Origin of the sequence: Microcoleus pseudofavosus SVA1_A4, assembly GCF_036700565.1 — a bacterium.
Taxonomy (GTDB): Bacteria; Cyanobacteriota; Cyanobacteriia; order Cyanobacteriales; family Microcoleaceae; genus Microcoleus.
Genome location: NZ_JAUBPE010000053.1, coordinates 1 through 53,526 on the forward strand (window position 1 = coordinate 1; position 53,526 = coordinate 53,526).

Consider the following 53,526-nt stretch of genomic DNA (forward strand, 5'->3'; position numbering starts at 1 on the left):
TAAATGCCTCGCATAAAGTTGGTCAATAGCCTTCATAGCCTTGATTTCGCCTCTCGACAATTAATCCACCCTGCCTAGCCCCCCTTAAGAAGGGGGGGACAGGAAATGCTCAAAGTCCCCCTTCTTAAGGGGGATTTAGGGGGATCTAGACTCAGCTAAAAGCAAGAATTATCAAGGGTTTTAGGCGATAGTCACTAGGAACCAAAACAATTAGGTAATATATATATGCAAACTTCCGAAAAATCTCAAGTTCCCAGCGACGATTTAAGACCAGCCAAAGACAGCAATTTTTTAGCACAAAATCCTCACTTGCAAACCCTCGAAATCCCCGGTTTCGACGCTAACAATCCGCCCGATCCCAAATTAATTGATACTTGCGTGCACTGCGGCTTTTGTTTGTCAACTTGTCCGAGTTATCGGGTACTCGGCAAAGAAATGGATTCGCCCAGAGGCCGCATTTATTTAATGGATGCAATTAACGAAGGCGACGCACCTTTAAACGAAGCAACATCGCAGCATTTCGATACTTGTTTGGGCTGTTTAGCCTGCGTAACAGCTTGTCCGTCTGGAGTTCAATACGACAAATTAATTTCCGCAACTCGCCACCAAGTTGCCCGCAATCAGAAACGCACTTTTTCCGATAATGTAATTCGCACTCTGATTTTTAATCTCTTCCCTTATCCTCACAGATTGCGGCCTTTGCTTGTACCGCTGTTTATTTATCAACAATTAGGACTGCCAAAACTTGTCCGCAAAACAGGTTTGCTGAAAAAAGTATTTCCCCGCTTGGCCGCGATGGAATCAATTTTGCCGAAAGTTACTGTTGATTCTTTCCGGGATAATTTGCCAGAGGTAATTCCGGCACAAGGCGAAAAACGCTATCGAGTCGGCGTGATTTTAGGCTGCGTGCAGCGGCTGTTATTTTCGCCAGTTAATGAGGCTACGGTGCGAGTTTTGACGGCTAACGGTTGCGAGGTTGTGATTCCGAAAAGTCAGGGATGCTGTGCTGCTTTGCCGGAACACCAAGGCCAAGCGGAACAGGCGAAATCTTTGGCGCGACAAATGATTGACAGTTTTGAAAATACTGGCGTTGATTTTGTCATTATTAATGCTGCTGGCTGCGGTCACACTTTGAAAGAATACGGCCACATTTTAGCAGATGACCCGGATTATTGCGAGAAAGCTGAGAAGTTTGCTGCTAATGTTAAGGACGTGCAAGAGTTTTTGGCAAGTGCGGGTATTACGGCGAAACTCAATCCTTTGGTTGATGGAGATTTGACAATTGTTTATCAGGATGCTTGTCATTTGTTGCACGGACAAAAGATTAGTTTGCAGCCGCGTCAGTTGTTGCAACAAATTCCTGGGGTGAAGCTAAAAGAGCCTGTGGATGCGGCTTTGTGCTGCGGGAGTTCGGGGGTTTACAATATGCTTCAGCCGGAGGTTGCTGATGAATTGGGAGTGCAAAAGGTGGAGAATTTGCTGAATACTGGGGCGGAGTTGATTGCTTCTTCTAATCCGGGTTGTTCTTTGCAAATTAAGAAGCATTTGGAGTTGCAGGGAAAGGCAGTTACTTTGATGCACCCGATCGAGCTTTTGGATTATTCGATTCGCGGGGTGAAGTTGCTGAGGAAGTAGTTTTGTAGGGCGGGCGGTGTCTGCCCTATTTTCGCTGCTGAGTGAGATGTTTTTTAATGAACCGCAGAGGGCGCAGAGGAAGAGATGAGAGAGAAAGATGAATAGGTTATTGTATTGAGAAATGGATTTTGAAAAATGAAAAGAGCTATTTCTAGCTTTTTATGTCTGCTTATTTCGGGTTCAACTTTTTCGCAGCAGGAGTCAACAGCAGCTTTGCATCCCCCCCGACAGTCTGTTCAATCGTCAACTTCATCTTCATCGCCGGAAGATAAGCAAGAGTCGATCGCGCTTTTTCCGATTGTTCAAAATAAAAAATACGGCTTTATTGACTGTACAGGCAAAATCGTTATAGAACCCCAATATGATTATACTTGGCGCTTTACCGAAGGTCTGGCAGTAGTCGCAATCGATTCTAAGTGGGGTTTTATCGACAAGACAGGGAAGATTGTTATCCCCCCACAGTTTGATGAAGTTTGGGACTTTTCGGAAGGGCTGGCCAAGGTAAAGTTAATAAATGGTTCCAAATGGGGCTACATCGACAAAACAGGGAAAATATTAATAAAGCCTCAATTTGATGATGCTGAAGATTTTTCTGAAGGGCTGGCAAGGGTAAAGATTGGCTCGAAATACGGGTATATAGACAAGGTGGGGAAAATAGCGATCGCAATCGAATTGAATGATGCTTACGATTTCTCTGAAGGGCTGGCTCAAGTGCAAGTTGATGACAGAGTTGTCTTTATAGACAAGATGGGTAAAATAGTTATTTCTGAAAACTTTGATGTTGCTATGGACTTCTCTGAAGGCTTAGCCGCAGTTGAGATTGACGGCAAGGTGGGCTATATTGATAAAATAGGAAAATTTGTTATTCCTCAACAGTTTAAAGATGCTTTTAAATTTTCTGAATCGCTAGCAGCAGTTGAGATTGGTGACAAGTGGGGCTATATCGACCAAACAGGAAAGATGATAATCTCGCCACAGTTTGATGAGACTAAAAATTTCTCTGAAGGACTGGCATCGGTAAGGATTGGGAACAAGTGGGGCTATATAGACAAGACGGGAAAAATTGTAATAGAGCCACAGTTTGATGTGGGTTGGGAATTCTCAGAAGGGCTGGCGGCAGTGGAGATTGGCGATTTGCAAGGCTATATTGACAAAATTGGAAAGTTTGTTTGGAATCCGACAAAGTGAGCGATTTATTTAAAAGGGCGATCGCACTTCTCACCTTTCCCAAAAGCTCGATCGCACTTCTGACTCTTCCCACAAGCTAAAATTAAATTCAACAGTCTTTCACCCCGGACAACTGTTATGGTAACTCAAATCCCATCTCCTACTCAGCAAGAAGTTATTTACCCCGACAGCGACGGCTTACCAATGGCAAATAATACTGACCAATTTCGCTGGATTCTCGTCATCGAACAAAATTTAGAATGGATGTATGCTAATGACGAGAATGTATTCGTAGCTGGTGATTTGTTTTGGTATCCAATCGAGGGAAGATCGAATATTGTTAACGCCCCCGACGTGATGGTTGCCTTCGGCACACCGAAAGGGAGACGCGGTTCTTACCAGCAGTGGAATGAGTCAGGAATTGCACCGCAAGTTGTGTTTGAAATTCTCTCTCCTAGTAACACGCAGGATGAAATGGAGAAGAAGTTGCTATTTTACGATCGCCACGGAGTTGAAGAATATTACATTTACAATCCTAGCAATAACCAACTCAGAGGGTGGCTGCGGGCAGAAGACGGGTTAGATGCGATCGCCTTAATGGAAAATTGGACGAGTCCTCGACTGGGAATTCGCTTCGATTTATCGGGTTCTCAATTGCAAATTTATAGGCCAGATGGAACGAGGTTTTTCTCCTACGTTGAGATTTGTCAACTGTTAGAGGAAGAACGCCAGCAAACAGCACAAGAACGCCAGCGGGCAGAACTTGCAGAAACCGCTTTAGCAGAGGAACGTCAGCGGGCAGAACTTGCAGAAACCTTTTTAGAAGAGGAACGGCGCCGATCGCAGATTTTGATGGAACGGTTGCGAGAAATGGGAATTAACCCAGACGAATTAAGTTAGAAATTTGGCTGTTTTGGATTGGATCGAAAAGCTCGATCGCACTTCTGACTCTTCCCACAAGCTAAAATTAATTTAAACAGTCCTAACCCCGGACAACAGTTATGGTAACTCAACTCAAGTCTCCTCAAAAACCTGATGTAATTTACCCCGACAGCGACGGCAAACCGATGTCAGACAATACCAAACAATTTCGCTGGATACTCATCATTCAACAAAATTTAGCGTGGCTATTTGCGGACGACCCGAATGTATTTGTCGCCGGAAATTTGCTGTGGTATCCTGTTGAAGGGGATAACAAAACTTCTATCGGCCCGGATGTGATGGTAGTCTTCGGTAGACCGAAAGGAGATAGAGGTTCTTACCAGCAGTGGGAAGAAGAAAATATCGCGCCGCAAGTAGTGTTTGAAATTCTTTCTCCCGGCAACAGGCTAACAGAAATGAATAAAAAACAGGTATTTTACGATCGCCACGATGTTGAGGAATATTACCTGTACGACCCGGAACGCAACGATTTCAGCGGTTGGATGCGTTCAGAGGGGCGTTTGGACGTAATTGATGCGATCGAAAATTGGGTCAGTCCTCGACTCGGAATTCGCTTTGATTTGTCGGGTGAAGAGTTACAAATTTATCGCCCTGACGGCGAACCGTTTACAAGTTATGAGGAGGTTTCTCGCAGCTTGGAACAAGCCGAACAGCGGGCAGAACAAGAACGACTGCGGGCAGAACAAGCCGAACAGCGGGCTGTTGTCCTAGCAGAAAGACTGCGAGCGATGGGGATTGACCCGGAACAATTGTAAACTAGATTGGGGAAAAGAGCGATCGCACTTTTAAATTTTAGCAAAAGTGCGATCGGCATAATAATACCAATTCTCGCCTCCAGAAAGCAACAATCATGAGTGTGGGTTTGTTTACGCTCACCTGAGTGTAGGGTGCGTCGCTCAAAGATTGTGGATATTCTTTAAGATTTACGGGTGGCGACGCACCCGGAGGCTACTGTTGCATGAGTTTTGAGAATTAGTATGACTAATGACTAATGACTAATAACTAATAACTAATAACTCATGACTCATGACTAATGACTAATGACTAATGACTATTCCCCCTCTTCCAACCTCAAAAAATGCACCTGTCCCGAAGCTTCCGCCGCCACAATTGTTACCCCATCCGGTGCAATAGCGCAAGCTTTCAAAGCACTATCTCCCCTGAAACTAGCAACTACTTTTCGACTTAACAAATCCCAAACTTTCAGAGTATTATCATCCGAAACAGAAATCGCTTTATTTCCCACAGTCGCCACAGATGTTATCGCATCCGCATGACCTACCAAAGTAAAAATTTCTTTTCTACTTGACAAATCCCAAACTTTCAGATTGTTTTCCCGCCCGCCAGAAATCGCCCATTTGCCATCCGCCGTAACTGCCACAGCATTCACAAAACTCTCATGACCTTTGAGAGTAAAAAGTAGATTTTTGACGGCTAAATTCCAGAAATGTGCCAAAATATTCTTTTCTTTCCCCAAACTCCAAATTTTCAGAGTTTTGTCGCCGGAAGCCGAAATAATCCGCTTGCTGTCGGGAGTAGCTGTCACAGCTTTTATCCCGTCCTCATGACCTAAAAAAGTAAAAAGTTCCTCTCCTGTTTCTAAACTCCAAACTTTAATAGTTTTGTCTCCAGAACCGGAAATCGCCATCGTTCCATCTGCCGTCACTGCCACAGAATTTACCCAGTCTGTATGACCCCTGAAAGTAAAGATTTCGTGTCCGGTTTCTAGATTCCAAACTTTGACAGTTTTGTCGCCGGAACCCGAAACTACTCGCTGGCTATCCGCTGTTATCGCGATCGCTTTTACCCAATCTTTATGACCGGAAATAGTAAAAATTTCCTGTCCGTTTTCAAGATTCCAGACTTTAATGCTGTTGTCTCCAGAGCCGGAAATCGCTTTAGTACCGTCCGCCGTCACTGCTACAGCATTTACCCAGTCATTGTGACCTGCAAATGATAAATTTTCTTTTCCTATTTCTAAGTGCCAAACTTTGAGAGTTTTGTCAGAGGAACCCGAAACTATCCGCTTGCCGTCGGGGGTAACAGCCACAGCATTGACTGGGGCGATGTGATTGGTAAAAGTAAAAAGTTCTTCTTTTGTTTCCAGATTCCAAACTTTCAGCGTTTTGTCGCCGGAAGCCGAAATTACTCGTTTGCCGTCGGGACTGACTGCCACAGCTTGAACGAAACTGCCGTGTTTTCCTAAAGTGAAAAGTTGCTTTCTTTCTGACAAACTCCAGACTTGAACAGTTCCGTCGTAACTGCCGGAAATTATTTGTTCGCCGTCGGGAGTAACTGCTACTGCTTTTACCCAGTCTGCATGACCGGTGAGAGTAAAAAGTTCTTTTCCCGTTTCTAGGTTCCAGACTTTAATGCTGTTGTCTCCAGAACCAGAAATCAACCGTTTGCTATCAGGAGTTACTGTTACGGACTGCACAAAACTGCTGTGACCTTTGAGGTTTAAATCTACTGCCCCTGTTGACAAATCCCAAACTTTTATGCTGCCGTCCCAAGAACCAGAAATTATTCGCTTGCCGTCGGGTGTTACTGCTACTGCTTCTACCGCAAAAGTATCGCCTGCAAATGTCAATATTTCTGTTCCCGTTTCTAAATCCCAAATTTTAATAGTATTGTCCCAAGAACCGGAAATTACTTTGGTGCCGTCGGGCGTGACAGCTACAGCATTGACGTAGGTAAGATGACCTTTGAGGGTGGAAAGTTCTTCTCCTGTTTCTAAGTGCCAAACTTTGAGAGTGTGGTCGGAGGACGCAGAAATTGCCCGCTTGCCGTCGGGGGTGATTGCTACAGCTTGTACCCAATCTGTATGTCCGGTAAGGGTGCGTAGCAATCTCCCGCCGGGAGGAGTAAAGCTGGGGGTTAGCGGCTGCAGCCAGGGTTTTTTTTGGTGTTTTGCTTGTGCTAGCAGTTGTTGAATTTCTGGACTTTCAAAGCGCATCAAGCGGGCAATTAGTTGGGCTGCTAGTTGGGTTTGGTCTTTGGCTAGAATGTGGGCAGAAAGCCGAATTGCTTCTTGGATTAATTTTAGTTGGTCGGCTTTTTGGTCTGAGGTTATAATATCGGGACTTGTTGCTAAATCGTAATCTTCTATTAGCGCCTGCACTCCCGATGCTGACAGCTTGGCTTCAATAAAATTGTAATCTGTTAGTAGGCTGTATAATTTCTCTGAGTCTGAAGTCGCTGCTAGCTGATTTGGCAGGATTTCCAGGCAGTGCATCTGTTCGGCGGGCTGCATTTTATCCAGCCCTTCTGTAAACTCGCTCATAAATTTACGGATGTCTTTTTTAAATGTATACGATCGCTAGCTGTACCCTGCCGAAAACCCGATCGAGAATCTTTTCTCTTGATTTAGCATGACATATTTGAATGCTCTTTGCTACGGGCTGCTGCCCTCGGTTTGGTGATGGTTCGATGAATTGCTCGTTTTTTAGTCTGAGTCTGCTTTCTGAATTTTCAAGGAGTGCGATTACCGTCAACCGCAGCCAATATAATTCAACTCAACAGCGCCAAATTTACCGATCGATCTACAAAAGCTGACATATATCGTTGTCTTTCTTAACATAGCTGCTCTTTGGGCGATGATTGTCGATCGACACACTCAAGCTAAAAATTTTGATGGGCGACAATCTTAGTTTGATCTGCTAACAAGACTTTTTATAACGAAACGCGAGGCCGGCTGCTCTAATTTTTGGTCAATTGCGTCGCATCAGCGAGGCAGATGTCCCCCCGGTTGGGCTTCGTACCTCAACCGCACCTGCAATCTGCTATCATTCAAAGCTCTCGGAAAGTTTTGCAGGCGCTCCCCATTCCTTTAAAATATAGAATAGGACTTGCACTCTTAAACCGGGTTTCTAGCAAAAATCATTGGTTTGGCCGCTAGGTGTGCAGGAAGAAACCGGGTTTTTGACTCCCTAGCCCGCAAGTCGCGATCGAAAATAAAGCAGTATTTGAGTTTAGAGACAAATTTCATGGACGTTATCGAGTTTTTCGAGTTAAGTGCAGGCAAATGGTTTTCTCAGCGTACCGTACACAATCTCAATTCTGGGGAATTGCAGGCAGGTAAATCCGACCTCAAAATAGAAATGCTGACAGCTAGCGATGCAGCAGTCGTTAAACTTTGCCAACAGCACTCGATTAACCCGGCCTCAACTAAGCTAAAAGGCGTTCGGATTAGTTGGGACGGTGTTCCCGATCGCAACCAAGCTAAACAAATCGGTTCTACAATACTAGCGATCGTACCAAATCCCGACAATCCAAGCGTTGGCAAAGTGTTGCAAGACAAGGGAAACAGCCGCTACGTGATGGGCGCCGACGATGTGCTGACATTGATTACAGAATCAGACACCATCCATGCCGAAGAAAGGCTGTGGTATCTCATGCCCAACCTGCGGCTTCGGACTAGCGTTGTCAAGCAAGCTAACGGTAAGGAACAAGCATCTTTTTGTTCGGAAATTCGGATGGGAGGGAGTCCGAAAAGTTAACGGTGACAAACAACTATCTAATGCCCAAAGTTTACACCTTATTTCTGCTTTCTCCCTTCTTTCTTCGGCCTTCTCTGGCAATGGCTTTTAACTTGGTGTGAAAATCAGTGTGTTTGACAACTGGGAATGATTTTGTCACAGGTTTGTCCGCTAATAAGCGATCGGCCTCGGCTCGATCGGCTAGGGCGTTAATAGCCACATCTTCATATACGACAACTTCTGTATTTTCTTTTGTGCGATCGTCGGCTGCGGGCAATTTTTCTATTTCCTGGGCTTCTGTGTTCGGGATTTCTGCACCGGGCGCGCGATCGATCTGGGGCTCTGACGGCAGCAAATCTAACTCTGCGACACCGACTTCCGATTCCTGGTTCGAGAAAAGTATATCTTGCTGCTGGTGTTGAGCATCTCTTTCAAGGGTTAAATCTTGAGGGAAATTGTTGCATACCAAGCGTTCAAACTCGCGATTGAAATGATAGAGCGGTTGACCTATCCGATGCCACATGCTCAATAGCTGTCCGACAGAAACAGCCTTGTAGCGCCCTTGATAAAGCGCTTCAACCACTGCTAAACGCAGCCAATAGCCGGGATACTTGGTCAGCCATTCACCCGCCAATTTCTCTGCTTTTTTGCCACCTAGGTCAAAACCGTAGTGAACCAGCAGAGCCGCTGCTTGTGCAGATATTGCCGTCACTTCTGTCATTTGTTGTCTGTTGACTGTTGACTGTTGACTGTTTTCTGTTGACTGTTGACTGTTGACTGTTGACTGTTGACTGTTGACTGTTGACTGTTGACTGTTGACTGTTGACTGTTATCTGTTGACTGTTGACTGTTATCTGTTGACTGTTGTCTTTTGGTTCCACCAATTACCAATTACCCAATTACCAATTACCATTCCCTATACCCAATGACCAATTCCCTATTAGCCAATTGAATTAATCGGATAAACGCACGCCTCCTTCTACAGTTCGCGCGTCCCCAGAAAAAGGTTGGGGAGTGCCGTTCCAGTTGAAGTCGCTAATTCTAAAAGTCAGGCTGCCGACTTGACGCTCAGGATTAAAACGCAAAATAATTGCGTAACTGCGGCGGCTGTATTCTAAAGTGTAATTCGTACTGATTGTTTCCCTGCTCTCTAAATTAATAGCACTTTGAAACCCGACTCGAAACCCTCCGTAAACTTGCTGGACAAGTCCAAAAGAAAGAACTTTCAAATCTACTAAGCGATCGAACAAATAAGGCGATATGCCGTCCCGCGCTACCTGAGTATAAGTCACGTTAAATCCAGTGTAATCGAGGAAAGGGCGGGAGAAATGGCCGAACTGTCCTTGAATGCCGATGCTGCTGGCGATCGAATTTTGCCGATCGCCGCTGCTGTAAGAAGTGCCAACTCCCCGGACTCCCAAGGCCAGTTGGACGAAAGGAACCACCGGTGTCCGCGTATACCTCAAACCCTGGGTGGGAGTGCGGGGCAGCGGTTGGCCCTGCCAGAGGTTGAAGCCGCGGCTCAAGGCGACGCTGGCTTGGGCGCGGCCGAGATCGACGCGGTTGTTTTCCCGCACTGGTTCGAGCAAGTCTGCTCGATCGGTGTCAGCATTGATAAACTGATAGCCGGCTTGGTAGCTGAGATTGATGCCAGTGCCTCCGAGTTGGATGACTGGGGAAGTGAGGACTGCCCCGAGGCTGCTCTGCACGGTTTGATAGCCCAGAGAACCGTTAAACAGCCGATCGCGATAACTGTATTCTGCTGCCAGAGAGTGAGTGCCGATCGACTGCCGCAGGCGCAAATTGCCCCGAAAGCTGTCTTCCGGCAAGTTCGGGAAATTCTCAAAACTCAGAAATATTGCCGATCCGTCGAGCCTGGTGCGCGGGCCCAGACTAGCGCTCAACCTCGCTTTCAGCCCGTAGCTGTCGGGAAAAAATGGGTTGCCGCCGCGATCTGCCACGACCCGCTGCAGGTAAATTTGGGGCGTCAGGGTCAGCCGCACCGGCCCGTTTTGCAACACCTCAAAACCGCACTCGGCATACAAACCGCCTCTGTCCCCCCCGTCGTAACCAAAAGTCAAACACGGGCCGTTCTGCTGCCGGCTGTCAAACACTTGCCTGCGGGGATACACGGGTATTTTCACGCGGTTGTCGAACACCAAGCGGGGCGAATTTGTGACCAATTCCTCAGCCGTGGGCGAAATCCTTCTAATCGTCGCCCTCCGGGCCCTGTATTCAAATTCCGGCGGGGAAAACGGGTCGTTAGTAATCCGAATGTTGGTTGCTACCCTTGCGCCGTCTGGCAGCAGTTCGATGCGGTCTGCTTCAAAGCGGATGCGGTTGACGGCGCCGACCACTTGGGGGGCTGCTAGCTGTCCGCCGCCGCCGATAGTGACTGTAGCGGCGCCGGAGGATTTGACTCCGCGCAGGGGCTGCTGGCTGGTAATTCGATCGCTCAGAGGCTGTTCCAGAATCGTCCCAGCACTAATATCTGTAGGCAGTGTGGGGGTCAATTCGCTACCTGCTGCGGGCAGGAATATTTCGCCGCTGGCTTGTTCGACTGCGCCGCTGTTGAGGCCGAGATTGAACTCCATCTGCTGGCCGCGCACTACTTGTTGCCCGCGGGTATAGGCGACATTGCCGGATGCTACCACTTGGCGGGTGACTAAGTTGACGATCGCCCGATCGGCATCAATCACAGTTTGCCGGAACCGCACGACCACATTACCAACCGCCGTAACAATTTGCTGCTTGTCGTCGAATTCTTGGCTGTCAGCCTTAATTTCGATAGTATCGGCCGGACTCACCGGAAACGGAACAGTCCGCCTAGAAGGCGCGGTGCGGACTCCCGGCGGCGCTGGTTTGGGCTTCGGTTGCGGCGCTCTTGGCGTTCCGGGTGTGGGGGCGGTGCCCGGTGTTGGAATCTCGAACTGCTGCTGCTCGGTAGGAAGCGGTTCGGGCGCCGGTTCTGGAACGGTAATCTCCGCAGGTTCGGGATAGTTATCTTTTAACTGCTGACCTTTGGCCTGATACCAACTTTCCTGCTGTCCGGGAGCATTCTTGTCTTCTTTTCTCTGCGCCTCTGCGGTTCGTTGCCGATTCCGAGCGGAAACGGCATTTTCTACCGAACCCAACTGGTAAGCTGTAAACGAGGAATCTTTCGGAGTTTCCGCAGTTTTGGGTTCTCCCACAGGAGCCCGACGCTGAAATCCTACCACTGCGTCGCCGCGTTCCACTTCCGCTAGGGGGTCAGCGATTTCTGGAGGCTGGCCGGTGGTGCCGAGGAGTGCTGCTGCGGGTTCTGCTGGGGCCGGTGTGGGTTCTGGCTGAACGATATCTGGGCTTGGTTCCGGTATTTCTGCGGGGTTGCTGCGGGTGTCTCCATCGCCGGCCGCCACAGTGAGGGCGACTTTTTTTGGCTTTGCGATGTAGATGATGGCAGAGGGTTCTGGCGGCGGTACCGGATAGGGCATAGTTACAACAGGTAAGTCATCCGATTTTAGATTTTAGATTTTAGATTTTATAGGGTGCAAATTATTGAAAATTTTGCATCTAAAAGGCAACTGTTTAAACATTAATCTGACATCTAAAATTTGCAGTGGCTTTGGCGCGCCGGAAGATGGCGGCTTTCAGAAGTTGCTTTCGCCACAAGATAACCTCGCTGAGTCAGTGCGAGGTCAAGTTTTGTTCGACTAATTTTCGTGGGTTTGCGGGCTTGCTGGGGGGCTGCGGTGGCGTGCCTCCCAGCAAGCGGCCGAGATAACTTGTTTATTCCATGTCTCTGCGGTTGGGGTTCCGGGCTGGGTCATTGGACAAAAATCCAAATATGAACAGGGAAACAAAAAATAGGACAACTACATTAACTACGATTTTGAGGGTTAGCACTGTGGGAGTCTCCAAAGATGGGATAATACTGAGCTGATTTGCTGCTGTTGCCGCAACTTTTTTATCATATGCTAAAGATTAGTCAATTTTATCTTTGCTTTTGAGGATTGTTGGCAAGTTGCTTTTTGCCCAATTCCAGAGTTGCTCCGCGATGTTTTCTAGCCGCAGCATGACTAAATCGAGCCATTCGAGCACTTGTTCTAGCGGGTGCTTAATGTATCCCATCGATTCTGCTTTTGTTTCTAAGTAGTCGCCCTCGGGTTGGACGGCTGCGCTCTGATTTTTTGGCTCTGCGGGGGGGTTTGCGGGGGTGTATCTGCTGGTTTGCGGGGCGATTGCTGCTGCGGATTGGCTGTTTTGTGCGGTGTTAGGGTTTGTGTTTTTTGGCACTTGGGTTTCCGGCGCGCGCCCCGGGGCTGATTCTGCGGAGAGTGCAGAGCTATTTTTTTCAGTAACTGCTAAATCAGATGCTGTTTGGGGTTGACTTTTTGAACTTTTTGCGAGCAAGCTTTGTTTTAGCTGCCCCAGCAGGCGGTGAATTGCTTCGGGGTAAGGGGATATTGAGACTGCGGTCGATCGACCTTCTGCCAATTCTCTTAATTCTGCAATTTCCTGCTTGACTTTTGGGCCCGCTTGTGCTGTCTCTGGTTCGGAACTTCTCTCAATTAAATGCTGCGGTGCTGCTTCCCCGAATAAGTCTTGCCAATTCAACCACGGTCGATCGACCTCTGGGCTGTTTTGCGTGTTTTCTTGTTCTTTTCGCTGTTTTAAATAATACTGAATGGCAACTGCTTTCTCCGTATTGTCACTGGCTGCCGTTTCTTTGCCCACGAGGTAGTCTACTGACGACCAAATCATTTGTTCGATGTTTCGAGCGTATTTTTCCAGGATTTCGCGGGCTGACAAATCTAAATTTGTTTCCGCGCCGGATGTATCAATTTTTACCCCGGAGTGGGCTGTGGGTTCGGCGGTTGTTTTTGTCGGTGGCGGTAGGGTAAATTCTTCGAGGTTGACGGCGGCGCGATCGAGCAATGTTACAAAGGAGAGAGAATTGGCAGCTCGATCGAACTTGCTGTTAAAATTAGTTTCTAGTTTTGGGGTATTGCGGTCGAGCGAATTCGATTCAGCAATTGAGGGCGGTGCGGTTTTTGCTTCGATCTGGGCGCGGGCTTTTTGGACTAGGATGAGATTGCGGTCGATCGATTTTTTAACCGCAAAAATTGATTCTCCAAACTGATTTCTTTTCAGAGCAACCGGACTCGTCTGAAGCCAGGCCATCAATTCCCAAAAACGACGCACCGGCGGAATCTGAGATTTTTTAGCAGCAGACTCCAAACCGAGATTAAATTTTAATTCTTTTTGGGCAATTTCCCGCCGCCCTGGCCCGCCGTTTGCAATTTCCCAAGTTATGCGACCTTCGAGCAGTTCCTGCTGTTCGGGTGTCAAAATATCTAATATCCGATTTTCACCTCCGACCAATACTAAAGTGCGGGCTGGGATAAAACTGGCGATTCCCTCAACTTTCGGTTTCGGTTTTAATTGAGTTTGAACAAGCGAGTGTTCTAATAGTGAAGTTGTTTGATGCTTTGCGGTTTGTCCGCTAAAATTGATTGCCGGAGGTAAATCGCTAGCGGCTTTCCCAGTTGCAGCATTTCCCTGATTGATTAACAGCGGGAAGCTGGTCAAAGTTTTCGCGGTTTGCGACGAGTTTAGCAAATTTTCGGCGAGGTGCAAAATTTCAGCGATCGAACTTTCCTCGGAAATTTCTCCTTGATACCAATTTTGTGGCAAATCGGGATTTTCGTCGCCCCCAAATTCTTGCAGTTCCGGTAAATCTACTTTTTGGCTTGATTCCCGCAACTGTCGGCCCAGCATTCGGGAACTTTGCACCAGCAGGTAAGCTGGATAAAGCAGAATTTGGGTGGCGGTGAGAGTTGCTTCTTTAATTTGACGCCAAGTTCGATCGCAATTGTCGGCAACTTGGCGGGACTGTTTCGATATAAAATTTAATAGTCGGCTTTGGTATGGGCCGTAGTAACCGTTGGACATAAGTTTAATTATTGAATTCAGATTTTAGATTGGCGCCGGAATTGCTGAATTTGCTGTAAAATCAAAGCGAGATATTAATCGCAGTTTCAAATTCTCTGAAACCTTTATTTCTTCGCGTCACAAGCGTCTTCGCGGTTCGATATAAGATATTGCACCAATGTCAATAAGCCTTTTACGGGCGGGCAGGATGCCCACCCCACAAGAAAATTCACTCTTTGTGGAACAGGCATCTTGCCTGTTCTTGAGAATAGTGCAAGATGTGAGTTCGATCCGAATCTTTGATTAATACACAATTCCTATTTTAGCGAAATATGAGCGCTTCTGTGTCACCTGCGAGCAATAATATTTCTGAAGTTGTCGAGAAGTTGCGCCGCCTCAGCCAAGTGGAGGTTCAGTCTGGTTGGAGGTACTGCGATTCTGACTCTGCTGTCTCTTCGGTAAATATTTGTAACAGGCCTGTTGCCGAACTTAATGGCAAAGGACATATTGCTTGGCCGTCTGGGAAGCAAGTTTTGTATCTGGGCCAGCAATTTGTAATTCCTGACAATTTGCACGGCTATCCTGTGGTTGGTTTGCGGTTGCTGCTGGGCTTGACTTGGTGGGCGGAAGATGCTCAGATTTTTGTGAACGGCGAGTTAGTCGGACGGGGAGATCTATTTGATTGTGCCGATCGAGTTTTGTTGAGTTCGTCGGCAAATCCCGGAGATGAATTTTTAGTTATTTTGCGGTTGGTAAGTCCGGGTCACGATAGCGGTGCTTTAGTGCGATCGATTTGTTTGTACGAAGCTGCTGACTCTGCTTGTTTCGATCCGGGTTTTGTGGCTGCCGAATTAGAGATTTTGCAAAATTCGCTGTCCGGTAATCTGGAAAATTTAAATTTCCAATACCTCCCCACTGAAATATTAGCCGATCGCGCAATTCTTGTCAAAGGGGAAATGCTGAAATCTGAGATTGATTTGGCGCTTGGTTCGATCGATTGGTCGGCGGTGTGCGATCGCGAAAAGTTCGATCGCTCCCTGTCTGTTTTGCGGCACAATTTACTGGGATATCTGCGGGCTTTTTCTGGGGATTTAGAGGATAGAACCGCAGAGGCCGCAGAGAACACAGAGGGAGGAAGAAGGGATGAGGTTTTTGAGGTTGGAGAAAATAGCAACGCTACATCTATATATATAGGAGAAAGTGGCGATCGGACATCTTTTTCTGGGGATTTAGAGGATAGAACCGCAGAGGCCGCAGAGGGCGCAGAGGGAGGAAGAAGGGATGAGGTTTGTCAGGTTGGAGAAAATAGCAATGCTACATCTATATATATAGGAGAAAGCGGCGAGCAGACATCTATATATACAGGTAAAATTTATTTGGTCGGTCACGCTCATTTAGACTTAGCTTGGCTGTGGCCTGTCCCGGAAACTTGGGAAGCGGCCGAGCGAACTTTTGAGTCGGTATTGAAATTGCAATCGGAGTTTCCTGATTTGATTTTCTGCCATTCAACTCCGGCGCTTTATGCTTGGATGGAAGAACATCGGCCGGACTTATTTGCTGCGATTAAAAAACAGGTGGCCGTCGGACGTTGGGAAGTTATCGGCGGGATGTGGGTAGAACCGGATTTAAACTTGATTTCCGCTGAATCAATGGTGCGGCAAGTTTTTTACGGACAGCGTTATGCAAAAGAAAAATTTGGGGAATTGATGCGGGTAGCTTGGCTACCGGATACTTTCGGTTTTGGGTGGCAATTACCCCAGATTTTGCGCGACGGTGGAGTTGATTATTTTGTGACGCAAAAGTTGCGCTGGAACGATTCAACGGAATTTCCCCACGGTGTGTTTTGGTGGGAAGGGTTGGACGGTACTAAAATATTTAGCATGATGTCTCCTCCAATTGGTGAAGGCATAGAATCTGTAAAAATGGCAAGTCATGCTTTTGACTGGCAAGCTAAGACGGGTTTGCAAGATGCTCTTTGGTTGCCTGGGGTTGGCGACCACGGTGGCGGCCCGACTCGTGATATGTTGGAGGTGGCGAAACGCTGGAAAATGTCGCCTTTTTTCCCGAAGTTGGAGTTTGCGAAAGCGGTTGATTATTTGTCTTTGATTGAGAGTCAGTTTTTGCCGGAAGTTGCGGAAAGTTCGCAGGAAAGTGATGTTGCAAAACCGGATAATCAGGAGATTTTGCGGGCGCGAGAATTTTCAAACTTGTCGGCAATTTCGGGTGCAAATCCTCCCATCTCACAACTAAAAACTATTCCCCGCACTCTCCCCGTTTGGAAAGACGAACTTTATTTAGAATTCCACCGGGGTTGCTACACGACTCGCGCCGACCAAAAACGCCAAAACCGCCGCTGCGAAGAATTGCTCTACCAAGCGGAGTTGCTGTCTTCGCTGGCAACGATTTGCACCGGTGCGGTTTATCCGAAATCCGAGTTAGAATCAGCTTGGAAACAAATTTTGTTTAACCAGTTTCACGATATTTTGCCCGGTTCTGCGATCGCCCAAGTTTACGCGGATGCTAATCTAGGATGGGTCGAGGTCGATCGCGCTTGCCGCGAAATCCTGCTAAAATCTTTGGATGCAATCTCGGCTCAAATTTCTCTCCCTTCCCCTCCGCAGCCCGACGCTCAACCGATTTTAGTTTTCAATACTCTCAATTGGTCGCGCTCTGAGGTTGTCGCCGTAACCCTTCCCGATTCGGCTGATTCAGCTTGGCAAATTTACGATTTTTCCCGACGGCGATTGGCTTCGCAGATTGTCAGGGGCGATCGACTCCAATCGCAATCTACACTGTTATTCTGGGCAAATAATCTCCCCGCCGTTGGCTACCGGGTGTTTTGGCTCTGCCGTGAAGACGCTCAAACTGTGGATAATGCGTCCGCGAGTCCAGAAACCGAAAAAAAGACAGAGTTATCAAAACTTACATACGGTATAGCACAAAAAAACACAGTTAGTCAAGAAACGCCTTTTGCAGCCGCACAAATGGTTTTAGAAAATGAATTTATTCGGGCAACAGTAGACGGCAAAACTGGGGATTTATCCAGCATTTGGGATAAAGTAAATAACCGAGAAGTCCTGAATGCAGCAGGCGGCAATCAACTGCAAGCATTTCAAGACAGCGGTCAATATTGGGATGCTTGGAACATCGATCCAAATTATGAAAAACATCAATTACCCGCGCCGACACTGAAAGATATTTATTGGGTAGAGCAGGGAGAAATACGGCAGAGTTTGCGCGCAGTCCGACAAATTGGTAAATCGGAGTTTTGCCAAGATTATATAGTAGAAATAGGTTCGCCGCTGCTGAAAATCAAGACAGTGGCAGATTGGCAAGAAAAGCACGTTTTAGTAAAAGCAGCCTTTGGGTTAAATGTAGAAGCAGATTTTGCAACTTGCGAAATTCCCGGCGGTGCGATCGATCGCACAACCAAGCCGCAAACACCCGCCGAAAAAGCCAAATGGGAAGTCCCGATTTTGCGCTGGACTGATATCAGCAATGACGGTTTTGGAGTGAGTTTGCTCAACGATTGCAAATACGGTTGCGACCTTCAACCGAATCGAATTCGGCTGACTTTACTTCGGGGTTCAACTTGGCCCGATGAACAAGCAGATGTAGGAGTTTCGGAATTTACTTGTGCAGTCTATCCCCACGCTGGAAATTGGCAAGAGGCCGGCACAGTTCGGCGCGGCTGCGAGTTGAATTTGCCGCTGCTAGTAAAAGTGTTGCCGCAGTTGGGAGAAAATCGAAACAAGAATTTATCCGCAGTTGGCAAGTTCTTGGATTTGTCGGCAGACAATTTAGTTTTGATGGCGTTTAAACAGTCGGAAGATGATTCTAATGTGTGGATTTTGCGCTGTTGCGAATCCGAGGGGAAAGAGGCTGTGCTAGAATTGGATAGCGATTTGGGATTAGAGATTGTAGAGGCAGTAGATTTGCTAGAAAGACCTGCAAATTTGTCGGAAAAGTTGCCCGAAAGACGAGGTTTTAAGATAGAGCCTTGGAAAATCGCGAGTTTTACAATTGTGTCCAAAACAGACACCTAAAGACTTTATATCGAAATCTGCCCTCGGCTATAAACCTACCTCTTTCCCTCTCATTTATTCTCTTCTCATCTCCCCTCTGCGCCCTCTGCGCCCTCTGCGGTTCATGGAAAACAAATTTAGTTGGCACAGGTAAAAGCGCGAGGCTAAAATTTAATTGTACGAGCATGATAGTTCAATGATTATAGCCTTTTAGTACAGCCAAAAATACGCAATTCCCAAAGTAATGAAAGTCAGCGGCAGCCCGAACCGCAAATGTTCTTTAAAAGTCAGGCGATCGCCTGATTTTCCTGCAATTTCAGCTACAATTAAATTAGCCACAGAACCCAACAAAGTTAAATTACCCGCTAGAGTAGAACCCGCTGCTAACAACAGCCAAGCTTGTGTATCTGTTTTGACAATCACCGATTGCAGAACTAACACCGCCGGTACGTTAGAAATTAAGTTAGAAAGAATTACTGTTACTCCCAACAAACTCAGCGGCGTAGCAGTCAAATTAGTTAAATTGTCCAACAAACCGAGTTGTTGAGTTGCTTTAGTCACCACAAACAATCCCGCAAACATCACTAGCAAATTCCAATCCACGCGCTGCAAAATGCGATCGGACTTGACGCGCCTAGTAATTAACAATATACTGGCAGCTATCCAGGCAGATTCTGCTAAAGGTGCACCCGCTAAAAAAGCTACTAAAAGTCCTGCTGTCACCCACAAACTTTTTGCTAGTAAAGGTTTGAACAATCGATACCGGACTTGGGGAACCTCCGGCAAAGATTTGCAAGAACGCACTTCTGGATAAAGCAAGTATAGCCAAGCTACTTGAACCAGCAAACAAATTAAAGCTATTGGTGCGAGAGAGCGGGCAAATTCCAAATAACTAATTCCCGAAAAAGAACCGACGAGAATATTTTGCGGGTTGCCGCTCACAGTCGCTACCGAACCTAAATTAGTGCCTCCTGCTAAAGCCAAAAGATAAGGGAGAGGATTGAGAGATAAAGAGCGAGTTAGAGTGAGTGTTAAGGGGGCGAGCAAAATAGCAGTAGTGTCGTTGAGAAAAAATGCTGATAAAATACCGCTGCCAAAAGTAACAGCTACTAAAATGCCGAAAGGAGAACGAGTAAAGCGAGTTAAAAACTCTAAAGCTAGTTGAAAAAACCCCGATGCTTCTAAGGCTGAATTAACGATCGTCATTCCCAGCAAAAAAACGATCGTACCTGGGTCGATCGCCTGCCAAGCAGTTTTCAGGTCGAGTATGCCCAAAACCACCGCAAAAGCTGACCCGACAATGGCGATCGCCGCCCGGTTCATCCGCAGCCCGGGCAAATATCCCAACCCCAAACCCAAGTAAGTTAGTCCCAACACTAGATATTTGAGTGTTATCATAGATACCTAAAACCATTTATTGCCGATTTATTCCATTGTGGAGGATGCTGGAAGTACAGACTGGGTAATTGCAGCTAAACCGGATGGCGCCGCAACTAGCGGGAAATATCGCCGACCGACAGTCTACCAACTACAAACAAACACAGGGCTTACATGGGAAGGCGAAAACCAGCGCGCTGGACAAATTGTAATTTTGTTACAGTTTGTAAATTTTATCAAATAACAGGTTTAATTTAGTTTCACAAAAAAGTTAAATTCCAGAAAGTAAAATTAATAACACTCGAGTTAATTTAAAAGTGTTTGCTAAAAAAAGTCATTCAAGCAACCCAGAAACCAACAATTCTGACTTGACAGGCACGGGCGGCGAGCTCGCGGCACCAAAAATTTCGTGCAGCAAACAAGTCGAACAGGATTGGTATCGAACTCTCTACGACTATTTTCCGGGTATTTACTTCGTTCTAGACGCTTTGGGAAGGGTTTTTTCGCTCAATCAATTCGGCGAGTCTCGCCTCGCCTACAAATCGCAGGAATTAATTTGTCATTCAATTTTTAACATATTTTACTGCCAAGATCAAGGTAAAATGCAAGCAGAATTTGCCGGATTGGCACATCCGAAAAACGGTACGCCTGCTTCAAAAGTTGCCTGTTGGGAAGGCCGCTTGACTTGCAAAGACGCCAGGATTATCTGGGTAAAAGCAACCGCGCGCGCCATGACGGAGGTAGACTGGATAATAGAGGAAAATAGCGAGGGTGGCTCAATTGCCAATTTCCAGGGGCCGGCTGTACTGTTAGTTTGCGAAGAAATTAAGGCTGCTTCACTGGTAGCAGCGCCGCCGAACCTGAGAGAAAATTGGCGCAGTCCAACTTTGGCGATCGCAAAATTAGCCCAAATTCAAATTACAGAACGCAACAATATAGAACAATTCATCCGCGAAGTAACAGAAACCGCTGTCAGTATTTTCCACTGCGATCGAGCCAGCATTTGGCTGTACGGCGAAGACAAAACGCAGCTTCACTGCATCGACCTTTACGAACAGAATACGAAAGTCCATTCCGTACAAATAATCATCACAGCAGCCGACTGTCCGGCGTATTTTCAAGCCTTAAAATCCGCAAGTGCGATCGCAACCGTGTCAGCAGAAAATGACCCGAGAACGCGAGAACTTGTCGGTCTTTATTTTGCAGGTCGGGGCACGACTTCCCTGTTAAACGTACCGATTGTGCTGGCAGGTCAAAGGTTGGGAATAGTCAGCGTCGAACGCCAGGGTTCCGGCAGTGAGTGGACGGAAGAAGAACAGGAATTCACCCAAATTTTAGCAAACTTTGTATCATCAAGTTGGTCAGCTAGCGAAAAGTTTAAATTAGAATCACTGCGGCGGAAACAGCAGCAAAACTTGCTGAACAAATACTGCGAAAAACTAGAAGAAAGAGTAAAAATACGCACGACCGAACTCAAAAACGCCAACAAAAAACTGCAACAAGAAAGAATTAAAAGAAAACAAGTAGAAGCAGAAATGCGCCGGCAGCACCAAGAACAGCAAATTATTTTTGATGCCGTGCCGGCGATGATTTGGTACAAAGATACGGAAAGCCGCCTGCTGCGAATTAATCAAGCCGCCGCTGCATCGAGAGGTTTGCCCGCCGATCAATTAGAAGGAAAATCTTTTTATGAAATCTATCCAGACGAAGCAGAGCAATATTATTTAGAAGATTTGGAAGTAATCAATTCCGGCGTTCCCAAACAGGGAAAAATTGAACTGCTGCCAAGCGTCTCCGGTCAAAAATGCTGGGTGCGGAAAGATAAAATACCTTACCGCGACGAAACAGGTCAAGTCGCTGGCGTGATCGTGTTTGCAATAGATATCACCGACTTAATGCGAGTAGAAAAAAAACTTCGAGAATATCGCGATCGACTTGAAGCAAAAGTCGAAAAACGCACTGCTATGTACAGGCAAGCCATGACCGCTTTGTACTCGGCAAATACGCAATTGCAACAGCTAATTAACAACAGCTATTCCGGCGAAAATGGCAGCAGCACAGCAGCACCGAGCTTGCTCGAATCCGAAGCTTATTTTGAAGCAGTTGCCGTGGCTGACCGCGACACAATTTTGAGCGTCAGCAGCAATTTTGCCGAGCTGTTCGGTTACGAACCTGCGGAAATGGCGGGAATGAGCTTGCTGGAACTGCTGTCGCCGAAATCATACAAACAGGCGCCGCAAATGATTTCGGCTGCCAGCAATACAGTCTGCGAAACAATTTTTCTCAGGCGGGACGGAACTGCTTTTCCCGCTGATGTTCGCAGCAAATTTGCGGTTTTGGAAGGGCGTTTAGTGCAGGTAAAAGCAGTGCGAAACCTCACGGAACGCAAGTTAATAGCAGCAGAATTAGAGCGATCGCGCTCTCTGCTGCACGCTACCTTGGAAGCAACGGCAGACGGCATTCTCGCCGTTACTACCGCCGGAGAACTGATTAGTTTTAACGAAAAGTTAGTCCAAATGTGGGGGATTTATGAAGAAGTTAGAAACTCGATGGATAGAACGGTGCGGCTGACATTTCTCACCAAACAAGTTAGAGATCCAAGAGCTTTTTTGCAGAGAGTTAAAGAAATTTATAGCGATGCGGAATCCGAAGGCTGCGATATTATTGAATTTAAAGACGGCCGGACTTTTGAGCGCTACACTCAGCCGATTCGAGTCGGACAAAATATTATTGGCAGGGTGTGGCGCTTCCGCGATATTACTTCTCGCGAAAAGGTGACGGCAATGTTGGGAGATTCTCAACGGCGCTTTCGGGCAATTTTTGATTCTTCGTTCCAATTTGTGAGCTTGTTGAAACCGGACGGCACTCTGCTGGAAGCTAACCAAACTTCTCTGGATTTCGCGGGAATTAAGCTGCAGGATGTGGCAAACCGACCGTTTTGGCTCTTGCCGTGGTGGGGAGTTTCTGAGGAAGTTCGAGAACAGTTGCAAGAGGCGATTTCTCGATCGGCAAAAGGCGAATTTGTCCGCTATGAAGTGGAATTTAAAGGTGCAAACCGGACGGCAACTATTGATTTTTCTCTCAAACCGGTCGCGGATGAAACTGGCAAAATAGTATTGCTGCTGCCGGAAGGTCGGGACATTACTCAAAGCAAGCAAGCCCAAGTCGCGCTGCGGCAGCAAATAGAACGGGAACGCCTGATCGCGCAGATTCAATCGCGCATCCGTTCTTCTCTGGATCTCAAAGATATTCTCAACACTACAGTAGCGTCCGTGCGGGAGTTTTTGGCAACCGATCGAGTGATTATTTTCCGCTTCCGGCCAGATTGGAACGGAGATGTGGTGGTGGAGTCGGTTGGGGAAGAATGGATGCCGCTGATGGGTATGGCGATCGAGGATTGCTGTTTTGCTAATACTTATGTCGGACAATATTTGAAGGGCAGAATTCGATCGATTGAGGACATTCACGCTTCTAATTTTGCCGAGTGTCACGTTAATTTTTTGGCGGGGTGTCAGGTGAAAGCGAATTTGGTCGTGCCCATCGTGCAGCAGGGAATCGAACACCGCGACGGCAATCCTTCTTGTCAAGTGCCGAAGTTGTGGGGTTTGCTGATTGCCCACCACTGTTCGGCACCCCGCCAGTGGCAGCAGTTTGACATGGATTTGCTGAGTCAGTTGGGCACTCAAGTGGCGATCGCGATCGAACAATCTTTACTTTACCAGCAGCTATCTGCTGCCAACCAGCGGTTGAACGGGTTGGCAAATTTGGACAGTCTGACTCAGCTAGCTAACCGCCGCCGGTTTGACGAGGTGCTCAACCGGGAATGGGAGCAGTCGAGATCGGGGGAACCGCTATCTTTGATTATGTGCGACATTGACTGTTTTAAACTTTACAACGACAATTACGGCCACCAAGCCGGGGATGCTTGTTTGCAGCAAGTGGCGCGGGCGATCGGGGATGCTTGCACGAACGCACCCGCAGAACGCCTTTATTTGGCTGCTAGGTACGGCGGCGAGGAATTTGGGGTAATTTTGCCAAATACGGATATCGCGGCTGCACAGGCTGTTGCTGAGGGAATCCGCCAGCGCGTCAAAGCCTTAGCAATTCCCCACATCAAGTCTGTTGTCAGCGATTGTGTGACTCTCAGCTTGGGAGTTGCGGGCGTTTCCGAAAGTCAAAATTCCCCGAAAATGTTGATTGAAGCTGCTGATAAGGCGCTTTATCGGGCTAAGTCTGGCGGGCGCGATCGAGTGGCGATCGCACCATATTAGTCATCAGTCCTCTGACGAATTGCTAAAAAAACGATCGCCCTAACTGGCATAAATAAAGTTAGTGCGATCGCGGTACTATGAATCAGCTATTTATCTATCAGACTCGGCGCGGAATTTTTACGCATTTTTACGGATTTTGTTACAAAACTTTACTGTTGCGTCAAAGTATCCAGAAATCGCTTTTCTCTACCTGATATCTGTTTTTTTATTGAACCGCAGAGGGCGCAGAGGGTACAGAGGAAGAGAACAGAGAAACAAAGGAGTTTACAACTAATGAGGGATTGCAATGCCCAATGCCCAATGCCCAATGCCCAATGCCCAATGCCCAATGCCCAATGCCCAGTCTATTTAGCTAACAATTTTTGAAACACCTCATACATCTCCTCAGCCAACTTTTTAGGATTCCACAAAGGTGCGAGATGTTCTGGCTGTTTAGATTTTATCAAATGCTGTTTCACCGCATTTCTGAAACCAGCATCGCGGCCAAACTTAACTCCCCACTGCGTGTATTCTTCCCAACTCCAAGCCGCACCCACATCGAGATTTGCACTTTTGAGAAATGCGTAACCCATCCGCGAAAGATATTGGTCGCCAGATCGAGTTACCACTGGCAAATTCGCCCACAAAGCCTCTAAATTGTGAGTTCCCCCGTTGTAAGGATAGGAATCTAAAAGCACGTCGGCTACGTAATAAATAGCCCGGTGTTCTTCCTCAGTTCTCGTTTGCCCGATAAACTTAATTCGAGCAAAATCTACTCCCTGAATTTCGCATTCTTCGCGGTAAGTGCTGTGAATAATATCGGGGTCGCCTTGACCTTTGCGGATTAACAAACTATCTGGTACTTCCTTGAGTATTTTAACTTGAGCTTGCACCATTTCGGGATTTGTTTTTCGACCGGGCGCAACGCACAGATAAGTCATTTGATCCAAGCCGATACCGAGAGCATTTCTAATTGCTTCTCGATCCACAGGAATGCTTTGCAGTGCGCCAATTGCTACCGAACAAACTGGCAATCTTACTAACTGTTCTAAGTAATTTTTTTCAACACCGGGCGGGTGAGTGTGTTCGTCACACAGAAAGTAGTGATTGTCTGAAATGTAGGGCGCGTCGAATCCCAGCCAAGAAACGCAAATTCCCGCAGGATATTGGTACAGCACTTCGACATTTGTTGGCACTGTCATCGAGTCTAAGTCTATTAAAACATCCAAATTGTCTTGCACTACTTCGGCGAGGATTTCGCCGCCATCAGCAAAGCCGTTTGGATATTTTTTAGGCCAGTAAAACTTGCCCGCCATTTCTTCAAACCGCTGCGTAACTTCATCTCGGTTGAGTTTCCCGGTGACGTAAAGATGAACGTGGGGGGTGATGCGGCTTAATTCGCGAATTAAAGCTTCGCTGCACCAACCTACCGAGTGGCGGCGGAAGTGTTTGGAAAGGAAGCCAATTTTTAAAGGCTTTTGTCCCGGATAATTTGCGGATTTGATTCTGTTAACCGGGCGCTGCGGAACGGCTTTTTTGTAGTATTCTTTGGCAATCAGTCGGTAGAAACTGGCATTTTTTTCGCGGTTGTCTCGCAGGTGGGAAACTGCAAATAAGAAGATTTCGTAAAGCAGTTTTAGTTCGATTACGCTAAAGCTTTCGACTTTTTCGTAGCAAAGTTTTTCGATTTCTTCGAGTTTCTGAATTGCCTGTTGGCTGACACCTGATTGCAGGTAGGAAAAGACGTAGGCTGTAGCTGACATGACTGGGGCGACATCGCCACAGTTTTCGCAGTATTTGTCGGCTACGTTGCGGGCTCCGGCAAGGTTGGTGGAATGGCTTAGCAAGTCGCACAGTTGTTGGTGGGCTTCGCTGAATTTGGGGTTGCATTGGATCGCCTTTTCAAAATGCGCGATCGCCTCCAACGGCTTATCTTGTTTCTGAATGTGTCCCATCCGGCAGTAAACCTCTGCCCAATCCGGTTTCAATGCCAAAGCTTGCTGGTAGCTGGCTAAAGCTTCTTCCAGCCGCCCCTGCATGGAAAAACAACTGCCGAGGTTAGCGTGAACTTCCGGCCAATCTGGCTTGATTTTCAGAGTATTTTGGTAATAAGTAATTGCTTCTTCGTACTTGAATTGCTGCAAAAAAGAATTGCCTAAATTGAAGTGCAGAACTTCCAATTCCGGCTTTAAAGTTACTGCTTTCTGATAGTTAGCGATGGCGGCGTCGAGATTGCCTTGTTGCGATCGCGCGCTGCCGATGTTACCGTAAGCTTCGGCCCAATCCGGTTTAATGGCGATCGCCTTGGAGTAGCTTTCGATGGCTTCGTCGCGCTTTCCTTCGCTGAAAAGTCGATTACCTAAGTTAAAGTGGAAATCTGCACCGACTAGCTGCGGGTTGAGTTCGGATGTTCTTTTAAAACAGGCGATCGCTGCTTCGATGTTGCCGTGTTTGTGATATACTTTCCCTAAATTCCAGTGAGCGCCCGCTAAATCTGGACTCAGGGCAATGGCTTGCTGGTAATGTGCGATCGCCTCTTCTAAACGCCCCATTTTGAAATACATACTGCCGATATTGGCGCGCACTTCCGCAAAATTTGGCTGCAATTCTAGGGCTTGAGAATACGATCGAATGGCAGCTTCAATTTTGCCTTCAGCTTGCAAAGCATTCCCTAAAGTTACGTAAGCGTGGATAAAATCTGGTCGGTTTTTTATCGCGTGCTGACAAGCTGCGATCGCCTCTTTAATTTTACCTTGAATTAAAAACTCTTCCGCCAGTTTTTTGTACGGTTCTACTTCTTGATAATTAGCAACCTGTCCGCTATCTGGAACATTCAGCGAGGTAACTTGTTCGGAAACTTCGGCGGGATTTGTAAACGGAGTATTTAAATTTTCAGTAGTTGGCGCTGGCGGCAAATTGATACTCGAAGGCTGCAAGCCGTAACCTTCATCTTTGTTGACAGATACTGGTTGCTGTTCGTCTGATTCTGGTTCTAATTCGATAAAATTGCGATCGGCAGTTTCCCGCTGTTTTTCTGCGGTTAAACTCGATAGTTTCTCCGCAGTGCTGGCATCTCCCGGTTGCAGTTGCAGCACTTTTTGATAGCAAGCAATTGCTGCATCTAACTTTCCTTGCTGCTGCAAAACATCGCCAAGCATCACATTAACAGAACACAAAATCGGATTAATTTCAAGAGCTTTTTGGTAAAAATTTGCCGCCTGCGTTAATTGCCCTAACTTGTAATACATACTGCCGAGATTCGCGCTAGCTTCGGCAAATCTCGGCTGAATTTCTAAAGCTTGCAAATAAGCTTTAATTGCCATTTCCAGCTTGTCTTGAGCGTGCAGGGCATTGCCCATTGTCAAATAAGCCGGAGCAAAATTAGGTTTGAATTTAAGAGCGAGATTGCAACAGGCGATCGCGCTTTCAAATTCTCCTTGCAAAACATAAACTTCCGCTAATTTTTTGTGAGATTCGACATCTTCCCAGTTAAACTCTAAAGCTTTCTTGTAATCTGCGATCGCCTCATCAAGCCTGCCTGCATCTTTCAGCCGATTTCCCTTGACAAAATAAGCTTGAGCTGCTTCTAAATCCACCAGCGAATCCGTGATCATTTGCTCTGCCACTCTTACAGGTTGTACAGTAATACTATTCAGCCATTCTACCCACTGTCGGGATCGCACAGACCAAGTACACCCTCGATTTATATATTCTACCTGCTGTCTCAGAAGATTTTCAGCAGTTGCGCCGCCCGAAAGAGCGCCCTCTTTTAAAACTCCGACTGTCGCCTCTAAAAACCGGCTTGTATATCCCTCCCAATCCGGTTTGTCGGCACGGTTCCAATTAGTTACCGATGCCAAATTTTCCACCCCTGACATTGAAACTAGACGGGCAAATCCCGCAGTTGTTTCCGGCAAAGCTGCCAATTCACTCGTCACAATCCGGCAACCGCTTGCCATCGCCTCCATCACGGCAATAGATGACGTTTCCGAATAGGTATTCGGGTAAGCTAAAACCGCGACTGAACGCAGTTGTCGGACGAGTTCGGGTTGGGGTACGGAACCGATGTACTCGACGCCTTCTGTTTCCTCGCATTGGCTGTAAAGCTGACCGAAAAATAGCTGATTGTCATTGTCGTCTATTTGGTGTACTTTCATGCTCGAAAATACTTTTAATCTAGTTCCAGGTACAGCTTGACGGATTTTCGGAAAAACTTTTAATAAAATGTCTAGTCCCCGAAACGGAGTGCTGGTGTAAGCTATAATTGGCGGTTGATATTTCTGAGATAGGATAGAAATATCGCCGGCAAAAATGTTAGCAAAACAAGGTGCGATCGCATTTCTTAAAACACAACTGCGATGCGAGTCAATCCCAAAACAGCGCTGGAATTGCTCCCGCTGCCAGTCGCTGACAAATACAAAAGCATCGCAAGCATTGATTTCTCGCCGATCGTTAAAATCTTGGAGAAAGACAAAACCCGGTTCGTTATGAATCCACAAAATCAACTTAGTATGTTCGCCCAAAAGCGGCTTAATTTCCAGCGCTTTGCCGGCTATATTGACGATAACTAAAAAATCGAGCGATCGCAGCAATTCAAAATTAGATTTGTCCGCCACCCTGCGCCTGCAATCAACCCCGCGCGACATCCCCGACTCCGAAGTATTGTTGAACAAAAATACCTCGTTTTTCTGTGCAGCCAACGCCTCAGCTAAGTAACAAATAGCCGACTGAGTGCCGCCCAAAGGTTCGCGGTAAGGAGTTTCAATTTTGTAATCCCAAGTATAAGTATCGAGAAATCCGATTTTCATTGCAAGGAAGAAGTTATTTGTTATTTGTTATTTGTTATTTGTTACTCGCTTGGGGCTGCCAATGCCCAATGCCCAATGCCCAATGCCCAATGACTGTGATACAATCTTAAAACTATTGAGGAGTATCCAACATGACCGCAGAACAAGACCCCGTAAAATTGATGAAACAGCAAGTCGGCTTTGCTGCCGCCGATCGCGTAAAATCAGGTATGATTGTCGGACTCGGCACCGGGTCAACTACAGCTTATACTATTCAAGCGTTGGGCGATCGCATAAAATCAGGTGAACTCAAAGATATCAAGGGAGTACCGACATCTTTTCAATCAGAAGTGTTAGCCAAACAGTACGGAGTACCGCTGACAACTCTCGATGAAATTGACAGAATAGATATTGCTATTGACGGCGCTGATGAAGTCGATTCGCAGCTAAACTTAATTAAAGGTGGCGGCGCAGCCCACACCCGCGAAAAAGTTGTCGATTACCTCGCCACTCAGTTTATTGTAGTCGTTGACAGTTCCAAAATCGTAGATAAATTGGGTTCGACTTTTCGAGTACCCATCGAAGTGATACCGATGGCAATTACACCAGTTACGCGCGCCATCGAAAAATTGGGCGGCCAACCAGAACTCCGCATGGGAGTCAAAAAAGCCGGCCCGGTAATTACCGACCAAGGTAACATGGTACTCGATGTCCAATTCGACAATCTCGACAACCCTGGGGAATTAGAAAAAACTTTGAATAATATTCCCGGCGTGTTAGAAAATGGCTTGTTTGTCAACTGTACAGATTTAGTTTTAGTCGGTGAAATCAAGGACGGAAAACCCGCAGTCCGCGAGATTTCTAAATAGTCAAAACTGCCCTACTGGTGGTCAAAAACTCTTTGTGGAACAGGCATCTTGCCTGTTCAGAAGAATGCTGCAATATGGGAGTTAAGCTGTTTCGCATCTAAATTGTATTTTTAGGGCGGGCGAGACGCCCACCCCACAAGACTTTTCTTAAATTTGACTATACAATTTAAATGCACTTCAGCTTAACTTGACTTTGATTGTCAAAATTCAGGGGTTTAAACCCCTCTATGACGGAGGAATATTTTTAGGGTGGTGTATAAATCTCCATCCTAAAAACCAGGCACTTCATCTATCAACTGTCAACTGTCAACTGTCAACTGTCAACTGTCAACTGTTTATGATGCAATATCGCAGATTTGGTCGCACAGAATTATCCATGCCTCTCTTTTCCTGCGGGGGGATGCGATACCAATACAAATGGCAAGACGTGCCGGCAAATGAAATTCCACATGACAATCAGGAAAATCTAGAAGCGACGATTCGCTACTCGGTTGAATGCGGCATCAATCACATCGAAACTGCTCGCGGTTACGGGACTTCTGAGATGCAATTGGGGTTGATATTACCGAAGTTTCCCCGCGAACAGTTGATAATTCAAACTAAAATTACTCCTAAACCTAACCCCCAGGAGTTTCGCGAAGAATTTGATAAATCCTTAGCTTATTTGCAATTAGAATACGTCGATTTGCTATCAATACATGGGATTAATACGTGGGAGTTGCTAGAGGATTGTATGCGTCCGGGTGGCTGCATGGATGTGGCGAGAAAGTTGCAAGCAGAAGGCAAAGTTCGGTTTATTGGTTTTTCAACTCACGGGCCGACGGATGTGATTGTCAAAACAATTGAAACCAATCAATTTGATTATCTTAACTTGCATTGGTACTACATCAATCAAAGTAATTGGCCGGCAATAGAAGCTGCTAAACGTCACGATATGGGCGTTTTTATTATCAGTCCTTCCGACAAAGGCGGCCAACTTTACAGCCCACCGCAAAAATTGGTAGATTTGTGCTATCCGCTGAGTCCGATCGTGTTTAATGATTTGTTTTGTTTGTCGCATCCGCAAGTACACACTTTAAGTTTAGGCGCAGCCAAACCTGAAGATTTTAAGGAGCATCTCAAAGCTGTAGAATTGTTAGATAGAGTCGATGAAATTTTGCCACCGATATTAGCCAGGTTGGAAGATGCAGCAATTAATAAATTAGGAGAAGATTGGTTTAAGACTTGGCACGTCGGTTTACCAACTATAGAAAATACTCCCGGAGGTATTAATATTTATGTGATTCTGTGGCTGTGGAATTTGGCGCAGGCTTACGATACGATCGACTATTGCAAGATGCGCTACAACCTCTTAGGTAATGCGGGGCACTGGTTCCCGGGCCAAAAAGCCGATCGCCTCGATGAATTAGACTTGCGCCGCTGTCTGGCCCACAGCCCCCACGCTGCTAAAATTCCCGGTATTCTTCAAGCAGCCGATCGGCTTTTGGGAGGCGAAGCCATCCAGCGCTTGTCCCAAGAATAATCTAAAAAAAACCCGGTTTCGATAGAGAAACCGGGTTTGTTAGCCGGAGCACGCGAGATTTAGTTACGCGCACACAATTAGCCTATACTTGAGAAACTCTCACAACCATCGCCCATCCGTCTCATCCATTCGGGCGATCAAACTTTTTTTCTAAACTCGCTCCCATTTTGCTTTAATCTGAGATAAAACAGTTAATAATTCACTTAGGTATTTTTTATGACTCTCAAACGCCGAGATTTCTTGTATTTGCTGACGGCCACCGTCGGAGCTATTACCGCAGGTGCTTGCCAAGCGTCAGGAAATAATGTATCGCAAGCAAGTCCAGTTGCAGAAAGTCCAAAAATAGCCCAAACTCCCGGGCCTTTTACACTGCCGCCTCTGCCTTACGAATACAATGCTTTAGAACCGCACATCGATGCGCGGACAATGCAATTTCACCACGACAAACACCACGCTGCTTACGTTAAAAACCTCAACGATGCTGTCAGCAAATACCCGCAGCTTAAAAATATCACTGCTGAAAATATGCTGCAAGATTTGAGCAAAGTGCCGGAAGATATTCGCACAGCAGTTCGCAACAATGGCGGCGGACACCTAAATCACAGTATGTTTTGGGAAATCATGAGTCCCAAAGGCGGCGGCGAACCGACAGGGGCAATTGCAACAGCAATTAAGCAAACTTTCGGCAGTGTTGACGATTTTAAAGCAAAATTTAACGATGCCGGCACCAAGCGTTTTGGCAGCGGTTGGGTTTGGCTAGTCCGCAATAAAGCAGGCAAACTTGAGATTACCACTACTGCCAATCAAGACACTCCTTTGATAGATGGCAACTATCCAATTATGGGCAATGATGTTTGGGAACACGCTTATTATCTCAAATACCAAAACCTGCGCGCTGACTACTTAAAGGCTTGGTGGAATGTTGTTAATTGGACAGAAATTAACAAGCGCTACGAAAAGGCGATCGGTTAGTTTAACCAGATTTGTAGTGGCGCTGTCTTCGCTTCAGCGCAACTACAAACATTGTTTTATGTAGATTGAAAATATTAGGATAATCGGCGAATAGAATTCGCGACTGTACAAACAAAGTCCGCGCAACGCGAGACTCAGAGAAGAGAGAAATTATTTAACCGGGTTTCGTATTATAAACCATTGAAAAACTGCTATAGCTAGCGCACGGGACGCTCGAACTGCTGTACAACTTTCCGCAAGTAAACGCAGTGCCGTGCCCCCTGACTCGTCGGCGTTGTGAATGCTTCGACTGACTCAACTTTACCGCCCAAATGCTCGATCGCCCTTTGCAACTCCGTTTCTTCCTCCACCGTCCAATTCCCACGGTAAAGTACCGCCAAACCACCATTTTTCAGCAGGGGCAGCGCGCATTTAGCGCAGAGAGGAGCGGCTCCAACAGCTCTCAGAAGTGCTAGATCGTAAGCTTGTTTGTGCTGTGGCCCTCTGGCAATTTCATCGGCTCTGCCCAACAAAGTCGCAGCATTTTCAATCCCTAAAGACGGCACAACTGTTTCCAAAAAAGCAATTTTTTTGCGCGTAGAATCGAGCAAAGTAACTGATAAATGCGGCAGGGCGATCGCGATCGGCAACCCCGGAAAACCCCCACCCGTCCCAATGTCGATCGCTTTGTGCACAGACTCGGCGGCCAATTCGGGATTTTGCGCCGAATTGTGATTAGCTGGCAGCAGTCTCGCAATTCCCCGCAGAGAATCCCACAAATGTTTTTCCCAAAACTCCATCGGCTCAGTAATTCGAGTTAAATTCAAGGAGCGATTTCCCTCGACAATTAACTCATAAAGCCGCTGAAATTGTTGTTGCTGTGACTCATCCGGCTGCCAATTCAGCGTTTTTTGCCACAACTCGTTCATCTCCGGTAGCACAGGCATTGTAATCTGATTCATCTTCTATTACCACTCTTTTGTAAGCTCTGCAAATTCTCGGCACTTAAAAATGCTTCATAATGCGAGCGACCCGCCCGCCCGCACTAACTAATGACTAATGACTAATGACTAACAAAACTCGTTTCCTTAGCTTCTAACTTAGCCCGATCGACCTCTTGCAAATCCCCGTGGTCTAAAGTCCAAAATCGGTCAGCAACGCTCAACAAATCGCTAGCATCGTGAGTAACAATCAACAAAGTCCAGTGACTTTTCAACTTGCTCAACAAGCTTACCAACTGCCGCCGCATCGACCAATCCAAACCAGCCGTCGGTTCGTCCAATAGTAGCAAATGCGGCTGCCGAATTAACTGCACTGCCAGGGCTACCCTCCGCTGTTGCCCGCCGCTCAAAGCGTGGGGGGAAGCGCGCAGCGGCAAATGTCCGAGCCCCACTTCTGCCATTGCTGAGTTAATTTGTTCTTGTCCCAATTCAGGATGTCCCAGTCGCAATTCTTCTAAAATTGTGCCTCCGCAAAAATGCCTTTCTGGAAACTGGAACACTAACCCTCCTAACTGTTGCAAGTGTTCTGGTGTTAATTCTTGTTCGCGCCAGCGGATGTCGCCGCTAGTTTTTTCCGCTAAACCTGCTAATATTTCTAAGAGCGTACTTTTGCCAGAACCGCTGCGACCCACAATCAGCCCCATTTGCTGCGAGGGAAGTTCTAAGTTAATATTTTTCAGAATAGCATTCGGACAGGCTGTAGGATGATATACTAAGTTTTTTAGATAAAGCATTAACGCAATTGGTAATTGGGGAGAAGGAAGTTCGCTAACTAACAGTGTACGGGATTTAACGGATTTAACGGATTTAACGGATTTGTGCTATTAATAGTTAAGGCTGTTTCTGGTTGTTGCCGATCGCACACAATTATTTTACAGAAATCTTAACAAATTTTTCCTTTTTTTTCACGATTGGCGTTTGATTTTTCAGTTTTTTCATGGTATATTTTAATAATGGAAATCCGTCCGTTTGTCTATTAAAATTCACACTTCCATTATTAAAATATACCGCAACAGCTAGAAAAAATCAAGCAAATTTCACTCTTTTTTTGGTCGCGACCCGAGAGTCTGAAAATTTAACTCTCTTGTTTCTAGTTTACAGTATATTCCATTGAGAGAATTGACGATGACGAAAACCCCTTTAGCATCGCTGGGCAAGCAAATGTTAAGTTCTAAACAGACAGTGCGGGCGATCGCCTGTGCAGGAGCGATCGCCCTCAGCATCTGCATTAACTCGGCAGTAGCGGGCGATCCCTTTCGCACCAGCAACCCGCAGGCGATCGGGCCCAACACCGAAGCCGCTTTCAAAACAATGTTTCAGCAAGGAAACTACAAACAAGCAAAAACTCAAGTTCAACAAGCACTATCAGCCGAGCCAAACGAGCCGCTCGCTTATGCGATGGCAGCCTCCCTATCATACATCGAGCAGGACTTAAACTCGATGAATTCCTACGCGCAAAAAACCCGCGAAGTCGGGGAAAAATTGACTAAAACTAATCCATTGCGCGGCAACATCTACACAGCAGCAGGTCACTTTCTAGAAGGGTCGCACATTATAGCCAAAGAAGGAACAGCCAAAGGCGCGCCCCAAGCACTCAACAAACTGCGAGTAGTATTTCAATACCTAGAGGCCGCCGATAAAATAGCGCCCAACGACCCCGAACTTAACCTGATCAAAGGCTACATGGACTTAATTCTAGCCACAAACCTGCCCTTTTCCAACCCCAACGAAGCCATTCAAAGACTGGAACAAAAAGCCTCTCCCCGCTACTTAGCTTATCGCGGCATGGCAGTAGGCTATCGAGACTTGAAAAAGTACGATCGCGCTTTAGAATTTGCGAACAAATCGCTAGCAGAAACGCCAAATAATCCCGAAGTTCTCTATCTAAAAGCACAAATATTGTTTTCCCAATCCCAGAGGAACAACGGCAACAAAACCTTACTTGAGGAAGCCCGAAAAAACTTCGACGCAGCCTTAGCAAAACCCGACCAACTGCCGCGCAGTTTAGTAGCCGAAATCTTCTTTCAGCAGTGCAGAACCCGCAACCGTCTCGACAGCCAATCTCGCGCCTGCGACCCGATGCGCGATAAAATCAGAGATGCAGATGGGATCTGGGGGCCGGCGGCCTTACCACCACTATAAAAACACCAAAAAACTATGAAAGTAGAGTTTCGCGAATTTAACCCCTTTGACCTCTGGATTTGGCTGAAGTTCAGCAACGTGCCTTCAAACGGTGAAAAACAGTATGTTGAAGAAGTGTTTGACTCTTGGTTTTTTTTAGGAAAACTGGGAGGATTTAATGCGGAAAATTTGCAAGTTCAAGATGAAGGCTTAGACATCAGTGACATGAATTACGATGTTAATCTAGCCGACCAAAGCATGATGGCTTTGATGCACAATATGGGAGAAATGGAGTATGAGGGAGTTTGGGCCCGCTGCTGGTTTGATTTGGGGACTAGCGACGCGATCGGCCTCGATATTTTAATTAATGTTTTCCAGCAACTCAGCAAAGAATTCGTAACGATTGAAGAACTGATTATTGGCGGTGAAAATATAGATTGGCCCGTTGAAAATAGGAGGAACAGAGAGGGTTTTGAGCCGGATAATTAACCGTTGGCACGACACGGATGACACGGATGACACGGAGACAGAGATAATATAGTCCTGGACGCACGGGTAATCAGAAACCGGGTTTTTTCCCTTGAATACTTTGTTACAACCCTTGAAGGGCAAAAAACCCGGTTATGAAGGTTTTGATGCTTAATGATTAATGACTGATGACTGAATGGCTATATTATGCAAAGTAAAATTCGCGTAATTGTTTTAGGATTGATTCGATCGGGCGATCGCATTTTCGTGTCAGAATGCGAAGATCCGGTCAAACAAGACACATTTTACCGAGCTCTGGGCGGCGGCGTAGAATTCGGAGAACACAGCATCGACGCTTTGCAAAGAGAGTTTCAAGAAGAAATTCAAGCCGAGTTGACAAACATCAAATATTTGACTTGTTTGGAAAACTTATTTGTTTATAATGGCCAAGCCGGACACGAAGTAATACAACTATACCAGTGCGATTTTGTCGATGGCAAATTTTATGAATTGGAGAGTCTGAATTTTGCAGACGGAGATGGGGAACATACTGCATTTTGGATGCCGATCGAGCGCTTTCGATCGGGCGAATTGCGCCTAGTTCCCGAACAATTTATCGACTACTGCGAAAGCTAATAACTCAACCAATACCAAAAAACAAATACCTGAGATGGGGGAATTAAATCTAAAATATTTGCCCTAGGGGCGTGTTTCACCTGAAATATTTGCGATAACTAACAGGATGAATAAACCCGCCCCTTCCTTCCGCCCCCCGCATTACCCTGATCTACCGTACACTAGGCAGAGTCCGCAACAGCTCATAGAGCAAAGAGTTGATAAAACCGAGGGCGATAGCCCCCAGCAAAGCACTCCAAATTCCCCACCGCAAGCGAAATCCATCAACTAGCCAAGCCGCCAATCCAAAGATAATCGCGTTGATAACAATTATCCACAAACCAAAAGTTACCAACACCAATGGAAAACCCAAAACCACAAAAAGCGGCCGCACCAAAGCATTCAGCAATCCAAAAACGGCAGCCGAAATCATCGCTTTTCCAAAAGTGTCAATATCCACCCCGATGGGCAACTTGGAAATAATAAAAAAGCTCACGGAAGTTACCAGCCAAGCAATTGCCAGCGAAACGATATCCATGTGTTCATCTCCTTAAAAAAGCTAAACATTAAATAGGAACAACAGCACATCACCCTCTTGTACAACATACTCTTTTCCTTCACTGCGAACTAAGCCTTTTTCCTTAGCCGCTTTCATCGCGCCCGTAGCAACCAAATCTTCATAAGCTACAGTTTCGGCCCGGATGAAACCCCGTTCAAAATCAGAGTGAATAACCCCCGCAGCTTGCGGTGCTAACATTCCGGCGATAATCGTCCAAGCGCGAGTTTCTTTCGGCCCGCTAGTAAAATAAGTCCGCAAACCCAATAATTCGTAAGTAGCTCGAATCAGAGATTTCAAGCCCCCTTCTTTGACCCCCAGAGATTCTAGGAAATCCGTTCGTTCTTCCTCTGATAACTCCACCAATTCTGACTCAACTTGCGCCGAAACTATGACAACTTTAGCATTTTCTTTAGCTGCTACTTCCCGCACTTGTTCGACATAGCTATTTCCAGTTGCTAAATCGTCATCAGACACGTTAGCAGCATAGATAATTGGTTTGTTGGTCAGTAATTCCAAACCTTTAACTAATTCAGCTTCCTCATCAGTGAAACTGTACTGCCGCGCTGGTTTCCCCGCATTCAAAACCGCGACTAATTTTTCGAGCACGTCCACTTCTGCCTGAGCTTCCTTATTGTTGCGGGCTTGTTTGCGAGTGCGATCGAGCCTGCGTTCAATTTGAGCTAAATCTGCTAGAATTAATTCGAGATTGATAATGTCAATATCTCGCTGGGGATCGACAGAACCCGCAACGTGAATGATATCATCATTGTCAAAACAGCGGACAACGTGGACGATCGCATCTACGGCCCGGATGTGAGACAAAAACTGATTTCCCAATCCTTCCCCCTGACTCGCCCCCTTCACCAAACCCGCAATATCCACAAACTCCATCCGCGTCGGCACTGTTTGCGCGGAATTGCAAATATCGCTCAGCACCTTCAAGCGTTCGTCTGGCACTGCCACGATACCCGTATTTGGCTCGATCGTACAGAAAGGAAAATTAGCAGCAGTCGCCTTGGCATTAGCAACCAAAGCATTAAACAAAGTAGATTTGCCAACATTAGGCAGTCCGACAATTCCGGCGGTGAGCATAGGTATTTAGAAACATATCACTGTATCAAAATATCATAAGAAATAGCAATATATCTGACTTGTCCCTTCTAACTTCTACAGCTAAGCTTGAATAAATATCTAACTTGAGGTAGATAGCTAAATGATTAACAAGTTGTTAAGCAAAGTAACGATCGCTGCGGGGCTGTCGCTGCCACTGGTGGCGCTGACAGCAGCTAGCGTTTTCGCTGAGATGGTCAAAGTTTCGGTGGTTAACAACAGCGGTAAGACGATGACAGCCGTCTATATCTCTCCTCCCGATAAGGATACTTGGGGAGAAAACGAGCTAGATGCCCCCATTGCCGATCGGGAAAAAGCAGATTTTGAGTGGAATCAAGCTGACTACGGCGGCTCGGATGCGGGCTGTGTTTTCGATGTCAGGGCCGAATACTCTGATGGCAAATCCACTGATTTGGATGCTGTTGACCTTTGTAAAGAGACTGCGCTCAACTTCAATTAATTGATAATTTAGGCAAAAACCGAGTTTTTTCAAGTCTGATATTCAACAAAAATATTGGCGACTTTGGAGAAACTCGGTTTTTGCGATCGACCTCACAAACAATCTTAAATTTCGCGATCGACTAAAACATAATTTAAATAGGTTCAGGGATTGTCTGAGGAATTGGCCCCGGCACTGTCTGAGGAATTGGAGAGGGTACAGTTTCCGGCACCGGTTCGGGAATTGGCTGGGGAATTGGCGCAGGTACCGGTTCCGGTACTATCCCGGGAATCGGTTCGGGAACGGGGCCCGGCACTGGTGGCGATGCGGGTATAGTCGGCAGCCCCGGTTCGGTACTGGGAATCTGCGGGCCTGGAAATGGATCGGGAGTAGGAAAAATCATGTTAGTGTTTTGCTCGCTAATAGAGATGTTTCAAAAACATTTGCTCGCCACTACTCGCTATATTTTATAACAAAGATAACTGAGTTGTGGTAGTGTTCTATATCAGAATAATAAACTAAAGATTGCGGCGGAGACATCTATCTAAATAACTATAATTAACTGTTACTTCCAGAGAAAATTATGCCTTTGGTATTAAACTAAGTATGTGGTTACAAATAAACATTAGATGGCGAGGGCGCGTGAGTACAGAAATAAACTGCGTGAAAGTAAAGACATTGGCTCAACCCGCCCCTACAACAAGATATTATGGTTTTTTGATACCGCTCTACTTAGATATCAAATACAGCAATCAGGATTAAGCGTGTCACCAGCAAACTCTCAAGAACAAACGCCTCTATTAAATGCCTTGCGCGATCGCACAAATCACCCGCACGCCCCATTTTATGCCCCCGGACACAAAGGCGGACAAGGAATCTCAGGGCCGCTAATTGACTTATTCGGTGCGGCAGTATTTCGATCGGATTTGCCCGAATTGCCGGAGTTAGACAATCTCTTTAACCCAGAAGGTGCAATTGCCGAAGCTCAAGACTTAGCCGCCGAAGCATTTGGCTCCCAATCAACTCGGTTTTTGGCTAACGGTTCTACTTGCGGAATTATCGCTGCCATCTTAGCGACTTGCGGCCCCGGAGATAAAATTATCCTACCTCGAAACATCCACTCCTCGGCGATTTCAGGTTTAATTTTATCCGGTGCAATTCCGATTTTTGTCAATCCAGAGTACAACCCGGAATGGGATATTGCCAACAGCATCACCCCAGAAGCCACAGCCGCAGCATTAGCACAACATCCCGACGCCAAAGCAGTAATGATAGTTTACCCAACCTATCACGGTGTCTGCGGGGATTTGCGGGCGATCGCCCAAATTACCCATCAATACAACATACCGTTATTAGTAGACGAAGCTCACGGCGCGCACTTTAACTTTCATCCAAACTTGCCAGAACCGGCACTATCAGCGGGTGCCGATTTAACTGTACAATCAATCCACAAAACCCTCGGTGCAATGACACAAGCATCGATGCTGCACGTCAAGGGCGATCGCATAGATATCCAAAAATTAAATAGAGCATTGCAGTTAGTACAATCTACCAGTCCGAGTTACATATTATTAGCATCCCTAGACGCAGCCCGCCAACAAATCGCACTCCACGGCAAAGAGTTAATGGCGCAAACTTTACAGCTAGCAGAAAAAGCGCGATCGCGCATCAGTCTAATTCCCGGATTCTCAGTTTTAGAACCGTTAAATACACCGGGTTTTGCAGCATTAGACCGCACCAGGCTAACAGTAAAAGTATCAGATTTAGGAATCACGGGATTTGCCGCCGATGATATTCTGCACTCTCAACTCGGCGTCACCGCAGAACTTCCCATGCCCCAACATTTAACATTTATTATCAGCTTGGGAAATACAGAATCAGATATTGACAATTTAGTTAAAGCTTGTACTATTTTAAAAGCCACATCTGACACAATTGTCAATAAGTCTTTTATGGGCGGGCAAGATGCCCACCTCACAAAAAAGTTGACTCTTCGCTTCACAGGCATCTTGCCTGTTATTAAAAGTGGAACAGGCATCTTGCCTGTTATTGAAAATGGTGTAATATCTCAGTTAGAAACAATAACGAAGAAAGAAGACGAGATTCTCCCGCACCCCAGATTTTCCCCTCCCCCACTGTCCCCCCGTGAGGCTTTCTTTTTTCCAGCGGAAACAGTACCCGCAGACAAAGCAGTCGATCGCCTGTGCGCCGAACTCATCTGTCCCTATCCCCCAGGAATACCAGTCCTGATGCCCGGTGAAATCATTACCCCAGAAGCCCTTGACTACCTGCAACAAATCCTTGCCGCCGGCGGCAAAATCACAGGTTGTAGCGATAGAAACCTCCAAACTCTCAAGGTTGTGCGACAGTAAATATTAAGGCTTGGGGGAAATTGGGAGAATTTCTACTTCTTCGGCGAGTTCCAACTTCGGTCTTGCTTCAATCAAAAATCAAAATTCAAAAATATAACTATGCTTTGGCCCTACGTCACTCCAGGCATCCCGGATGACTTATTTGAACGTTTACCGGGAATTCCCATGAGTAAGCGAGAAGTCCGACTGCTATTAATCTCCCACCTGCGGCTGCAAGCAGACTCAGTGGTGTGGGACATCGGTGCAGGTACTGGTACGATCGCCGTAGAAACAGGTTTGCTGTGTCCCAAAGGTCGGATTATCGCCGTCGAAAGGGACGAAGAAGTAGCAAGCTTGATTCGCAGAAATTGCGATCGATTCGAGCTCGACAACGTAGAAGTCATAGAAGGCAGTGCCCCGGAATGCCTGGAAAACCTGCCCCAACCCCCCCACCGAGTCTGCATCGAAGGAGGTCGCCCCATTAAAGCCATTCTCCAAGAAGTCTGGCGGTACTTGCAACCCCGCGGTAGAGTTGTCGCCACCGCCTCGAATTTAGAAAATCTTTACGCCCTTTCCGAAGGGTTCGCCGAGTTGCAAGTCCGCAACATCGAGGTAGTCCAGTCCGCCGTCAACCGCTTGGAGACTCGCGGCCTGAGTCAAACCTTTGCCGCCGTCAATCCCATATTTATTCTCAGCGGCGAAAAGCTGGATTAGAAGTTAGTTGACAGTTGACAGTTGACAGTTGACAGTTAACTTTAACTTTAACCTGGTTCCTCGGCAGATCCTGGGAATACATACCCAATGCCCTGTTTGGCCAATGCCCTATGCCCATTCCTAAATGTAATTCTTAATCTTTTTTAAGTTCACTTAACCTTCATACTTAGAATAAGGGCGACCCTAGCTGGATTGACCGCCTGACTAGAGATTTTGGATAACGGATGGGAGATGGGGGTTAGCTGTGCAAGGGATCAACTCGTGCTCTAGAAAAATCCCAAATCCCAAATCTCAAATCCAAAATCCAAAATCCAAAATCGAATGATCCGCCGCCGTCTGCAAGAGAAATTCATTTATGCCTTGGTCTCGTATCCTCAGTGGAATAGTTGCGATCGCCCTTGCTTTGGGAATGATTATTATGGGGGGATGGTACTTCACCGTCGGCTTTGGAGTCATCGTCTACCTAGGCCAATTGGAATATTTTCAATTAGCCAGGGCTAAAGGCATTGCACCCGCTGCCAAAACTACCTTAGCCGTCAGTCAAGGCCTGTTAATTACTGCTGCCCTAGCACCGCAACTCGTAGATGCCATGTTCCCTCTAGCGGGAACCTTAATCTGTTTCTACCTGTTATTCCAACCTAAATTATCGACGATCGCCGATATTGCCTCCTCAATTTTAGGATTGTTCTACGGCGGTTATTTGCCCAGCTATTGGATACGGCTGCGAGTCGGCCTCGATCCCGCCAATCTTGCTACAACTGGACTGGGGCAAGCAGTAGCAAGCAATTTGCCGGTTAACATTTACCCGCAGCAGTCTTGGACAAGTTCCAGCAGCATATCTTTAGGATTAACTTCCCTGCTGCTGGCTTTCCTCTGCATCTGGGCCGCTGACATTGGGGCTTATTTTGTCGGCAAATTTTTCGGCCGCACTAGCCTCTCCCACATCAGCCCCAAAAAAACCGTTGAAGGTGCCGTATTTGGAGTTTGCGGCAGCATCGCCGTGGCAGCCGCTGGGTCTTGGTATTTGCACTGGCCGGGGTGGCCGTATACTGGGGCTGCTTTTGGTCTGTTGATTGGGGTTGCTAGCCTGTTGGGAGATTTAACTGAGTCGATGATGAAGCGAGACGCGGGCGTTAAGGATTCGGGACAGTTGATTCCCGGTCACGGCGGCATTCTCGATCGCACCGACAGTTATGTTTTTACCGCGCCCTTAGTCTACTATTTTGTCACTTTACTGTTGCCCGCGATCGACTCTTTTTTAATTAATCGGTAATTGGGCATTGGGAATTGGGCATTGGGAATTGGGCATTGGGAATTGGGCATTGGGCATTGGGAATTGGGCATTGGGCATTGGGCATTGGGTATGTATTCCCAGGATCTACCGAGGAACCAGGTTAAAGTCAACCGTCAACCGTCAACCGTCAACAGTCAACAGTCAACAGTCAACCGTCAACAGTCAACCGTCAACAGTTAACAGTCAACAGTCAACAGTTAACTAACTAAGGCAAAACTCTAATTCCGCCCCGACAAACAATCTCCCCCGGACTCAAAATCAATTCTTCAATCTCAACTTCCGGCCCGAAATCAATTTTAAAACTATTGAAATCACTGCTCTTTAATTCTCGATCAATTTCGATTTCCGGTGCTTCAAACATCAATTCGCGACCGCTAGCAATCCGCAAACCAGTCCGCAATACAAAAGGAATTTGCGTACCGCCAGCGCGCAAAATTGCCGCCGAAAGCGTCAACAAACCCGCCTCAATTACGATCTGCGAATTTTGCAACTTCAGCGACTGTTCCCGATCGGTCAGCGGCAGCATTGGCAGCAAAAATTCGCTCAAAGCTAAGCCAAGCAAAGGCGCTTTCAACGACGCATTCAAATCCGCTTGGCTGAGCCTCAAAACGCCGGTCACGGGAACAGATTCGAGGAGGCGCAGGGGTTGGCCTTTGAGAGCTTGACCGAGGTTGATGCGAATGCCACAGCCCTCTAGGGCAACTTCAGTTAGGTGTAGTCCTTTATACACAGCACCCCGCGCGGCAGCGGTTACTTTGGGGATCGCACCGCTGAAGATTTGTCGATCGCTCCCCTCAATTTTCACTTTCAACTCGTCCACCTGCTGAACTTGCGATCGCAGCCACAACTGCACCGCCGGAGACAGCACCGCGCTCGCGATCCGGCTGCCTTGACTCGGCGGCGGTGTGCCCGGCTCAAGGCCGAGATTAGCAGTCCCGCGAGAGCCAGCAGCGCCACCTCTATTGTCAAATTGAAGAGAGTTTCGATCGACAGTCATAAACAATTTCAGAATATAAACCTTAATATTCAAGCACAGAAATTTAACTAGAACTTGCACATCCGGCGTCAAAAACCCGGTTTCTTCACAGATATATCGCCGTTAACCTCTGATTTTTCTAAGAAATCGGGTTGATGAGCGCAACTGTTATTAACTCCAAAACCAAGCAGAAATCTCGAATCAGCAACGCCAGAAGCAGAAAAATTCTCACCCTTTCCCCCCTTGGAATCTTTCCTTAGTTCGCGAGTTGTGCGATCCCAGGTAAATTTCGCGATCGTGCGTATAAATTTAACCAGCAGTACGGGATTTATGGTAGTGTTGGTTTATGATCGGGTCAGACCCACACATCTCAAACCAGCCGCAAATCAACGGTGCAAGCCAGTGCCGGCCGCGAGTCTTTTCCTCGTAGTTTTTGCACAACATTCAGGGTAATGCCATAAGGACAATCTGCACCAGGGGCAAAGACAATCTGCACCAGGCAGGGCGTCCAGTAAGGATTGGTCAGCATTATAATTTATTCCCAACCAGGAATTGAGCATTAGTAGTAAGGTTAAGCAATTAACCGCGTCGTGTTTCCTCCCCCACCGCTCGCTGGGGGTTTCCACACTCCCGTCATGTCTGATGAAAGGCTGCAAAAAATCCTCGCCCAGTGGGGCATTGCCTCTCGCCGTCTTGCAGAACAGATGATTGTAGCTGGACGAGTCAGAGTTAATGGCAATATTGTTCGTTTAGGACAAAAAGCAAATCCCGATCGCGATCTCATCCAAGTCGATGGAGTCCTGGTGAAACCAACGGATCGGCCGACAGAGGTTTATCTGTTGCTCAACAAACCGGCAGGCGTAGTTTCTACTTGCAGCGATCCGAGGGCCCGATCGAAAGTTCTCGACCTGCTGCCGCCCAAACTGCGCTCTGGTCAAGGCATCCACCCCGTAGGACGCTTAGATGCAGATTCCACCGGCGCCCTGTTGCTCACCAATGATGGTAAGCTGACATTTTGTTTGACCCATCCGCGTCACTCGATCGCCAAAACTTATCATGTTTGGGTGCTCGGCGATCCCCCGGAACCCATACTGGAAGCGTGGCGTCACGGCATTATCTTGTCAGGCAGAAAGACTTTGCCCGCGAAAGTGAGAGTTCTCGATCGCGCGCGAGACCAAACTCTGTTAGAAGTCATTCTATCAGAAGGCAGAAACCGACAGATTCGGCGAACAGCCGAACAGTTGGGATATCCCGTGGTGCGCCTGCACCGCACAGCCATCGGCCCGATTCAATTGCAGCGGCCCGGTTCGCCAATATTGCCACCAGGCTGCTGCCGACCCCTAGAAGATGCGGAAATTATTTATTTATGGAATCTAGTCAACCTAACATCAATAAGCGTGCCAGTAAATTCCCAGGAGCACAGCATATGACAAAGAATTTATTGTTTTTATTCTTCAAAACAACTAAGAAGAAACTGCACTCCCAAGAACCAGAACGAGCCCAGAAGCTAGCGGAAATTGGGGCTCAACTGCGCCAGTACCGCGAACAGCACTCGATTTCTTTGGACAAAGTAGCCCTGGTAACAATGATTCGGCGGAATCTGCTGCAAGCCATCGAGGACGGTCAACTCGACCAACTCCCCGAACCCGTCTACACTCAGGGTTTGATCAAGCGGTACGCCGAAGCAATGGGTTTGGACGGAACTCAGTTTGCCGACTTTTTCCCGATCGAACCGCCGCCCCGATCGAGAACCAAGCTATCCTGGCAAGATGGGCCTCAGTTGCGCCCGATGCACCTCTACCTCTTTTACACATTTTTAATTATCTGTTCGGTCAATGTCTTATCTCAGTTGATGGGCGGTTCTGTTACCGCAAAAAACGGTGCGGGCACCAAAGAACTAGCGCTTGGCCAGCAAGAACAAGCCCGTTTAGCTGCTGAGAAAGCGATCCCCTTAAAAAATCAGAAACCGGATAGTTACGCGGGTGTGGAAGCAGCCAGAACCGGTCAAAATTTAGATAAATCTGGCAATAAACCAGTGATGGTTAGCGTCACTTTTAAAGCAGAATCCTGGATACAGGTTGAAGTCGATGGCAAAACAGAATTTGAAGGAATTTTGCCTTCAGGGACTGTACGCACCTGGCAGGCTCAAAAGCAATTGGTAGTTGTAGCTGGTAACGCCGGCGGGGTAATGGTTGCCGTCAATAACGGACAAGCCGAACAACTCGGAGTTCCTGGAGTCGTCAAAGAAGTTGTTTTTAAAGCAGACGAACTCAAGCCCGCAGCACCGCCCAAAAAAGAAGGGTAAGTGTTAATGGGTAATTGTTAATGGGTAATCGGGAATAGGTAATGGCTGGCAGTCCACAGCTTTTAATGAGAATGTCCGTCTTTATTCACTCATTACCCATTACCAATTACCCATTACCAATTACCCATTAGATCGAGTCCGGTTGCATCGGAATAGTCAAATCTAGTCAACAGTCAACAATCACGGATGAATGGTGCAAACGGAATCGATCTAATTCATCTGCGTTAATCTGTGTTTATCTGCCTGTATCTGCGGTTAAAAAAAGTTAATTTCTCGGGCCGCAGATGACACTGGATTTACGCATATTCACGCAGATGAAGAGAATAGAGATAGGAATAATTCTGATGCTAACAGATTTGATATTACCCATTAACAATTACCAATTACCCATTCCAGACGATCAATTTTTATTGGGAGCGCGACCGGAGATGTAAGTCATGGTTTTGAGCCGATCGCGCACCTCCCAATTCAAAGCTTCAGGCCGATACCGCCAGCCCCAATTTCCCTCTGCTTTCCCCGGAAAATTCATCCGCGCGTCCGTACCCAAACCCAACAAATCTTGAAACGGCACAATTGCCAAATTAGCAATAGAAATCCAACCCATGCGGATTAAAGACCAGTGGATTCCTTGGGGATCTATGCAGCCCAAATAACGCAAAACCTCATCTCTTTCATAGTTTTGCAGTTGATTGAACCAGCCGACAGTCGTGTCGTTGTCGTGAGTGCCCGTGTAAACTACGCAGTTGCGATCGTAGTTGAAAGGCAAAAAAGGATCGCCAGGGCCTGCGCCGAAAGCAAACTGCAAAATCTTCATTCCTGGAAACTCGTATCGATCGCGCAAAGCTTCCACTTCTGGAGTAATTACCCCTAAATCTTCAGCGATAATCGGCAAGTTGCCAAACTTCTCGTTAATTAGATCCAACAAAGCTGTTCCCGGCGCTTTAATCCACTCTCCCTCGATCGCAGTTTCTTGTCCGCGCTTCACCGCCCAGTAAGCCTCAAATCCTCGAAAGTGGTCGATCCGAGTTACGTCTACATAAGCGAAAATCGCTTCAAAACGCTCCACCCACCACTCAAAATTATTTGCTTGCAACTTCTCCCAATTGTACACGGGGTTGCCCCACAATTGACCTGTATTGCTGAAGTAATCTGGGGGAACCCCTGCCATTAAAGCTGCTTCTCCGGTGGCTTCATCCAAGCAGAATGTTTCTGGATGAGACCACACATCCGCGCTGTCGTGAGCTACATAAATCGGAATGTCGCCAATAATTTTTATGTCCCGCAGGTTAGCATAGCGTTTCAACTCCGTCCACTGGCGAAAGAACTCAAACTGAACGTATTTGTAGTAATAAATCTCAGTATTTAGCTGCTGGCGCCACTTCTCTAGCGACTCTGGTTCTCGACGGGCAATTTCTGGTTCCCAATTGTTCCAGCTAACACCCCCAAAGTTATCTTTTAGTGCCATAAATAAGGCGTAATCTTCCAGCCAATTCTCTTTGCTTTGGCAAAAAGCTGAGAATTCTTTTTGCTGGATCGGCGATGCTTTTGCTTTAAAGTTTTCGCAAGCTTTTTTAAGCAAAGGCACTTTCAGGGCGATCGCCCGCTCGAAGTCTACATAATCCAGCGGAAATTCTGGTAAATTAGCGAAGTCTTCATCTGAGAGCAATTGATCGTCCCGCAGCAGTTCTGGGTTGATCAGCAGGGGATTTCCGGCCATTGCTGAATAGCACGAATAAGGAGAATTGCCGTATCCTGTCGGGCCCAGCGGCAGTATCTGCCAGTATTGCTGGTCGCTCTCTACTAAAAAGTCTATAAAGCGATATGCTTCTATTCCCATGTCCCCAATGCCAAATCGACTGGGAAAGGATGTGGGGTGGAGTAGAATGCCGCTCGATCGGGGAAAAAGCATAATCTATCTAAAGATATAGGAGTTAAACATTGACAATTTGACCGATATTCCCTACAAGTTAAACTTCGCAGTTTTGAGGGGGATTGTCAGGGCAAATACTTTTGTGATTGTCTCATATTTTCTGCGAGAACGTGCTTGCCAAGTATTTGTATGGCACTCTACTCACAACTGCTGAGTGGAGCAAAAAAAATTAAAACCGGGAGTTACGCGATCGCCCCGTTTTCGCAACCAGGTTCTTTTACCCAGGCGAGCCTGCTACTAAGTATTTTGGTCGATCGAACTTAGTTTTTGTGCAAGTCTTCAATATAACTTTTCTTTTGCTTTCGCCCAATCTATCTGCAGTCGTAAATTGCCAGCCTGCTAAAACTCCTACCAGTTCCCAAAAAAGATGCAACTGTATGGAATCCCCAAGCCCTTATGCAGTAAGTCATCCGCAATTATTCAATTCTTTAATCTAAATTTTCAAATGGTATCGGCCATCGCCCTTTAGCGAGTCAATGCACAAATTAGCCGACTGTTTGTGTATCTCACGAAACAGTCGGCTGCGAATTACCTGAAAAGAGGCTGAGTTTAAGCTTGCTTGTTCAACAATTTCTCCACTTGTTTGAGAGCTATAGTGCCGACGTTGTAAGCAGCCCAGCCGCCAGCCAACAAGACGGGCAGCAATACTATTAGTATGCGGAAGTCAAAATCCATGAGTTCTCCTCCTAAAGTTTTTTAACAAATTCTCATAATCTATTTGTATCTCATTTTGTCGCCATTCTCCTGACTCAAGAAGCAAATATTGTCGCCTTTGAAAGTTCCTCCCTTGCAGTCGGCATCGCGACTCCGAATATTGCTCCGCAGGAATTGAAATCGAAACTCCTGCAGAGCCGGCGATCGACATTCGCTGCACCAATTATCCCAGAATCTGTTTCGCAATTCCTTCCACCACCTTAGTTAGAGGATCTTTAGGGAAGTGCAGGGCAAACACCCCCTTGCTGGCGAGCAGCATCATCTTGTCGCTGTGGGGCAGCACCCCTGCAACTGGGATGTTGTAAATACTCTCTACTTGCTGCTTCAAATCCTCGAAATCCAGGGATTCTGGGGCTTTGTTGATCGTCATCAAAATCTTGGGAACTTCTAATTTTCGGGCCACATCTACCGTGACAGCCGTTCCCTGAAAATCTTGCTGATCCGGACGCAGAATCAGCAGCAAGATGTCGGAAATGGTAATGCTGAGGAGGGTTTCTTCGTTGAGCCCCGGGTGCGTGTCGATAAATAGGTAGTCTAAGTTCAGAACCTCGATCAGTTCTTGAAAGCCGTCAGTAAGCAGTCCCACATCGTAGCCTTCCCGCAAAACTCGCGCTATCTCGCCTGCTTTAATGCTCGAAGGAATCAGGTAGAGGCTGCCGTTACTGGCTAATTTTGGCAGCAGCGAACTCACATTGTAGGCCGTATCCGCGATCGGACACCGGCCCCACAGGTAATCGTTCAGGCAGCGATCCATGTTGCTCTCGCTGAAACCGAACAGCACGTGAATCCCGGGCGATTGAATGTCTGTGTCTACAATGGCGACCCGCTTGCCGCCGCGAGCGATAATAGATGCCAGGTTTGCTGTCGTGTTCGATTTGCCAGTTCCGCCCCGGTAAGAGTGGACAGAGATGATTTTGGACATGATCTGCGTATGAGCGTAAGAAACGGCGAGAATTAATTATGATGCAATTCTCGATGCAGTCGAGCTGTCTGTCATTCTTCCTTGCCCCCCAAATCCTCCTTGTCTGTTAAACTATCAATTTTTTCATCTTTTATCCTCTTTTCTGCGCCCCTGCGCTGCCGCATCTGTTTGGCTTTGGCTTGCAAATCGCTGAACTCGTCATCGGGTTTGGTTTCTGCTGAACTAGCACCGCCGGCCGCATCGATCGGGACACCCGTTTTTGAGCCGCTTTCCAATTCAGTCACGGCGGCGCGCTGCTTCTGCTGTTTGGCTTTTTCCTGCAACTGACCTAAGTATTCATCTGCCTGACTTTGCCCTTTGACAAGCTCTGCGTTACTAGCAGTTATTTCTTGGGGATCGGAAGGTACTTTTTCAGAGCTTTCTTTTTTGCTAACCTTCAGTTTATCTTTCTTTTGCTGCAATTCTTTAAAGAAATCAGATTCTGTGATTTCTGCGACTTGCTGGTCTTTTTTGGCTTGGTCTATTTCGATTTTGAAGACTTGTTTTACTCGATCGCTAATTACTTTCCCGTATCCGGCTTTATTAAATCTGTCTGCTGATACTATGCTACCGCCAGTTAGGATTAATGCTAAGACTGGCGCTGCTACAGGCACCCACCCTCCCAACAGAAAAATCCCAAAGCTAATCGCGCAACACCCGGACAGTATTGCTCCGAATGTCACGGCCAACCGCACAGGGTGAGCCATCCGCGATGCCAAGGTTCCTCCCATAATTGACCATCCCCCAATCCACAGGATTTCTGCCCATTCCGGCCAAAACCAAAACATCGGTCTGTTGTCTAAAACGGCACTCAAAATTTGGCTGACTACTTGTGCGTGTGCCACGATCCCCGGCATGAATTGGTTGCTTTGCTTTTGGGCGCTGTAAGGAGTATAAAAGAAATCTTTGACAGTTTCTGTGGTATAACCGATGAGAACTATTTTATCTTTGACTAAATTCGGGTCAATTTTTCCTTCTAAAACATCTGTAAGTTTGACTTGGTTTGCGACTTGTCGCCTCGAACGATAGTTGATGAGTATTTGATATCCTCTGAGATCGGCATTTTTGTATCCTCCCTCATTTTCTTTTAATTTTTTGATTTGAGTTGAACCCAGCCATAAAGATTGGTCTGGATCGAGTTTGGGGTAGATTTTGTCAGGTTGCAGGTAACGGAGCGCTAGCTGGAGGTTGAAGGAAAATAATACTTCGGAACTATCGTTGCAGGGATGTTTTTCACTGGGATTTACGTCAATTGCCGGGGGTCTCATAAATAATAAAGCCCTGCGGAGTATGCCGCCCGGATCTACTGCAAAATCAGCATATCCAAAACGGTCTTTTGGTATTCCCGGCGGAGGGGGGGAACCGGGATTGTCCGTACTTCCGTCGGTGACTAAACATACTCCGATAATTCGATCGCTTTTTTGTAAAACTTTAGTTAATTCCTCGCGCCCGTCTCCTAAAGGTACGTCTCGCAGTACGTCTAAACCGATGACTGCCGGCTGCATTTTGTCGAGTTTTTGTAAGATTTCAGCTATTTTGCGATCGGATATCGGCCACTGTTTCAGTTTCTGAATGTCTGCTTCGGTAATCCCCACAACTAGCAAGCGCGAGTCTGGCTTTTCGTCGGGACGCCATCTCAGCATTTGGTCGTAAGCGCTTAATTCTACTGGTTCGAGTATTCCTAGCTGTCTGGCCCCCATCAAGGATAATGTTACTGCCGCGCTGGCAATTAATACAGACTTAGCAACTGCTAGTGATGGTTTATACATTTGACTCAATTGAGCCGCTGCCGATCGAATTTTGTTAGATATTTTACTCATTATCCCAGCATAAAAGTTTGACTCGTTTCTGGAACAGCAGTTGTTTCGCCTTTGCCGCCTGGCGGAGACTTCCTCCATCTTAGAACACCCGGAAACTCCGACCGCTTTGTAACAAAATTTTACAGTTCGCCGCCAGCAACTGTATGCAATGATACTCGGGACCTAGGCCGCCTGAGTTTTCGGATGGAGAATCCACTTGCCGATCGAATTAATTAATGTTATTGATGATATGTCAAGGTTCAAATTGTGTATCTGCGCCCTCGACTAGCCGCTCAAAAATATTTGTCGCCATCAGCGAATGCCTGTGTTTGCAATATTATAGTGAAAGGTACAACAAAATGAAACGTTTTCTACATCGGGCTAAACTTGCGGTCGCCGTAGCTGCGATCGCAGCTACCGTCCCCAGTTCACCTGCATCGATGCTGGCACAATCCCAGCCGCTTCTGCTGAGTCAGAATGTTAATTTCAAGCCTCCCGACGTAACAGCCCCCGGCAACCGACAAGGAGGGACACATCGCGGCGGCAAGCTTTGTCCGGCGGGTTTATCTATTACTCCTTTAGTGCCTCCAAGTAATATTGGTTTAACCCTAACAGAGTCTCCCACAATTTTTGTCTATGTTCCTCAAACCTCGGCCGAAATAGAGTTTACTTTGCTGAGCGACAACGAGGAGAAAGTGGTCTACGAAAAAACATTTAAACTTGACAAATCTGGGATTGTTGGAGTTAACATTCCTGCTACGGGCAACAACAAATCCCTTGAAGTTGGTAAGCGATACGTGTGGTCATTTTCGCTAGTTTGCGACCCCGAAGACCGATCGGCGGATTTAGTTGTTAAAGGGTTCGTGCAGCGCATAGAAGCCCAGGCAACTCTCAAGAGCGATTTGGCAAATCCCGACCCGATGACTAGGCTCAACGTTTACGCTACAAATGGCATTTGGTACGAAACTCTCGCTACTTTAGCCCAAATGCGGCGCCAGACACCGGGGGATGCGAGGCTGACAGCCAAGTGGACGCAATTGTTGCAGTCCCAAGGACTGGAATCAGTTGCAGCTCAACCGCTCGTTGGGCCTCTTTAAAGCTCGCTATTTCTTGAAGTTTTGTCGGTCTTCCGATTGCGGTGTGAATGACAAATTTACTCGCTCGCGCCCGGGGTTCAAACTCCGGGCGCGAGCAGTAGAGACGCGATCTATAATATCTCTACAAGTTGGTGGAAAAATGAAACGTTTTCTACATTTTACTGCACTGGCGATAGCTGTATTTGCGATCGCAGTTACTCTCCCTAGTTTGCTTGCACCGATGCTGGCTGTACCTGCACCAATTCTGCTGAGTCAGAATGTTAATTTCAAACCTCCAGATGTCACCGCCCCCGACAACCGGCAATCGGCAACGCATCGAGGCGATGCTTGTCCCAAAGATTTATCTATTATTCCTTTAATACCTAAAAGCAATTATGGTTTAACCCTAGCAGAGTCGCCCACATTCTTTGCCTACGTTTCTAACTCTTCGACTCAAGTCGAGTTTACTTTGCAAGCTGACGATGAAAAAGGAACCGAGGTTTACAAAACTACTTTCAAAGTTGACAAACCCGGGATAGTTGAGGTCAGTATTCCTGCTATCGGCGATCGCCAAAAATCTCTTGAGATTGGCCAGCGATATCAGTGGTCGTTTTCGGTGGCTTGCAATGACGATCCGTCGGGGAATTATTTTGTTAAAGGAATCGTGCAGCGAATTGAACCGCAGGAAACTCTCAAGAACGATTTGGCAAATCCCGACCCTATGGCTAGGGCGATCGTTTATGCTAATAATGGGATTTGGTACGACACTCTTGCTACTGTAGCTCAAATGCGCAGCCTCGCACCCGATGATTCGGGGCCGACGGCCGAGTGGACGCAATTGTTGCAGTCTCAAGGACTAGAATCGATTGCTACTCAACCTCTTGTTCAGTCTTTTTAATCAAGACTCTTGACCAATAAATGCTGAGTCTTTGCACAGTCAATTCTTCAATTCTTCAATTCTTTAATCCAGCGACCGAAAGCAGCCAGGGTACAAGCCCCCGTATTTATCATCTAAAAAAAATAGTATCCGATAACAATTCCCCGGATCGATCCGCGAGGTCGCTTTCTTCAATTCTCCAATTCTTCAATCCAAAATCTAACAATACTCCGGACAGTTTTTAAAGAGGGATACGATCGCTTTTGCAGCAGAGAAGTGAAGAAAGTGAGTGCAATCTGA

The 53,526-nt window shown here is 46.8% G+C and carries 42 protein-coding genes; 23 read left to right on the forward strand and 19 right to left on the reverse strand.

From position 1 onward, the window contains the following. Positions 1-225 precede the first annotated feature (225 nt). From QUA02_RS21220 to QUA02_RS21235, 4 genes are all read left to right on the forward strand, one after another. On the forward strand, positions 226-1,635 hold the full coding sequence (locus QUA02_RS21220) for a (Fe-S)-binding protein (RefSeq protein ID WP_333030392.1): 1,410 nt from the start codon (positions 226-228) through the stop codon (positions 1,633-1,635). Between the two features lie 135 nt (positions 1,636-1,770). Further along, positions 1,771-2,823: a WG repeat-containing protein gene (locus QUA02_RS21225; protein WP_333030394.1), complete on the forward strand. Its 1,053-nt coding sequence runs from the start codon at positions 1,771-1,773 to the stop codon at positions 2,821-2,823. A 117-nt stretch (positions 2,824-2,940) separates the two neighbouring features. Continuing rightward, positions 2,941-3,702, forward strand: a complete 762-nt coding sequence (locus tag QUA02_RS21230) for a Uma2 family endonuclease (RefSeq protein WP_333030395.1) — start codon at positions 2,941-2,943, stop codon at positions 3,700-3,702. Positions 3,703-3,803: 101 nt separating this feature from the next. After that, positions 3,804-4,499 carry a Uma2 family endonuclease gene (locus QUA02_RS21235; RefSeq protein ID WP_333030396.1) on the forward strand — a complete coding sequence of 232 codons (696 nt, stop codon included), beginning with the start codon at positions 3,804-3,806 and terminating at the stop codon, positions 4,497-4,499. A 296-nt stretch (positions 4,500-4,795) separates the two neighbouring features. Here QUA02_RS21235 and QUA02_RS21240 read toward each other — a convergent pair whose 3' ends face one another. Further along, positions 4,796-7,039, reverse strand: a complete 2,244-nt coding sequence (locus QUA02_RS21240; protein ID WP_333030433.1) for a hypothetical protein — start codon at positions 7,037-7,039, stop codon at positions 4,796-4,798. Between the two features lie 691 nt (positions 7,040-7,730). Between QUA02_RS21240 and QUA02_RS21245 the strand changes: the two genes are divergently transcribed. Beyond that, the gene (locus QUA02_RS21245; RefSeq protein WP_333030397.1) at positions 7,731-8,243 is read left to right on the forward strand and encodes a phycobiliprotein lyase; all 513 of its coding nucleotides are present in this window, start codon (positions 7,731-7,733) and stop codon (positions 8,241-8,243) included. A gap of 31 nt (positions 8,244-8,274) precedes the next feature. Here QUA02_RS21245 and QUA02_RS21250 read toward each other — a convergent pair whose 3' ends face one another. The 5 genes from QUA02_RS21250 to QUA02_RS21270 form a co-directional block, all read right to left on the reverse strand. Beyond that, positions 8,275-8,943, reverse strand: coding sequence for a hypothetical protein (locus tag QUA02_RS21250; RefSeq protein ID WP_333030398.1), 669 nt, complete (start codon positions 8,941-8,943; stop codon positions 8,275-8,277). Continuing rightward, the gene (locus tag QUA02_RS21255; RefSeq protein ID WP_333030399.1) at positions 8,940-9,113 is read right to left on the reverse strand and encodes a hypothetical protein; all 174 of its coding nucleotides are present in this window, start codon (positions 9,111-9,113) and stop codon (positions 8,940-8,942) included. Before QUA02_RS21255 ends, QUA02_RS21250 begins: the two co-directional genes overlap by 4 nt. 62 nt (positions 9,114-9,175) lie before the next feature. After that, positions 9,176-11,695: a DUF3769 domain-containing protein gene (locus QUA02_RS21260; RefSeq protein WP_333030401.1), complete on the reverse strand. Its 2,520-nt coding sequence runs from the start codon at positions 11,693-11,695 to the stop codon at positions 9,176-9,178. 295 nt (positions 11,696-11,990) lie between these two features. Continuing rightward, positions 11,991-12,107 carry a photosystem II reaction center protein I gene (locus tag QUA02_RS21265; protein WP_039887172.1) on the reverse strand — a complete coding sequence of 39 codons (117 nt, stop codon included), beginning with the start codon at positions 12,105-12,107 and terminating at the stop codon, positions 11,991-11,993. A gap of 78 nt (positions 12,108-12,185) precedes the next feature. Then, positions 12,186-14,156, reverse strand: coding sequence for a hypothetical protein (locus QUA02_RS21270; RefSeq protein WP_333030402.1), 1,971 nt, complete (start codon positions 14,154-14,156; stop codon positions 12,186-12,188). A 311-nt stretch (positions 14,157-14,467) separates the two neighbouring features. On the opposite strand from QUA02_RS21270, the gene QUA02_RS21275 reads away from it, so the two are divergent. Then, on the forward strand, positions 14,468-18,181 hold the full coding sequence (locus tag QUA02_RS21275) for an alpha-mannosidase (RefSeq protein ID WP_333030403.1): 3,714 nt from the start codon (positions 14,468-14,470) through the stop codon (positions 18,179-18,181). A 189-nt stretch (positions 18,182-18,370) separates the two neighbouring features. On the opposite strand, the gene QUA02_RS21280 is transcribed toward QUA02_RS21275, so the two are convergent. Next, entirely contained in the window at positions 18,371-19,558 is a 1,188-nt protein-coding gene (locus QUA02_RS21280) for an anion transporter (protein ID WP_333030404.1), read from the reverse strand. A 296-nt stretch (positions 19,559-19,854) separates the two neighbouring features. On the opposite strand from QUA02_RS21280, the gene QUA02_RS21285 reads away from it, so the two are divergent. Beyond that, positions 19,855-23,808 (forward strand): diguanylate cyclase domain-containing protein, encoded by a 3,954-nt coding sequence (locus QUA02_RS21285; protein ID WP_333030406.1) that lies wholly within the window; start codon positions 19,855-19,857, stop codon positions 23,806-23,808. 344 nt (positions 23,809-24,152) lie between these two features. On the opposite strand, the gene QUA02_RS21290 is transcribed toward QUA02_RS21285, so the two are convergent. After that, positions 24,153-28,595: a tetratricopeptide repeat protein gene (locus tag QUA02_RS21290; protein ID WP_333030407.1), complete on the reverse strand. Its 4,443-nt coding sequence runs from the start codon at positions 28,593-28,595 to the stop codon at positions 24,153-24,155. Between the two features lie 131 nt (positions 28,596-28,726). Between QUA02_RS21290 and rpiA the strand changes: the two genes are divergently transcribed. From rpiA to QUA02_RS21305, 3 genes are all read left to right on the forward strand, one after another. Further along, positions 28,727-29,443 carry a ribose-5-phosphate isomerase RpiA gene (gene rpiA, locus QUA02_RS21295; protein ID WP_333030408.1) on the forward strand — a complete coding sequence of 239 codons (717 nt, stop codon included), beginning with the start codon at positions 28,727-28,729 and terminating at the stop codon, positions 29,441-29,443. Between the two features lie 337 nt (positions 29,444-29,780). Continuing rightward, positions 29,781-30,965, forward strand: a complete 1,185-nt coding sequence (locus tag QUA02_RS21300; protein ID WP_445305192.1) for an aldo/keto reductase — start codon at positions 29,781-29,783, stop codon at positions 30,963-30,965. Positions 30,966-31,181: 216 nt separating this feature from the next. Continuing rightward, entirely contained in the window at positions 31,182-31,937 is a 756-nt protein-coding gene (locus tag QUA02_RS21305) for a Fe-Mn family superoxide dismutase (RefSeq protein WP_333030409.1), read from the forward strand. 197 nt (positions 31,938-32,134) lie between these two features. Here QUA02_RS21305 and rsmG read toward each other — a convergent pair whose 3' ends face one another. Further along, a complete protein-coding gene (rsmG, locus tag QUA02_RS21310; RefSeq protein WP_333030410.1) occupies positions 32,135-32,878 on the reverse strand; it encodes a 16S rRNA (guanine(527)-N(7))-methyltransferase RsmG in 744 nt (247 codons plus the stop codon). A 101-nt stretch (positions 32,879-32,979) separates the two neighbouring features. After that, entirely contained in the window at positions 32,980-33,651 is a 672-nt protein-coding gene (locus tag QUA02_RS21315) for an ABC transporter ATP-binding protein (RefSeq protein ID WP_172184743.1), read from the reverse strand. A gap of 391 nt (positions 33,652-34,042) precedes the next feature. On the opposite strand from QUA02_RS21315, the gene QUA02_RS21320 reads away from it, so the two are divergent. From QUA02_RS21320 to QUA02_RS21330, 3 genes are all read left to right on the forward strand, one after another. Then, positions 34,043-35,059 carry a Sll0314/Alr1548 family TPR repeat-containing protein gene (locus QUA02_RS21320; protein WP_333030411.1) on the forward strand — a complete coding sequence of 339 codons (1,017 nt, stop codon included), beginning with the start codon at positions 34,043-34,045 and terminating at the stop codon, positions 35,057-35,059. A gap of 15 nt (positions 35,060-35,074) precedes the next feature. Then, entirely contained in the window at positions 35,075-35,527 is a 453-nt protein-coding gene (locus tag QUA02_RS21325; RefSeq protein WP_333030413.1) for a DUF3531 family protein, read from the forward strand. Between the two features lie 186 nt (positions 35,528-35,713). Continuing rightward, a complete protein-coding gene (locus tag QUA02_RS21330) occupies positions 35,714-36,142 on the forward strand; it encodes an NUDIX hydrolase (RefSeq protein WP_445305193.1) in 429 nt (142 codons plus the stop codon). A 151-nt stretch (positions 36,143-36,293) separates the two neighbouring features. Here QUA02_RS21330 and QUA02_RS21335 read toward each other — a convergent pair whose 3' ends face one another. Both QUA02_RS21335 and ychF read right to left on the reverse strand, forming a co-directional pair. Further along, positions 36,294-36,659 (reverse strand): phage holin family protein, encoded by a 366-nt coding sequence (locus QUA02_RS21335; protein ID WP_333030414.1) that lies wholly within the window; start codon positions 36,657-36,659, stop codon positions 36,294-36,296. A gap of 21 nt (positions 36,660-36,680) precedes the next feature. Further along, positions 36,681-37,772, reverse strand: coding sequence for a redox-regulated ATPase YchF (gene ychF / locus QUA02_RS21340; protein ID WP_333030415.1), 1,092 nt, complete (start codon positions 37,770-37,772; stop codon positions 36,681-36,683). A 121-nt stretch (positions 37,773-37,893) separates the two neighbouring features. Between ychF and QUA02_RS21345 the strand changes: the two genes are divergently transcribed. Continuing rightward, positions 37,894-38,250 carry a hypothetical protein gene (locus QUA02_RS21345; RefSeq protein ID WP_333030416.1) on the forward strand — a complete coding sequence of 119 codons (357 nt, stop codon included), beginning with the start codon at positions 37,894-37,896 and terminating at the stop codon, positions 38,248-38,250. A 133-nt stretch (positions 38,251-38,383) separates the two neighbouring features. Here QUA02_RS21345 and QUA02_RS21350 read toward each other — a convergent pair whose 3' ends face one another. Further along, positions 38,384-38,632: a gamma-aminobutyric acid A receptor, epsilon-like protein gene (locus QUA02_RS21350; RefSeq protein WP_333030417.1), complete on the reverse strand. Its 249-nt coding sequence runs from the start codon at positions 38,630-38,632 to the stop codon at positions 38,384-38,386. Between the two features lie 361 nt (positions 38,633-38,993). Between QUA02_RS21350 and QUA02_RS21355 the strand changes: the two genes are divergently transcribed. The 4 genes from QUA02_RS21355 (at position 38,994) to QUA02_RS21370 (ending at position 42,768) form a co-directional block, all read left to right on the forward strand. Then, positions 38,994-40,601 carry an aminotransferase class I/II-fold pyridoxal phosphate-dependent enzyme gene (locus QUA02_RS21355; protein ID WP_333030418.1) on the forward strand — a complete coding sequence of 536 codons (1,608 nt, stop codon included), beginning with the start codon at positions 38,994-38,996 and terminating at the stop codon, positions 40,599-40,601. A gap of 99 nt (positions 40,602-40,700) precedes the next feature. Further along, a complete protein-coding gene (gene cbiT, locus QUA02_RS21360; protein ID WP_333030419.1) occupies positions 40,701-41,294 on the forward strand; it encodes a precorrin-6Y C5,15-methyltransferase subunit CbiT in 594 nt (197 codons plus the stop codon). 355 nt (positions 41,295-41,649) lie between these two features. Beyond that, positions 41,650-42,567 (forward strand): phosphatidate cytidylyltransferase, encoded by a 918-nt coding sequence (locus tag QUA02_RS21365; RefSeq protein ID WP_333030420.1) that lies wholly within the window; start codon positions 41,650-41,652, stop codon positions 42,565-42,567. Beyond that, positions 42,568-42,768, forward strand: coding sequence for a hypothetical protein (locus tag QUA02_RS21370; protein ID WP_333030421.1), 201 nt, complete (start codon positions 42,568-42,570; stop codon positions 42,766-42,768). It begins immediately after the preceding gene. A 25-nt stretch (positions 42,769-42,793) separates the two neighbouring features. Here the strand turns inward: QUA02_RS21370 and QUA02_RS21375 are convergent, their stop codons facing one another. Beyond that, the gene (locus tag QUA02_RS21375; RefSeq protein WP_333030422.1) at positions 42,794-43,585 is read right to left on the reverse strand and encodes an LmeA family phospholipid-binding protein; all 792 of its coding nucleotides are present in this window, start codon (positions 43,583-43,585) and stop codon (positions 42,794-42,796) included. 349 nt (positions 43,586-43,934) lie between these two features. Then, a complete protein-coding gene (locus QUA02_RS21380) occupies positions 43,935-44,093 on the reverse strand; it encodes a hypothetical protein (protein ID WP_333030423.1) in 159 nt (52 codons plus the stop codon). 106 nt (positions 44,094-44,199) lie between these two features. Between QUA02_RS21380 and QUA02_RS21385 the strand changes: the two genes are divergently transcribed. Further along, positions 44,200-44,994, forward strand: coding sequence for a pseudouridine synthase (locus tag QUA02_RS21385; protein WP_333030437.1), 795 nt, complete (start codon positions 44,200-44,202; stop codon positions 44,992-44,994). Beyond that, the gene (locus QUA02_RS21390; RefSeq protein WP_333030424.1) at positions 44,991-45,869 is read left to right on the forward strand and encodes a helix-turn-helix domain-containing protein; all 879 of its coding nucleotides are present in this window, start codon (positions 44,991-44,993) and stop codon (positions 45,867-45,869) included. The genes QUA02_RS21385 and QUA02_RS21390 overlap by 4 nt, the downstream gene beginning before the upstream one ends. Positions 45,870-46,269: 400 nt before the next feature. On the opposite strand, the gene malQ is transcribed toward QUA02_RS21390, so the two are convergent. Further along, on the reverse strand, positions 46,270-47,778 hold the full coding sequence (gene malQ / locus QUA02_RS21395) for a 4-alpha-glucanotransferase (protein WP_333030426.1): 1,509 nt from the start codon (positions 47,776-47,778) through the stop codon (positions 46,270-46,272). Between the two features lie 150 nt (positions 47,779-47,928). Between malQ and QUA02_RS21400 the strand changes: the two genes are divergently transcribed. Next, positions 47,929-48,063, forward strand: a complete 135-nt coding sequence (locus QUA02_RS21400; RefSeq protein WP_333030427.1) for a hypothetical protein — start codon at positions 47,929-47,931, stop codon at positions 48,061-48,063. Between the two features lie 285 nt (positions 48,064-48,348). Here QUA02_RS21400 and QUA02_RS21405 read toward each other — a convergent pair whose 3' ends face one another. The 3 genes from QUA02_RS21405 to QUA02_RS21415 all read right to left on the reverse strand — a co-directional run bounded on the left by QUA02_RS21405 (position 48,349) and on the right by QUA02_RS21415 (position 51,294). Continuing rightward, the gene (locus QUA02_RS21405; protein WP_332979473.1) at positions 48,349-48,474 is read right to left on the reverse strand and encodes a photosystem II protein Y; all 126 of its coding nucleotides are present in this window, start codon (positions 48,472-48,474) and stop codon (positions 48,349-48,351) included. Positions 48,475-48,676: 202 nt separating this feature from the next. Then, positions 48,677-49,435: a MinD/ParA family ATP-binding protein gene (locus QUA02_RS21410; RefSeq protein WP_333030429.1), complete on the reverse strand. Its 759-nt coding sequence runs from the start codon at positions 49,433-49,435 to the stop codon at positions 48,677-48,679. Positions 49,436-49,506: 71 nt separating this feature from the next. Next, positions 49,507-51,294, reverse strand: a complete 1,788-nt coding sequence (locus QUA02_RS21415; RefSeq protein WP_333030430.1) for a CHASE2 domain-containing protein — start codon at positions 51,292-51,294, stop codon at positions 49,507-49,509. A 338-nt stretch (positions 51,295-51,632) separates the two neighbouring features. Between QUA02_RS21415 and QUA02_RS21420 the strand changes: the two genes are divergently transcribed. Further along, positions 51,633-52,370: a DUF928 domain-containing protein gene (locus QUA02_RS21420; protein WP_333030431.1), complete on the forward strand. Its 738-nt coding sequence runs from the start codon at positions 51,633-51,635 to the stop codon at positions 52,368-52,370. Positions 52,371-52,509: 139 nt separating this feature from the next. Next, positions 52,510-53,247 (forward strand): DUF928 domain-containing protein, encoded by a 738-nt coding sequence (locus QUA02_RS21425; RefSeq protein ID WP_333030432.1) that lies wholly within the window; start codon positions 52,510-52,512, stop codon positions 53,245-53,247. The last annotated feature ends 279 nt before the right edge of the window (positions 53,248-53,526 follow it).

What these genes read in the sequence shown, in the direction of transcription:
- QUA02_RS21345 (WP_333030416.1), top strand. Translation starts at nt 37,894, where the DNA reads ATGATTAACAAGTTGTTAAGCAAAGTAACGATCGCTGCGGGGCTGTCG.
- QUA02_RS21335 (WP_333030414.1), bottom strand. Translation starts at nt 36,659, where the DNA reads ATGGATATCGTTTCGCTGGCAATTGCTTGGCTGGTAACTTCCGTGAGC.
- QUA02_RS21300 (WP_445305192.1), top strand. Translation starts at nt 29,781, where the DNA reads ATGATGCAATATCGCAGATTTGGTCGCACAGAATTATCCATGCCTCTC.
- ychF (WP_333030415.1), bottom strand. Translation starts at nt 37,772, where the DNA reads ATGCTCACCGCCGGAATTGTCGGACTGCCTAATGTTGGCAAATCTACT.
- QUA02_RS21315 (WP_172184743.1), bottom strand. Translation starts at nt 33,651, where the DNA reads ATGCTTTATCTAAAAAACTTAGTATATCATCCTACAGCCTGTCCGAAT.
- QUA02_RS21405 (WP_332979473.1), bottom strand. Translation starts at nt 48,474, where the DNA reads ATGGATTTTGACTTCCGCATACTAATAGTATTGCTGCCCGTCTTGTTG.
- QUA02_RS21410 (WP_333030429.1), bottom strand. Translation starts at nt 49,435, where the DNA reads ATGTCCAAAATCATCTCTGTCCACTCTTACCGGGGCGGAACTGGCAAA.
- QUA02_RS21390 (WP_333030424.1), top strand. Translation starts at nt 44,991, where the DNA reads ATGACAAAGAATTTATTGTTTTTATTCTTCAAAACAACTAAGAAGAAA.
- rpiA (WP_333030408.1), top strand. Translation starts at nt 28,727, where the DNA reads ATGACCGCAGAACAAGACCCCGTAAAATTGATGAAACAGCAAGTCGGC.
- QUA02_RS21290 (WP_333030407.1), bottom strand. Translation starts at nt 28,595, where the DNA reads ATGAAAATCGGATTTCTCGATACTTATACTTGGGATTACAAAATTGAA.
- QUA02_RS21320 (WP_333030411.1), top strand. Translation starts at nt 34,043, where the DNA reads ATGACGAAAACCCCTTTAGCATCGCTGGGCAAGCAAATGTTAAGTTCT.
- QUA02_RS21350 (WP_333030417.1), bottom strand. Translation starts at nt 38,632, where the DNA reads ATGATTTTTCCTACTCCCGATCCATTTCCAGGCCCGCAGATTCCCAGT.
- QUA02_RS21325 (WP_333030413.1), top strand. Translation starts at nt 35,075, where the DNA reads ATGAAAGTAGAGTTTCGCGAATTTAACCCCTTTGACCTCTGGATTTGG.
- QUA02_RS21275 (WP_333030403.1), top strand. Translation starts at nt 14,468, where the DNA reads ATGAGCGCTTCTGTGTCACCTGCGAGCAATAATATTTCTGAAGTTGTC.
- QUA02_RS21330 (WP_445305193.1), top strand. Translation starts at nt 35,714, where the DNA reads ATGCAAAGTAAAATTCGCGTAATTGTTTTAGGATTGATTCGATCGGGC.
- QUA02_RS21425 (WP_333030432.1), top strand. Translation starts at nt 52,510, where the DNA reads ATGAAACGTTTTCTACATTTTACTGCACTGGCGATAGCTGTATTTGCG.
- QUA02_RS21400 (WP_333030427.1), top strand. Translation starts at nt 47,929, where the DNA reads ATGGCACTCTACTCACAACTGCTGAGTGGAGCAAAAAAAATTAAAACC.
- QUA02_RS21375 (WP_333030422.1), bottom strand. Translation starts at nt 43,585, where the DNA reads ATGACTGTCGATCGAAACTCTCTTCAATTTGACAATAGAGGTGGCGCT.
- QUA02_RS21380 (WP_333030423.1), bottom strand. Translation starts at nt 44,093, where the DNA reads ATGCTGACCAATCCTTACTGGACGCCCTGCCTGGTGCAGATTGTCTTT.
- QUA02_RS21420 (WP_333030431.1), top strand. Translation starts at nt 51,633, where the DNA reads ATGAAACGTTTTCTACATCGGGCTAAACTTGCGGTCGCCGTAGCTGCG.
- QUA02_RS21230 (WP_333030395.1), top strand. Translation starts at nt 2,941, where the DNA reads ATGGTAACTCAAATCCCATCTCCTACTCAGCAAGAAGTTATTTACCCC.
- rsmG (WP_333030410.1), bottom strand. Translation starts at nt 32,878, where the DNA reads ATGAATCAGATTACAATGCCTGTGCTACCGGAGATGAACGAGTTGTGG.
- QUA02_RS21365 (WP_333030420.1), top strand. Translation starts at nt 41,650, where the DNA reads ATGCCTTGGTCTCGTATCCTCAGTGGAATAGTTGCGATCGCCCTTGCT.
- QUA02_RS21260 (WP_333030401.1), bottom strand. Translation starts at nt 11,695, where the DNA reads ATGCCCTATCCGGTACCGCCGCCAGAACCCTCTGCCATCATCTACATC.
- QUA02_RS21280 (WP_333030404.1), bottom strand. Translation starts at nt 19,558, where the DNA reads ATGATAACACTCAAATATCTAGTGTTGGGACTAACTTACTTGGGTTTG.
- malQ (WP_333030426.1), bottom strand. Translation starts at nt 47,778, where the DNA reads ATGCTTTTTCCCCGATCGAGCGGCATTCTACTCCACCCCACATCCTTT.
- QUA02_RS21225 (WP_333030394.1), top strand. Translation starts at nt 1,771, where the DNA reads ATGAAAAGAGCTATTTCTAGCTTTTTATGTCTGCTTATTTCGGGTTCA.
- QUA02_RS21235 (WP_333030396.1), top strand. Translation starts at nt 3,804, where the DNA reads ATGGTAACTCAACTCAAGTCTCCTCAAAAACCTGATGTAATTTACCCC.
- cbiT (WP_333030419.1), top strand. Translation starts at nt 40,701, where the DNA reads ATGCTTTGGCCCTACGTCACTCCAGGCATCCCGGATGACTTATTTGAA.
- QUA02_RS21270 (WP_333030402.1), bottom strand. Translation starts at nt 14,156, where the DNA reads ATGTCCAACGGTTACTACGGCCCATACCAAAGCCGACTATTAAATTTT.
- QUA02_RS21220 (WP_333030392.1), top strand. Translation starts at nt 226, where the DNA reads ATGCAAACTTCCGAAAAATCTCAAGTTCCCAGCGACGATTTAAGACCA.
- QUA02_RS21415 (WP_333030430.1), bottom strand. Translation starts at nt 51,294, where the DNA reads ATGAGTAAAATATCTAACAAAATTCGATCGGCAGCGGCTCAATTGAGT.
- QUA02_RS21305 (WP_333030409.1), top strand. Translation starts at nt 31,182, where the DNA reads ATGACTCTCAAACGCCGAGATTTCTTGTATTTGCTGACGGCCACCGTC.
- QUA02_RS21385 (WP_333030437.1), top strand. Translation starts at nt 44,200, where the DNA reads ATGTCTGATGAAAGGCTGCAAAAAATCCTCGCCCAGTGGGGCATTGCC.
- QUA02_RS21250 (WP_333030398.1), bottom strand. Translation starts at nt 8,943, where the DNA reads ATGACAGAAGTGACGGCAATATCTGCACAAGCAGCGGCTCTGCTGGTT.
- QUA02_RS21245 (WP_333030397.1), top strand. Translation starts at nt 7,731, where the DNA reads ATGGACGTTATCGAGTTTTTCGAGTTAAGTGCAGGCAAATGGTTTTCT.